Origin of the sequence: Halanaerobium saccharolyticum (genome assembly GCF_003259895.1) — a bacterium.
Lineage (GTDB): Bacteria > Bacillota > Halanaerobiia > Halanaerobiales > Halanaerobiaceae > Halanaerobium > Halanaerobium saccharolyticum_A.
This window is the reverse complement of record NZ_QLME01000019.1, coordinates 1-57,671: the sequence shown is the minus strand read 5'-3', so window position 1 is coordinate 57,671 and position 57,671 is coordinate 1. Positions and strand designations below refer to the sequence as shown.

Here is a 57,671-nt window from a genome sequence, read left to right as displayed (position 1 = left end):
GTAGTTTTATAATAGTCAAAGCCAGTTGCAATTTGATCTCGCCAGCAGTTTTTATCAGTTGTGCCAAACATATAATATGATTTTTCTGATTTTACTGGCACAATAAAAGGATCACGAATATAAACGTCTTCTCTTTTTTTCATTAAATAACCTCCAGCTATTAATTTCTTATTTTTATCCCAAATAAATTATATTTTTAACTAACTCAAACAACAAGTCTACAAATATTTATTAATTGATTCATACTCTACCTGCCATTCTTCTGGAAAAGCAGTAGATTCCAGCCCTGAATCATCCCAACCAGCTGCCATCATTCCTGCTGCTAGAAGCAGAGCTCCATTCCCCGGAAGGTAGAGAGGTAAATCTTTTTTACTTCCCTGCCTATTGTGTCCATTAAATAAATATGTGTTTTTAGGAGAATCCATTAAAAGAATATCTACTGCTTTTTCTTTTTCACCCAGTTTTGCTGCTGTCATAGCTGTCATCGGAAAATCCCAGCCCCAGGCCCGATCAAACTGCCAGTCAGAAAGCACTTTATCAAATGTATTTTTCATGATATCTTTATCTACTTTCGAGCCCGGTAATAAACCATATGCCCCCAGCATACTTGGATGATCTATATTATATTTTTCAAAAGTGTCTTCTGCTTTTTCATGACCTAAATATAAATTATTTTTGTGGGGCAGTTCAGCTAACTTATCGGTTATTTCTTCCCACTTTTTATTTTTTTCCATTCCCAGCCGTTTTCTCCATTTTTGAGCAATAACAAACGCTGTATGCCAGTACTCTAATTCAAAAGTAGGATTTAAGCAAGCTTCCGGATCATAACTTTCCTGAGCTGGAATTAGTGGAGCTTCTAAATTGAATCTATCATTTTCCTGATCAAACTCTAAATAAGAAACCATAAATTCTATGCTTTCTTCAATTAGCTCATAATAATATTCTAGAACCGATTTTTTTTGCCTATTTCTATAGAGTAATTCAGCATAAATAATTGGATGCGGCTGCTGCCAGACTAAAAACGGCCCAATGGAAGAAGGGCTATCATAACCCTCCGGGCCAACCATTTTGGGCCAGCGAGCTCCTTTAAAACCCTGAGAAGAAGCAAGTTCTTTTGCTCGCTCAAGTATATTATAATACCACCAGAGAGATTTTTCCAGTAAAGATTCTCTATTCCAGAGAGCAAAATGAGCAGCATGCCAGAAATGCATTTCTAAATGAAATTTACCATACCAGCTATTACAGGTCAGACCCGTCTCAGCAGGAGGCAGCGTCCCGGAACACTGAACAGCAGTTAAATATTGTGATAAAACAATTCTTCTTTCTAATTCCTTTGCTTTTGGAGCTTCAGTTTTAGAAAAATCAATTATTCCTCCCTGTGTCCAATAATCCTGCCAGTATTCTATACTTCGCTCTTTAACTTCACTGAAACTTATTTGCTTAACTCTATTCTGATTTTCATTAAAATTAATAACAAAAGTTAAGCTGTTTTCATTCTTTTTACTTTTAAATAAATAATGCTGTTGAGAAGGAATTTTCAGCTCTAAATTTTTAGAACTGAATAGATTTACAAAATACTTGGTCTCGTCAATAAATCTATTAAAATTATAGGCCTTTTCATTCTGCTCAATCAATTTTGTCTGATGTTTTTCTTTGTTTTCCCAGTTGGAAGCAGTTTTGCTCTGCTCCGGATAAGGAAATTCAATTTCTACTCCCAGTCTCTTTTTAATAATTAAGTCCGATACTATTTTAACTGCAATACTGTCTGTCAGCGGATCACAGATTGTTTCCACATTAACCTGTTCACCTTCAACTACAAAATCACTCTTTAAAATGCCCTGCCATAAATTAAGTTCCTGCTGATTAAGCTCAATGTCTTCAAATTCAACTTTAACTCCATTCTTTTTTTCCAGATGCAGACCTACTCTTGCTAAGTTATATTTATGAGGATTCTCTCTCAAAAAATTAAATAAACCGGCCTGTCCCTTTTCTTCTGAAGCGTAAGGTATTTTTTTATTTCCTCGGTTATAATTTTTAAATTTTAAGTTTTTTCTATCATAATTTTCTTCACTGTTAAAACTATGCCATCCCCATTGGGCCATTGTATTAATTGGAATTTCTTCTGCATAACTTTTATAAAAAGTTTGAAGACCGGTAAAATCTGCTGTAAATGCAAATTCGCCATTTCCTAAAGTGAATGGCGAATTTAGATCTTTATTTTTTAAAATAGGGTTGTTTCTATTTACTAATTGATATCTATTAATCATTTAAATCTACCTCTCTTAAGTGGATAATTATTATCCTTTTAAACCTGTTGTACTGATTCCTTCCACTAAATAACGCTGAAAAACAATGAAAATAACTAAAACCGGTAATAAAGATAAAACTGACATTGCAAACATTCCACCCCAGTTAGTTACAGTACTTGGGTCAGAAAAGAGCTTTAATCCCAGTGAGACTGGATATTTATTAGCGGATTGTAGATAAAGCAGGGGACCAAAAAAATCCTGCCAGGTCCAGTAAAACTGAAAAATAAAGGTTGTAATTAAAGCCGGTTTAATATTGGGAAGAATTATCTTAAAAAAGATTGAATAAACCCCACAACCATCAATTTTTGCTGCTTCATCAAGTTCTTTTGGTATTCCCTGTATAAATTGATACATTAAGAAGATAAAGAAAGGCATTGCAAAAAATCTTGGTAAGATTAATGGTTTATAAGAGTTAATCCAGCCAATAAAACTAAACATAATATACTGAGGAATCATCACTACCTGCTGTGGTAAAAGCAGAGTTGAAATCACCAGAGCAAATAGAATTGCTTTACCTCTAAACTTAATCCGGGCAAAACCATAGCCAACTGCAGCCGAAGTAAAAATCTGACCTGCTGTAGCAGTTAAAGTAATAATAAAAGAGTTTCTAAAAAATATACCGAAGTGTGTACCGCCAAATCCAGCCCAACCAGAAACATAATTACTTAAAGTGAAGGCCTCAGGAATTAAATTATGGGCATTTCTAAAGATAGTTCCCTCTACTTTAAATGAACTGGAAAGCATCCATAGTACAGGATAAAACATTGCTATTCCAATTATACCGATCAATAAATGATATAAGATAGTTTTCAATTGACTTTTTTCCATTAAAATTCACCCTTTGATTCGTAATATACCCAGTGGGGGGCAGTTTTAAAAATAATCACTGTTATAATTGCAACTATCACAAGTAAAATCCAGGCTAAAGCACTGGCATAACCCATTTCATAAAAACTAAAAGCTCTTCTAAACAAATAAAGTACATAAACAAGAGTCTGATCAAAAGGACCACCTTCAGTTATTATATAGGCCTGAGTAAACATCATAAACCCACTTATAATCTGCATTATTAAATTAAATAAGATTACCGGACTGAGCATTGGAATAGTAATTTTGAAAAACTTCTGCCACCAGTTTGCTCCATCAATTAAAGCTGCCTCATATAATGAACCAGGAATTTGCTTTAACCCGGCTAAGAAAATGAGCATTGGAGAACCAAACTGCCAGATAGCAAGAAAAATTAAAGTCCAGAGAGCAGATTGAGGATGTCTGATCCAGCTGCGTGCAATATCCATTCCAAAAAAGGCATTTAAGAGAGAATTTAATGCTCCTGAGGAACCGAATAACTGCCTCCACATTACTGCTACTGCAACACTTCCACCAATAACAGAAGGTATGTAAAATAATGTTCTGTATAATCCCACCATTTTCCGCTTTTGATTAAATAAAACTGCTAAAAATAAAGCAAAGGCTAATCTTAAAGGGACTGAAACAAAAGCATAGAAAAATGTAATTTTAATAGATGATCTAAAAGTGCTGTCCACTGTAAAGATGTCTATATAATTTTTTAAACCTACCCATTCGGGAGCGGAAATAACATCATAACGTGTAAATGAAACTCCCAGGGATAAAATCATGGGTATTATAGTAAAGGCAATAAATCCAATTAGCCAGGGAGAAATAAATATAAATCCTGCTAAATTATCATATTCTTTAATTTTTTTACTGCTGAATAAATCTTTTGCTTTTTCTGTTAATGAAGACATAATTATTTAACTCCTTTGCAAAGAAAAAATTAATTTAAATAGCTGTGTCATAAAAACACAGCTATTTAAATTTAGTGTCTGATATCTTATCTATTAGCTAATATCTGATTTACTTTTTGTCTAAACTGCCTGGCAGCCTCTTCCGGAGTGATTAAACCATAAAACATCATTTCTCTTAAATTATCATATTCCTGCATTGTCTGATTGTGAACTTCAGGATATGGAGGTGCAATTGGACCGGAATGTTCTACTGCTAAGTCAATATAATCAAAAGTTTTAGCTGTAGTATCATCTAAGAGAGGTATCAGTGCATCTCTAACTTTAGCAGAAGCTGGTACTCCTCTTTCTCCCATCAGCACTTTATTAGCTTCTACATTATCGACAAAGAAATTAATAAATTTAACTGCTGCATCTGGATTTTCAGAATTACTTGCAACAGAGAAGTACTGAGATGGCTGTAAAAACAAACCTTCAGCAACCTGATCCTTATATTTTGGTAGAATAGTTAAATTTAGTGGTCTATCTGCTGCTCTTTCCATGGCTACAAGCTGATTGCTCCAGATTGCTGACATAGCAGCTTCACCTGAGGCCAGCAGGTCTTCTTCTACATTAGTTACTTCAGAACTTCTATCAATAGGAGCAAAAGCACCTGCTTCTACCATTTCTAATTCCATCTCATGAAATTTAACAAATAACTGATCATCATCATAACCTATTTCTTCTATTTCCTGAAAAGTTTTGCTGGCAAAATCCTCACCATAATAAAGATCAGTTCCATTTTGTCTTAAGAAAGTACAGAATCCGTCAATATTATCCAGTAATAAATAACTGCTTTTAGCATAAAAATCTGTGTTATTAGCTATTTTTCTTGATTTTTCCATTAAATCTTGATAAGTATAACCAGGTTCGAAATCTTCAACTCCAGCTTCTTCCAGCATAGCGGGATCATAGACTAAACCAATAGCATTATAACCTAAGTTAACACCATACATTGATTCAGAACCGTTATTTTGATAAACAATGGTATCATCAATATATTCCCTTGAGATTTCTCCACTTTCAACATAAGGAGCTAAATCTAAAAGTAAATCTGCTTCTATGTATTGAGGAATCAAACCATAACCATGCTGCATTACATCAGGTAAATTACGCCCTGCTGCCTGAGCAGCCATTTTTTCCCAGTAGCCATCAAAACCTAAAAATTCAGGCTCTACATTAATATCAGGATATTCTTCCTCAAACATTTCAATTACCTCTAATGTTCTATTATGTCTATCCTGAGAACCCCACCACGCTACACTAATTGTTGTCTGAGCCATTACAGAAATACTGAACATCAATACCAACGAAATCGTCACCCATAATACAAAACTCTTTTTCTTCACAATAAATCCCCCTTCTTGTTTTGTTAATATTATGATAACACTAATAATTCAAACAATGAAGGGGGTTGAGTTTAGAATCAGTATCTTATTTTGTTTAGATTTTATTAAATATTCTTAAAAGTATCATTTCTTGTTTTTCAGTATCATAATTTATCTTTTCTCCCGGGGAATATAAAAATAAACTGCTGTTCCAAAATCTTTTTTAGAACGAATATGAAGTCTTGCTTCTTCGCCATACATTAAGATCAGTCTTTTATTTGTATTCCGCAGGCCAATATTATCTCCCCCAGTTTTCCCTTCTAAAAGTGCAGCTTTAACTTCCATTAATCTCTGCTTATTAAAACCGACTCCACTATCAATTATTGAAATTTTTATTTTATCTTTAACTTTTGAATCCGTAATTTTAATTTTTATACTTCCATTCTCATTTTTTTCGGAAATACCATAATGAATTGCATTTTCAACCAGGGGCTGGAGAATTAACTTAATAATTAAATTATCTATCAAACTCGAATCATACTCCCATTTAACTTTAAATCTATCATTAAATCTAATTTTCTGGATCTCCAGATAACTTCTTGTATGTTTTATCTCTTCGTTGATAGTCACCTTTTTACGCGGACTATGGAGAGAGTATTTAAGTATATCAGATAAATTTTCTATCATCTTAGTTGTAACATTAGTTGAACCTGTAAATTGAAAAACTTTCCAGTAAATTGTTTCTAAAGTATTATATAAAAAATGCGGATTAATTTGAGACTGTAATGCTAATAACTCCAGAGTTTTTTGCTTGTAGTTTCTTTCCGACATCTGTAGTTTAAGGTAACTATTTTGAATAAAGGTTTCTATTATTTCTCTGGTAATATAACCATACTCATCATCTGTATCATCATCAATCTCTGGAAGTTCTTCTCCAGCTTCAGCGTGATTAATAATCTCGATAATATTAGTTATTCTGTTATAATTTTTTTTAGTTAAATAATAGCTTACAAATAAACCTAAGAATACTAAAAATATCAATAAGAAAATCAAAATTTTAGTGATTTCAATCGGAGCAGCATAAATTATATCTTCTGGCACAATAGAATAATAATTCCAATCAAATATTTCTGAGTTTTCCTGATCAATTATAGTCTGTTCATCATTTACTCTCAATTTATAGAGTGTATTCATTTTATCTAAATAGGAAAGTCTCTGATTGGAAAAAAGCAGATTATCTTCATTATCAACTACAATTAATTTTTGTTCTTTCAGAGTATCAAAACTGGCTAGAATATTTTTGAGATATTCTGAATAAATATTTAAGACCACTGTTCCCTCAACACTCCCACTATTTCTGTTGACCCAGTAAAGAGAAAACACTTCCTCTGCTGGATTATTATGACCTTCAGGATATATTCGGCGATAGGTCATCCATTTCTGGTCAATTTCTTTGCGGTTATTATATTCTTTTTTCCAGGAAGTATCAAAAAAACTATTTTGATAACTCAAACCCTGATTACTGCTTAAAAAAGTCCCCTGACTATTTTCATAATAGATATAGATTGAATGAATATAATCTCTCGACCTGGCCTGGGAACTTATTGAATTATTCAGAAATCGAATCAATTTGTAATCATCAGGACTCAAATTTCTACTTTCTAAAATTCTTTTTAAATTATTATTAATTTCTGGATTAGAGATCAAACTCTGATAAATCGACTCTGTTTCTTTAAATACATTTTCCACCTGACTTTTGGCCTGGACCAGTAAGTTTTGATTATGGATATCAATATTTTCCTGCAAATATTCCTGGGTAATATAAATAGAAAATAAACCCAGGATTAAAACCGGTAAAATAACAGGTATTAAAAATATAACTAAGTTTTTAATAAAAAATCTGGAATTCTTGACTTCAAATTTTTCGAAGTTATTATTTTTCATTATTATTTCCTCTTCTAAACTGGCTGGGTGTCTGACCAGTAAATTTTTTGAAACTCCTGCTAAAGTTTTTAGGATTACTGTAGCCCAATTTTTCGCTTATCTGATAAACATGATAGTCAACATTCTGTAAATATTCTTTTGCCTTTTCCATTTTTACTTTATTTAAGTAAGCAGAAAAATTTTCTCCAGTACAGTCTTTAAAAAATTTACTCAGATAACTGGGACTAAAATGAACAATTTCTGCTGCTTCCTCAAGGTTTGCATTTTGATAATTATTATTTATATAATTTATTATTCTTTTGATTAATTTTTTATTATAATTATCATTACATTTAACTTCTTTATTTTCAGTTTTTAAATTATTTCTACATTCATTATTTAATTTAACTTTTACTTTTTGAAAAACATCAAGTAACTCTTCATACTTAGTCGGCTTTAAGACATAATCTTCTACGCCAAAAGATAGTGCTTTCTGGGCAAATTCAAATTCTTTATGGGCACTTAAAAAAACAACTTTGCAGGCTAAGTTATCTTTATATATTCTTTCTGCCAGTTCAATCCCGTTCATAACAGGCATTTTTATATCACATAAAACAACATCAATTTCATTTTTCTGCAGAAATTCATAAGCTTTTTTACCGTTACAAAAAGAATCTACAAATTTAAAATCCATTTCTGACCAGGGAATATAATTGCTCAGAGCATGTCTGATTTCATTTTCATCATCCACAACAATTAATCTATACATAAATTTATCACCTTCAAAAAATTATAATTTTTGGAGTTCAAAAGCTTAAATTTCCCATCCAGGTAGATATTCTTCTGTATTTTTTAACATTTCGTTAAATAATTTTTCCGCCTGCTCTAAATCAATATCTACCAGAGGATCATTAATAAAAGCACTAAAAGCCAATTGTTTGTCTTTGTTCAGAGCTGCTTTCAAAATTGTTTCCTGATTTAAAACATGTCTTTCTATTAAAGCCTGGATATTATCAGGTAATTTACCTGCAGTTACAGGTTTAACAGAGTTTCTGGAAAATAAAGCATTTGTTTCTACAACGGCACCTTCAGGCAGACCTTTAATTTGACCCTGATTGGGAAGGTTAACATTTGTTACAAATTCCTCCAGCCCCAAAATCGCCTTTATCTGTCGAATTCCTTCTTCTCCACTTGCTTTTAATTCAATCTCTTCCTCACCCTTGATTAAGGCTCTGCTTTTTTCTAACTTTTCAGCTTTGTCATTTTTTCTCCAGTTAACTGGAGTTAAAGCAAACTTCCACTTCTCTACCTGATCTGGATTTTTAAGGTACCAGTTTTTAGGACAAAATTCTGCCAGATGCCTATCTCCAGCAGCAGCTATTAAACCATATCTTTTAAATAAATCAAATTTAACTCTCTCCTGAGAAGAAAAATAATCTTCATTTTCCTCTCCAAATCCAGTTTCATAATATTTATCAACAAACTTTTCATAAAGTGGAAATAAGTCTTTATCCTGGTAAGCAGCCTGATCAAGCCAGGTAAAATGATTTATCCCTTTAACATTGACCTTTATCTCATCTCTTTGTATATTTTTTATTCCCTCTAAATCATACAGCATCTCAGCTAGAAGTTCCTGAGTCCCAAAAACTTCGTGACAGCAGCCAAAAGCTTTTATTTCCGGAAAGATCTCATAAAGAGTTCTGGTACATAAGCTCATTGGATTGGTATAATTGATTACCCAGGCTTCAGGAGCAAACTCTTTTATAGCTTCTGCTATCTCAACATACATGGGAATAGTTCGAAGAGCTCTAACCAAACCCCCTGGCCCAACAGAATCTCCTACCGACTGATAGATCCCATATTCTTCAGGAGCATGTACATCTGACTCCATTTCCTCAAAAGTCCCGGGCAAAATAGAAATTATGACAAAATCAGTATCTTTAAGTACATCCTTTAAAGAATCTGAGACCTCAAATGTCCAGTCAGACTTAGCTTCTTCTCTTTTAAAAAGCTGATTGCCAATTTTTTTATTATCTGCTGCTGCCTTGTGGTCAATATCGTACAAGCTTACTGTTCCAGAAATTTCTTCGTCCAGAGCTAAATCTCCCATTAAATTCCAGGCCCAACCACGAGAACCGCCGCCAATATAAGCAAGATTTATATCATTGACTTTATTTTCTAAAAATTTCATATTTACATCTCCCCAGATAATTTTTAATAACAACAAACAAAATATTCATATTCATTCCAATTATTAATTCTACCTAATTTATTAAGAAAACACAATCAAGCCAGCCAATTTTCTGTTTTTTCAAAAGTTTATACTAAGTAATCATTTTCCTTATTTTTTTATAAAAATTATGAGCAATCTGATCCATTCCATAAGTGGACGGATGAACAAAATCAGCACTTAAGCCCCGGATATCCGTTAGTAATTCCAGTCCTGATACATACTTAAGTTTTTTTAAGTTTAAAGTTTCTACTTTGTTTTTTATAATCCGCCTGAATTCTTTACTCTTATGATTATCATTAAAATCACGTCTATTTCTGAATAGATCTGTACAAAAAATCCATTTGTCCTGATTCTTTAAAGCAATCTCTTCGATGAAATAGTCAATTTTTTTTGCAAACTTTTCCAGCGACCAATCATCAATAATATTTATTCCCATTTCGAGAACAGCCAGATCCCAATCAAGTTCAGCCAGATAATTAGCCATGGCAGGTTCCATTTTTGCACTACCAGCAAATCCTTTATTAATCAGGTCATAGCCCAATAACTGTGCCAGCTTAAAGGCATAACTTTCGCCAGGATGATTGGCACTTCCTCCATGAGTGATTGAAGAACCATAAGTTAATATCTTCTTTGCCGGCACCTGTGATGCGGCTGGTGGATCAAGATTACCTCGAATATCTATTAGATAATTATCCCAGTCATAAGGTAAAAGTATTCTCACCAGCTCAGGTGCAAAAACATTATTTAAATTCTTAGCAGTATTTTTAACCTCTACTACTATTTTCTGTTTAATAGTTATTGTCAGCGGTTCATTACTGAGAATACGGGGAGTTTCTTGATAGGACGCCTGAAAATCACCATAGTATATTTCTGCAGCTCCAGTTGTCAACACTTCCTCTCCGGGTTTTCTCAGCAGAGCGATTTCTGCCTTTTCACCTTTAAGATTAAATCTAATTTCACAGCCGCAGTTATAAAATGATCTTTCAGCAGTACTTTCTGCGATCTCACCCCTAATTTGAGCATTCAGGCGACTCATTCTATAATATTTTTCATCAACTTTTATTAATTCTTCAATATTATATAACTCAGCATTTTTAAAATTCAAATTTATCCCCTTTCTGACGCTCAACTAAATTATCCAGTAAATTAGATTATTGAAAATATCCTGAATAGAAAAACAAATAATGTTAATGAAAAAACTGATCCCAGAGTAGTCATCATTACTATCGAAGCTGCCAAATTTTCATCTCCACCCATAGCTGCTGTTATAATAGCAGAAGAAATTGAAGTCGGAACTCCAAATAAAATATAGATTAAAAATATTTCGCTGTTTCCCAGACCAAAAGCGAGAGCTGCCAGAACTGCGGCTGCCGGATTAATAATTAATTTAAAAATTGTTGCAGCAACCGCTGGCTTGATATCTACAAATAATTTATCCACCCGGAATGTAGCTCCAATTGTTAAAAGGGCCAGTGGAGTTGCCAGAACATCAAAATAATCTGCTGTATTCTGCAGCAGAGGAGGAAACCTAAAGTTAACAAAAGAAGCTATTAGTCCCAGACCAATTGAAATAATAAAGGGATTTATAATCATATTTTTTAATGCATTTTTGAATTCATTTTTAGCTTCATTCTCTGGATTAGTCAAAACCAGAACCAGAACTGCCAGAATATTATAAATAGGTACCACAAAAGCAACTACCAGGGAAGCAAGTGGCCCTACTGCTCCTGTAATATTTTCTAAAAGTGAAAATCCAACATAAACAAAATTACCTCTGAAAGTCCCATGAACAAAAGCTCCAACTTTACTTTTTTCGTTCACCACAAATTTTGAATAAATATAGATTATAATTACACTAATAGTTGTTCCAGCAATTGCAAAAATTATAAACTTTAAATCAAAATTATCAGCAACCGAACTCTGAGAAACACTATTAAAAAGTTTTAAAGGTAAAGCTATGTAAAAAACTATAAAATTAGCAGCATTGATAAAATCCTGCTTTATTATACTTTTTCTCTTCAAAATAAAACCACTCAACATAACTAAAAAGATCGGTAAAGCAACACTAAGACTAAAAATAAAATTATCTAACATAAGTCCCTCCTAAAATATTTGTATTTAATTTTAGTTTATCTAAAAAAAAGAGGAATAACAAGACATTTATTGTGATCTAAAAGATTTTTTCTACTTTTTTTGATATATAGAGTAAAAAAGCAGAAAGACCAGGATAAAGGGCCTTTCTGCATAATTATCACTTATGATATTTTCTTTACTTAAACATTGGGGAAGTAAATTCTAAAAAATCTCCTGTTATTATACTTCCATCTTCATTTCTGGTCAAAGGTAATTCAATTTCTAAACTCTCAAAATTAGCTTCAGAAATTTCTACATTATTAATATTAGTAGATTTTTCTCCATTATAGAAGAAGTTATGATTGGAAGCTTCTGCTTTAGGATAGCTGTCAGCTTCAATCTCTTTGGTGGCAAAGGAAACGAATTCTTCAATTACAAAGTCCTCTTTGATGCCATCATAAGTTGTAAAGACAATATTTCCACCCTGATTGTTAAAGGAAATATTATTAACAGCTCTTACTCCCGGATTACTATTGCTGGCAAAACCAACAGCTCCATTACCAAAGGCAGTACTGTTTTTAATTAAATGAGGAACATGGACTCCTTCTCCACCGAGTTTAAATCCATTTTTATCTCCACTTCCTACCGTACCATCTGTTAGGGTACCATTATTGTAAGCAACGGAATCTTCAATTACAACTTTTCCAATTGCTCCGGTACCTACTTTTGTATATAGATCCCAGCCATCATCAATATTATTGTGGGCGATACAGCCTTTAAATACATTCCCTTCACCTGAGGTCAATTTAGCTGCAAAACCATCAGCGTTATTATTGGATGGATCTACATTATCATAGGCAGTTGAGTTTAGAATCAGGTTATGTGATGGCCATTTATCCTTATCATCTTCTGTAATATCGGTTCTGCTGATCTGGAGGCCAGTATTACCATTATTATAGAATCTACTTTTCTCTACAATATTATGATTTCCACCGATTACCATACCTTTTTCATTAGCTGCCGAATTAGTCACATCAATTCCTTTGATATGCCAGTAGTCACCACTTAGAATAATTCCTTCAGTCTTCTTATCAAAGTCAATTACCACTTCTGCATCCTCTGCTGCAGTTAGATACTTATAATTTTCTGGAGTACCTTCATTATACTCTTTGATTTCTAATTTTTGATCTCTTAGATAATGACCGGAAAGCATTACTATTCTCTGTCCCGGTTGTGAATAAGCTGCTGCTGTGTCCAGATCAAGTGGGTTTTCCTGACCACCATCTCCATTTGCACTACCTTCTGGGGCAACATAAATAACTTTACCATCTCTATAAGTCTTCATCTGAACGGTAAAGTTTTCTATAATCCGGTCATAGTCAGTCAGTTTTTGGGTATCATCAGGTAAGAAGATTAAAGTAAAGTCATTTTGAGCATTTGCTTTCAACTCTGAAATTAATTTAAACTCTTTTCCTGCCTCTACTTTTTGATCAGCAGCGATTATTTCTTTCCCCTGTTTTACAGTTAATGATCCAGCTACATTTGCTTCAGTGATTAACTGGTAATCTTTAACAGCGGTTTCAGTTAAAGATAAGAGATTGATTTCAGGTTCAACTGGTTCAGCAGGTGGTATAACCTGAGGTGCATCAGTTTCTGCGTTAGACACCTTTAAATCAATATTACTAACTTCTATATGCCCTATTCTGGCTCCAAAGAAACCAAGATAGATCTTATCATTTTGTACTTTCAATAATTCTGGCTCAAATAAAATTTCTTCTTTTTCGCCATTTAAGCTGCCAACATAACCACTGTTTGTCTTTGCCAGAGTCAGGCGATATTCCTCAGCTGGATGGGTGTTTTCTGGTGTTGGCTTAACTTCTTCAATCATAAGACCCTGATTTCCATTACTTCCCTTTCCGTCCGGAGATTCTACTCCTGTTCTATAGAAAAGCTGAGTTCCATTTGGATCTTTACTACCACCACTGTAGCCGCCTACTCCAGCAATATTAGATGCAAATACACCGGTGTCACCATCTTCACCAATTGCGTCACGAGCCATGATACCAAAGGCTTCCTGACCATCATGAGGATCTTTAGCATATTCAATTACCTTCACAGCTGCTGAAAGCTCAAAGTTATCTTCAGCATCAAGTACTGTGTAATAATAGGCGATTCCATCGTGATCAGTTGCCACTTTACCTCCACCATCAATAGAAGCAATTTCTACTGCATCTTCTTTTATTTCAACAAATGTTTTATCAGCAGCAGCTGACTGGCCAAAATTAATTGCTTTCCAGCTGTAGTCTTTTGTCTCTCTGACTGTTACCTCAAAATCAATGGCCTCTAGATTATCAGATTCTGGAATAATTTTCACTTTATATTTACCTTCTTTTTGATTATCAATATTTGAACTGTCTATTTCAAATTCATCAGAATCCAGAATTTCCTGATCACCATTATCATAGACTTTAGCAACTTTAATTCCTTCTGCTAAAAATTCTTCAGCAAAGTCAATGGTTGTTTGAGGATATTTAACAATTTTTAGACCTTCCAGTTCCTTTTCTTTGACTCTATAATCCATTTTAGTTTTCTGATCTTTATATTCGATTTCTAACTTTTTATTTCCAGCAGTTTCACTATTGAAACCTGAAACCTGATACTGATCTCTCATCAATCTAATAGAATTTCCATCAGCATAACTGGCATAAACAGAAAGTCCGTCTAATTTTAGTTCTTCACCAGGAAAATATAGAGTTTTTGACGGTTTATTTTTGATTTCCAGTTCTTTTAGCTCTGCATCACTGACATCTACCGTAAAATCAGTACTCACCTCAGGATTTTCATTATAAATTACAAAAATCACCTTTTCCCCTGCGCTTTCAAAGACAAAATCAGCTTCTGTAATTTCTGCTCCTGCAGCTTCAACTGTATAATCAGCTGCTGCAAGTGTTTCTCTTCTGTAGCCGTCATTATACTCTGCTATTACTGTAAGTCCTTCAAAATCAAATTTATCTCCTAAATAATAATCTGTTTTAGCAGAATAATATTTAATCTCTAAATCTGTGGCACTTAATTCATTTATATTTAGCTCCAGATCTTTTTGAGCGCCACCATAATGAATTGTAATTGTATTTTCACCAGCCTCAGAGCTGTCAAAGCCTGTTACTATATAATCTTCCTGGCTCAACTTTTTACTGCTGCCATCTGCAAATTCTGCAGTAACTTCCAGTCCCTCAAGCTCAAAATCTTCTTCTAATAAATAGTCTGTTTTAAAATCTGAAGTGTCAGTTTTCAGTTCCGCAACTTCTTTAATCTCTTCAAATTCCAAATCACTATAATAAACTGTGGTGTTTCTGGAAGTATATAAACCGGCGAATAGATCTTCTCCTTCAAAACCATTAAAATCTTCAATTACTACCGGTTTTTCTTCACCAAATTTAAGCCAGTATGTATTTGCTGATTTTTTTAGCTGTACCTGGTAGCTGAGTTCAGGAGCAGGAACCGCACCATTTACCAGTTCTCCCAGCTTCTTTTGTCCCTCTGCAGTTCTATAAAAAGCTGTAGTTGGAGTATCTTTAGTTACATTTAAGGGTCCGACTGCCAGTGCATAGCCGATATCTTTTTTATTATTTTCATTATATAAAACTTTATCTCTAAGCATTATTCCAAAGGAAACCTGATTGTTCATGTCAAAAGATTCAACTTTTGTCTGAACAGTCATTTCAAAATTGTCTTCTTGTTTTAACTTTTTAAAATAATAGGCTATTCCTTCTGATGAACTTTCAATTTTACCGCTATTATTGGCACTCATCATTTTTATTCTGCCGTCATCAAGCTCCTGAATCGCAAAGTTTTCAGCAGTTATTTTATTATCCCCACCAACATTACCAAATACACTTGCTTCCCAGCCACTCTCTACTTTTATCATTTCTGCTGAAGTCACTGGAACAATCAAAAACATAATTAACAAAATGTAAATAATAATTAAGCTACTTTTAAAATTCATTAGTATAACCCTCCTAAAATTAATTACAATACCATCTTAAAAAAAATACTTTTTTCATTCACCTCCCAGATTTATGTTAAACGTTTTCCATAAAATATTAAAAATTTATGCAATATAAATATTTCTGAATTTATTTTATCAACTAAAATTTATTTTTTCTATACATATTTTTAGATTCTAATTGATTTCATACATATTTTTAGATTTTATTTTAAATTTTCATATAATTTAATCAAAAAATAGATAGCAAAATTAAATCTGCTATCTATTTGGCTGTTAAAATTTCTCTTCCAACCAATCTAAAAGTAAATCTGTCCATCGGGAAACATATTTATTATCTGCTGCCAGCCCCAGTCCATGCCTGCCATTAGGAAAAATATGACTTTCAAAATCTATTTTTTTGTTACTTAAGGCATTGCTAAATTGAATAGTATTTTCCACCGGTACAGAAGCATCATCTGCAGTATGCCAGATAAAAGTTGGAGCTGTTTCTGCACAAATATTTTTATCAGTTGCAAATAAGTTTAATGATTTTTGAGAAGGTGATTTTCCCAGTAAATTTTCTACCGATCCCTGATGAGCAAATTCTCCAGCAGTAATTACCGGATAAGATAAAACTAAAGCTTCGATCTCTGAACTTTCTGCTTCAATTTGATCAGATTTAAAACCATTCTCGTTTAATTTTTTTTTATAAATATTTCGATATAGATCATTATTTGTTCCGACCATAGAAGCCAGGTGACCACCAGCTGAAAACCCCAGCACAGCCGGTTTATCTCTTTTTAGCTGCCACGGCTCAGATTTTGATTTAATATATTTTACTGCTCTTAAAGCGTCCAGTAGAGGATAAGGAAATTTATAGGGAGCTACCCGATAGTGTAATACAAAGGCATTGAAACCATTTTCATTTAAAAAGCGGGCCACGTCTGCTCCTTCATGGTCAGCCCGATGTGTATATCCTCCTCCAGGAAAAATCAAGATAGTCCCCCGGGACTTTTTATCTTTAATTAAATATTTTTCTAAGGCTGGCGCAAAATCATCTGTTTTTTTATAACCAGGAATTTTACCATTCCAGATGTCAATCATTTAATTACATCCCTTCTTAATAATTTAAATTACATAAACTTAATCTTTCTCGGATCAATAAAACAAAAAAATCAGCTAACAATATTAGATCCAGCTCTGATCAGTAAAAACTTTATTGATATTATAGTGATTGGCCTCTTCTGCGGTCAGAATATCTATCCAGTCAGATCTGTGTCGATCATCTGCTCCAGGACCATAATTATTATACTCAGCATATCTGGCTGTTTTTTCTTTTTCCGGATCCCGCCAGTTATTCCAGCCTTCACTCCTTATATGTTGACCCAGATAACAATCAATAAAAACAGCACTTCCATATGGTCTCCAGGGGCGGCCAAGAAATACACTGTCCTTTTTCAGATCAGCGCTCAAAGCACAGTTTTTAAAAATATATCCATATTCTTTAGCTTCTGGTGTTGAGGCGGCTGTAATATAACCCGGTCCAGTACTGTGTATCTCACAACTATTAAAATAAGCAGTTGCCGCTCCAAAGATAAAATCTACATCTCCCTCAAGATAGCAGTCATCAAAAAATAGGCTGCCTTCACTTTTTGTATAAAGCGTATCCTGATTACCCTTAAATTGGCAGTTATAAAAAGAAATCCTGTCTCCTCCTATACTTGCTGCTACTGCCTGTCCCACCTTATTGCGCGGCTTTGCAGTATTAACAAAACTCAGATTCCTAAACTTTAATCGCTCACCATTAATAAAAATAGAGGCAGAAGCAAAAGTTCCCATCTCTTCATCATTATCCTTAATTTTTCGAGCATAATCATTATAAGTTAAGATAGTATTCTCGGAATCTTCACCAATAAAAGTTATATCAGTCAGGCTCTCCGGGAATACTATTTTTTCTTTATAGCAGCCGTTTTTAATATAAACTTTATTTATAACATTATTTTCTTCTAGAATATTTACTGCCTCAGCAAAAGTATCACAATCACCACTGCCATCAGCTGCTACAAATAAATAATTATTTAATTTTATATTTTTGGAATTAGTAAGGATCAGATGTTCTTTTTTAGCTGTTAAATCTAGATTTTTTAACTCAATATTTTCAGCATAATTGACTGTTAAACCTTTAGCTGCAGCCATCCTAATATCCTCAAAATTAATGTCTCTAACTGGCATTTCCGGAAGCCCCTTAATATAAATTGCGTGATCAGCTTCAAGACAATTAATATTTTTTAAATAAATATTTTTAAATTGGGGTGTCTCAACAGTTACTTCTTTTGGTTCTGTTTCTTTTTTATTAGATTCATAAAATAGATTAAACTTAACAGCCTCATTTTTAATTTTAGTCATTTTAATCTGACTCAGATATATATTTTCAACAATTCCCCCTCGACCGCGGGTGCTTTTAAATCTAATGCCAATATCTGTGCCCATAAAATCACAGTTTTCTACATAAATGTTTTTAATGCCAGAAGACATTTCACTACCAATGACAAAGCCTCCATGACCGTGGTAGACCTTGCAATTTCTTATGAATACATTTTCTGTTGGCATATTTCTCATTCTTCCTGTTTCATTTTTACCTGACTTAAGACAGATTGCATCATCCCCTACATCAAAATCACATTCTTCTACCAGTACATTCTGGCAGGAATCAAGATCTAGTCCATCTCCATTTTGAGCGTACCAGGGATTGCGAATAGTAAGCTGACGCAGAATAATATTTTCTGACATTATAGGATGGAGATTCCAGCCAGGAGAATTTTGAAAGGTAACTCCTTCTAGTAAAATATTTTTACACTTTTTAAAATTTAATAATACAGGCCTCAAATATTCTCCTGCCTCCCGGTAAGCCTCAGGTAGTATTTTTCCGCCGGCTTCTCTTTTCTTATATAAATTATGAACTAATTCCTGACCTTGAGCAGCTTTTTGGGAAGGCCACCAGATCTTACACTCAGCTGTTTCTTCTACTGTTCCTCCAGAGCTGATTAGCTTTTGCCACTGTCTTTCTGTCGTTTTATACTTTTTAACTGGCCTCCACTGATCCCCAGAACCATCAATAATGCCCCGGCCAGTTATTGCAATGTTTTTAAGACCGTTAGCAGAAATTGGTGATTGAAAGCGATAATTTTTCTCCCCTTCAAATTCACTTTCTACAATTTTATAATTCTCTAATTGAGACGAAAATTTAATTATAGCTCCTTTTTCTAAATGGAGGTTAACATTTTTAGCAAAGTTAATAGGCCCAGTTAAGTATAAACCAGATGGAACAATAACTCTACCTCCACCTGAACTGGAGCAGGCACTAATTGCCTCATTTATAGCTTCTGTATTTTTTATTCTACCACCTTTTTTTGCTCCATAATCTAAAATATTAAAATTTTGATTTTTAAATTCAACTTCCTTTATTTCACTTACCTCGATAATTTCAGAAACTTTATTGGTTTCTTTATCCATTAATAAATTCACCTTCTTTTATAAAGCAGTTTTAATTATTTTTTTGTTTAAAGTAATATTTTTTATCTTATAATTAGCTTGGTTTTTAATTTAATCATCTCCAATAGCCAAAATCATTTTCCTACTATATATTTACTTAATTCTAAATTTTGATTTCTCATTTCTTCTACAATTAATTCAGAGATTTTTAGAGCTCCATTTTTAGAAAAATGAGTGTTATCCTCTTCACCTTCAGGATAGTTTTCACTTTCTCCTGGTTCTAACCAGAGAAAAATTTCTTTTGTTCTTTTAGGTCCCAGTTCTTCAAAATATTTTTTTGTTATTTTAGCTAAATCAATTAAATTTAAATTAAGCTGATGCGCTAATTTTTTTACTGCCTCAGGATATTTCCCATGAGTATTGATTAAATGACCACTGCTGGAAAAATTTCTTCTCTGAATCGGGGTTAAAAGTATGGGAGTCGCTCCATTCTTTTTGGCTACTTTAATATACGCTTTTAAATTATCCTGAAAACTTCCAAAAGCTTCAGTTCCTCTTGCCGGATCATCTTTTTGATCGTTATGTCCAAATTGTATAAACAAGTAATCTCCTTCAGAAATTAATTTCTCAATTTCATTCAATCTATTTTCATTGATAAAACTTTTTGTACTTCTTCCGGAAGCTGCTTTATTAATAACTTCAATTTCATCTACAAAAAAATTACTGATAACCTGGCCCCAGCCTGCTCTGGGGGCATCACTTTCCTGATAATTGGAAGCAGTGGAATCACCTGCAATAAAAATTTTTCTCTTTTTCGACATTTTATAAATATCTTCTCCTTATTAATTATTTTATTTCAAATTATTATATTTTTGATTCTTTAACTTTAAAGTAATCAAAATCAGCATAAGCTGAAGTTAGATGTTTATTTATATTCACTGCAAATAGGCCAAGTTTTGCTCCGATCCAGCGTCCGGGAACTGCTTTAAAGCGCTTACCAAAGTTTTTGAATTCCTGACCATCACAGCTGTAGCTAAACTGACAGAGAGCTTCTCCTTTAAATTCTTTTACTTCAACTTTTAGATGAATCTGATTCACTTCTATTTTTGCTTCTGTCATTTTGAATTCTGTTCTTTTTTCTCTCTTAACTCCCCAGTATTGAGCAAGCTTTAAACCTGATTCTGATTTCTCCAGACTGAGATAACTGTATTTTTCTCCCATAATCAATAAACCTGCTTTTTCTCCTTCAACTTCAGGTTGAAATTGAATCATAGTTTCTGCACTGAAATTTGTGGCAGGAAACTTCTGAAGTAATAAATTGGGGGCATACCATAAAACTGGTTCTTTCTCCTGACTGATATTGTTGGTATATAGACGCAGTGAATCTTGATTTTCTCTGAGAGAATACCATTCAGATTCTGGATTTGCCTGCCACTGCCACTGCAGACCTAGTTTTCGATTTTCAAAATCATCACTGGTGGCTGGAGTTTTAATTTCCGTTTCAACTTTTATATTCGGCTTTTTGTATTCCATGACTGGTTCTCCAATTCCATCATTATCTTGATCAAGACCAATTATTGGCCAGTCATCCTGCCAGTTCATCGGCTGCAGATGGACAATTCTGCCATAGGCGTCTTTATCTTGAAAATGCACAAACCAGGATTCTCCGGATTCTAACTCTACATATCCTCCCTGATGGGGACCATTAACTGCAGTATCTCCCTGTTTTAAAACAACTCTTTTTTCGTAAGGTCCATAGATGTTTTTGGATCTCAATACCAGCTGCCAGCCGGTAGCCACTCCTCCTGCAGGTGCAAAAATATAGTAATAGCCGTTTCTTTTATAGATTTTGGGACCTTCTGTAGTTGGATGCCCATCTTCTCCATCAAAAATAAAGGTGCCCTGATCCAGTAACTCTGTCCCATCATCACTCATCCGGCAGAGATTTAAAACATTCTTAAATCCAGTTCTACTGCGGGCATAAGCATGAACTAAATAGGCACTGCCATCATCATCCCAGAAGGGACAGGTATCGATTAAGCCTTTTCCCTCTTTAACAAAAATTGGTTTGGACCACTGACCAAACGGATCTTCAGTCTTACTCATAAAAATTCCATGATCAGGATCTCCAACATAGACCCAGTATTTTCCATCGTGATAACGGATAGCAGGTGCCCAGGCACATTTACCATGTGCAACCTGATTATAATCTGCAACTGGGAATTCTGGATAAACATGGTTTACAATTTCCCAGTTGACCAGATCTTTAGAGTGTAAAATTGGCAGTCCGGGCATACAGTTAAAACTGGAAGCAACCATAAAAAAGTCAGCTGCTACTTTTATTACATCAGGATCCGAATAATCAGCATGAAGAATTGGGTTTTTATATTTACCATTCCCCAGATCTGCGATCCAGACATTATTTTCAGTTTTTTTTCTCATTTATATCACTCCCCTTTAAGTTTTATTTTTTAATAGAGAAAAACCCCATCTCCCTGAGCAAATGATATATAATCAATAGTCAGAAAGACAGGGAATTGTTGAAATTTATAAACAGTAATTAATAACTGTTATTTAATTTGAAAATGGATCTGCAGCGTCTCTTAATCCATCACCTAAAAAGTTAAAGCCTAAAATTGCTACAATTATAAACAATGCTGGAGTAAATAACCAGGGATGAAGCGCAATTGTTCTAACATTCTGTGCTTCCTGTAATAAAACACCCCAGCTGGTCATCGGAGCTCTAATACCTAAACCAAGAAAACTCAACGAAGCCTCTGCTAAAATCATTGAAGGTATCGATAATGTAGCTGATACAATAAGCTGACTCATTGCATTGGGAATTAAGTGTTTCCTAACAATCCACCAGCCAGTTGAACCAGAGGCTACAGCAGCAGATACAAAATCTTCTTCTCTTAAAGACATAATTTTACCTCTAACCATTCGGGCCAATCCAGTCCATCCTAAAAAGGCCAGAATAACTACTATCCCAATATAAACTCTAAGCGAAGACCAGTTTGCTGGCAGAGCAGCTGCCAGAGTTAACCAGAGTGGAATTCTCGGGAATGACTTGAAAAATTCAATAACTCTCTGAATCACACCATCCACTATTCCTCCAACATAACCGGATACTGTTCCCAGTATTGCGCCAATAATTAAACTAATTAAGGGTCCCAGCAAACTGATGGATAAAGAAATTCTACCACCCAGGATTATCTTGGTTAATAAATCACCGCCAGTTTCATCTGTTCCCAGTAAATACATCTGGCCCTCATTTACCCCAAATAAATGTAGGTCAGTATTAAACAACCCTAAAAATTCATAATTATCTCCTCGATATAGAAAATCTATATAATACTTACTCTCTTTATCTAGTGCATAATTCCTCTGTAAAGTTTCAGGATCCATAGAGGCTTCATAACCATAAACAAAGGGAGCACTTAAACCTTCTTCATCAATTATCCTAATTCTCCTTGGAGGTGCAGTAATATGAGAATAATCTTTATGATCTAAAGTATAAGGGCTGAGAAAACCTCCAAATAACACCATTAGATAAAATAATAATACCACAATTCCCCCGGCAATACCTAATTTATTTTTTTTGAATTTTCTCCACATCAATCGGTTTCTACTCAAAATCTCTGGTGATTCATCGACTATATCAATATCATTTTGTTCTATTTGATTTCCTTCTGTTTTCATTTCTATCCTCCCTCGTATAATATACTTAGTGATATTGAATATTTATCACTAATTTAATTGAAATTTAATTATACTGAATTCTGGGATCTACAACAGCTAAAATAATATCAGCAATCAGATTACCCACCAATAAAAGCACACACTGGAATAATAAAACTGTACCAGCAAGATACATATCCTGAGATCTCAAAGCAGTATAAATTATCGGTCCTAATGTTGGTAAAGACAGTACAATTGAAACAACTGTGGATCCAGAAATTAGTTTTGGCAGCCTCATTCCAGCCCACATGATGATAACATGAAGTGCATTTCTAACTGCATGTTTATAAATAACTACACTTTCTTTTAAACCTTTAGCCCGGGCTGTACTAATATATTGCATATTAAGTACATCAAGTAAATTAGCTCTCATGGTCCGAATCACTCCCGCTGTCCCTGCTGTACCAAGGACAACCACCGGAATCCAGAGATGCTGTAATAAATCTATAAATTTAGCTATGCTCCAGGGGGCAGTAATATACTGTTCTGAAAACAGCCCTCCCAGGGAAGGGATTCCAAAAACAAAATAGCCGACATACATCAATATCAAAGCTAACATAAAATTTGGTATTGATAAACCAATGAAACCCAGAATAGTCCAGAAATAATCTCCAAATGAATATTGATGAGTCGCCGAGTAAATACCTATCGGTATCCCCACCACTATCATAAATATCTGGGTTGAACCGGCAATTAAAATTGAATAACCTAAATAGGCTTTCACAATTGACCAGACACTCGCATTATCATATTGGAAGGAGTTTCCAAAATCAAGAAAAACAAATCCTTTCACCCACTTCCAGTACTTAACATACACAGGTTGATTTAAACCATATCTTTCTTCTAATTTCTCAACTCTTTCTCCACTTATAGTTTCACCCTGACTTGAGATTAAAGCAACATATGAATCAAGATAGTTACCTGGAGGTAACTGAATAATAAAAAATATAAACATTGAAATAAGTATGAGTACTGGGATCATTACAGCAACTCTCCTAGTAATATAATTAAACATTTTTTAACTCCCTTCGTTTTATAATCAACTATAAAATTTATTTTTCAAATGATTTAAGATCAAGACTGTCGCTGAAATGACAGGCTACATAGGAATCATAATCATCTAAAGTTGGAATCAAATCAGGCTCTTTAGTTTTGCAGAGATCACTACAATAGGGACATCTGGTATGAAATTTGCAGCCTGAAGGCGGATTGGCTGGATCAGGTACAGTACCTTCCAGAGCTTCTCTGGGTTTATCAGAAAAAGGATCACCAGCAGCAATTGATTTAAGTAAAGCTTCAGTATAAGGATGTTTTGGACTTTCATATAGATCATCTGCATCAGACACTTCCACTATTTTTCCTAAATACATGACCATTATTCTATCACTTATGTACTCTACTACTCCTAAATCATGAGCAATAAATAAATATGTTAAACCTAATTCTTTCTGCAGGTCAGATAATAAATTTAATACCTGAGCCTGAACTGAAACATCAAGCGCAGAAACTGGCTCATCACAAATAATTAGTTCCGGATTTAAGGCCAGAGCTCTGGCAACACCAATTCTCTGCCTCTGTCCGCCACTAAATTCGTGGGGATAACGATTCATCTGGTAACTATTTAAACCTACCTGTTCCAGTAATTCTTTAACTTTTTCAGTCCGTTCTTTACGATTTTTACCGATTCCCTGGACAGTAAGTGGTTCTGCTACAATGTCTCTAACTGAGAGACGAGAATCTAGAGAAGAAAACGGGTCCTGAAAAATCATTTGAATATTCCGTCGCAGCTTTCTCAATTCTTTGCCTTCGGTTTCTGCTAAATCCTTCTTAATTCCCTGATCATTATAAATCACATTACCGGCAGTTGGTTCTAAAAGTTTTAAAACAGTTCTTGCCAGAGTTGATTTACCACAACCACTTTCTCCAACTAAACCTAAAGTTTCTCCTTTTTTAATAGTAAAATCCACACCATCTACAGCCTTTACATGACCAACAACTCTTTTAAAAAAACCTTTCCTGATAGGAAAATATTTTTTTAAATCATTAACTTCTAAAATTTTTTCTTCACCAGTCAAGACGCTTTTTCCTCCTTCCGATAAAGCCAACACTTAACTTTACAATCCTCTACCTCAAATACAGGTGGATCTTCTTTTTTACAGATTGCCATTGCTTCTGGACATCGATCATGAAAGTCACAACCTTCTGGTAAATGAAGTAAATCAGGCACAGAACCTTCAATAGGTTCTAATCTTTTTTTACTTCCAATAACCGGTCTGGAATTTAACAATCCTTTAGTGTAAGGATGTTTAGGATTTGAAAACAGGCTTTTGGTATCAGATTTTTCCACAACCCTACCTGTATACATCACCATTACTTCATCAGCTATATCGCCTATAACTCCAAGATCATGAGTAATAAACATAATTGCCATATTCAATTCTTTCTGTAAATCACCCATTAGATTTATAATTTGAGCTTCTACAGTTACATCCAGAGCCGTTGTTGGTTCATCTGCAATTAAAAGTCGTGGGTTGCAGGATAAAGCCATAGCAATCATTGCTCTCTGCCTCATACCACCACTAAATTCATGGGGATATTCATCAACTCTACTCTCAGGAGCGGAAATCCCAACTTTTTTTAGCATTTTAACTGCTCTACTCCTAAGTTCAGCTTTATTTTTATAATCCTGATGCAGTTTTATTGCTTCAATAATCTGATCTCCAACAGTATAAACTGGATTTAAAGAAGTCATCGGCTCCTGAAAAATCATGGCCATTTCATTACCTCTTAATTTTCGCATTTTTTCACTATCATGATCATACTGAGTTATATCAATCTTACTGCCGTCTTCATAATAATAATTTATTTCTCCCCCAGCAATATATCCTTTGGGGCGGGGTACTAAATTCATCAGGGACATAGATGTCATACTTTTACCACATCCACTTTCTCCAACAATCCCCAGTGTTTTTCCTTTTTCAATTGAAAAGCTAACCCCATTTACTGCCTTTACTATACCATTTTCTGTGTTAAAAAATGTCTGTAGATTTTTTACATCAATAACACAATTACTGGAACTCATAATTTAACCTCCAAGCTTCTATAATCTTAAATAATTATAATTTTTTTCATTAATTATTATTTAATGAAATTGGCCTCCCTGATAATAGAGAGACCAATTTTCTATCCTATATCATTTAAATTAACTAATATTAATTTTCCTGGTTATCTTAATTATCCTGTGCTCCTTCTTCGATGAAGAACTGATAAAATTCACTCGGACCAAAATAAGCTCCGTAATCCCAACTTGCTAAAGCTCTTTCAGGAACATTGTGAACATAATTTTTCTTGATCACAAACTGTGGATGCAGACCATTAGTACCGATCATCCAGACGTTTTCTGCATGAATTTCAAAAATCTGCTGCCACAATTCTACTCGTCTATCCTGATCTTTTGTAACCTGAATCTCATCATAAATATCCATCATCTTTTTGATTTCTGCTGGTGGTTCTTCTCCCTGTTCACCATTTGTTTCATACCACTTAGCATATGATGGTGCCCACCAGTTACCGGATGAATAAGAGTTACTTACTGGTACAAAATTAAATGGATAGGTTGGGGACCAGGAAGCACTACCAATATAAGCCCAGGGAAGTTTATTGGCATCTCTTCTTGTATAATGGAGAGTCTTTTCTAAGGCTTTAAAGTCCATATCTACACCAATCTCATTCCAGTAATCTTTAATCATATTCATCGTTCTTGGTAAATTAGGATCTTCTCCAATATAAATTGTTAGGTGAATTGGCTTACCATCTTTAAGTCTGATTCCATCATCATTGCGCTCAGTATATCCAGCTTCATCTAAAAGCTTATTGGCTCTATCAGGATCATAATCAGCATAAGCATCAGCCCATTCCTGCTTAAATCCTTCCCACTGTGGATAAACTGTAGCCTGACGTGGTACAGCTAAGCCTTTGGTAGCCACCTGATTAAGTTCCGGTCTGTTAATAGCAAGTGATAATGCCTGACGGAACTTTTTATCATTATTTAATTCTCTCATCCAGTCATCTTCTCCATAAGTAATGTTTGGAGCAAAGGTTGGAAGAGATGTCGTATTTTGTTCCCATTTTAACACCTTATAATTTCCATTTTCTTCATTATTCTTGTAAAGTGTAAAGTTACCTGTCATTAATTGTCTCATCTGTAAATCAGCATTTCCTGCAACTACCTGCATAGAAAGTACTTCTTTATCAGACACAATTTTTAAGACAACCTCATCAATATAAGGTAACTGATTACCTTCTTCATCTACTTTATAAAAGTAAGGATTTCTTTTATAAACAAATCTATTGGAAGGTGGTTCGGTAACCGGTATCCATGGTTGAATAACTGGAAGATCAGGGTTTCTGAAAAACTTCTTGGAGTTTTCGGACTCAAATAAACCAACCCATTTATCAAAATCAGAGTTTTCTACTTTCTCTGCTAACTCATCTGTATCTGCATAATCTGCATGGAACTGCTTTAAATAATGTGATGCTACATAAGGTTTACGCCCCGGAAAAGCAAGTTTTTCTAAAAAATATGGATTGGGAGCAGTAAAAGTAAATCTAACCGTATAATCATCAATTTGTTCTACTTCTGGCAGCTCGTCCTTTACTTTTAACCAGCCACTTCCTGACTCTGCAGTTAATTCTTCGTGCTTAATCAGATCATTAAACCAGAACATAATATCATCTGTTGTAAATGGCTCACCATCAGACCAGCGAATTCCCTCTCTTAACTTAAAAGTAAAGGTAGATAAGTCATCGGAAACCTCATAACTTTCTGCCAGGTCTGGTTTAACTGTTAAACTGGGAGTATAGCGAACTAAATTAATGTTATTATAAAGAGCCATTAATTTAGGATCATCAGTACTATTTGTTGCCAGCCAGTTTAAAGTTCCACCATAGTCACCTATCCGATCTAATACTTCTGTCACATATGGATTTTCGGGTAATCTTTCGTCTACTGCAGGTAATTCTCTACTTTCAACCTGCTCATCCAGCATTGGAGCCTGGTTATAGGCAAAAACAAGACCTGAGCTTAAGAATAAAAATAAGATTGTCAGTAATACAATGGTATTTTGTTTTACTAATTTCATTTAAAAAATATCCCCCTTAATAATTTTTTATAATATTTCTTTCTTCTGTTAATAATAATAACAGAAATAATTTTCAGATACTTAACAGATATTTAGCTAACTAATGATTTTTTACATTTTTTTAGGTTAATCGAAATTTCATCTTTATTATTTAAACTATTTTTTTCAGACTTAGGGTTATTATCCAATATTATTTAGCATTTAGTAATTCAAATTTCTTTCCAATTTGATTTTTTACTTTAAAATTAATAAAATCGATATCTTTAAAATTATTACAATATACTCCCTTTTGTTTTTCAGCTTTTAGTTTACTCATCATCGCTGGAACTTTTGCTTCAGCCTGATCAGCCATAGTAATAGAAACATTACTAAATGTTATATCTTTAATTGGACTCTCCGGTAAGCCATAAATAAAAATAGCTCTGGTTTTAACATTATTTGCCCTAATATTATTAAAATGTACTTCTCTAATTACCGGGGTTTGTGAGTTGAATTTTTTAGGATTTTTATCCCAGACAAACTTATCTTTACCACCTTCACCACAAAAATAAAATAAATTCATAATTACTGGAGATAAAACATTGTTCATAACAATATTATTAACAACTATGTCTTCTACAACTCCCCCTCTGCCACGACGTGATTTGATCCTAATCCCTCTGTCAGTTCCATCAAATACACAATTATTAATTGTTACATTTCTAACTGACCCACTCATTTCACTGCCAATTACTACTCCTCCATGACCATGAACTATTGTACAATTTGTAACTGTGATATTTTCACAGGGAATTAAGTCCTGACCTTTTTCTGTACCTGATTTAATGGTAATACAGTCATCACCAACATCAACATGACAGTCAGAAATATGTACATTTTTGCAAGAACTGGGATTAATTCCATCAGTATTGGGAGAGTTGGGCGGATTTTTAATACTAACTTTGTTAATAGTTATCTTATCTGATTTAATTGGGTTAACTGTCCAGGCAGGAGAATTTTTAATTTTTACTCCTTCAATCAAAATATTACTGCAGTTTTCAAAAGAAATACCTCTGGGTCTTGCATATTTAAGTTTATTATTCTCAAAAAGATGCCACCATTTTTTCCCCTGACCATCAATCATTCCCTGCCCTTTTATAGTTACATTTTCAGCATTTTTAGCATAAATTAAAGGACTGTATACTTTTTGTTCTTTTCCTTCCCAGCGTTGTAGGATAATTTCGTGATCCTCAGGTCTATTACTAAAAATTATTTTTGCTCCTGCAGAAATATTCAAAGTAATATTACTTTCCAGCCTGATTGAACCACTTAAATAATCACCTGCTGGAATATAAATCTCTCCCCCACCACATTCGCTGCATTTTTTTACAGCCTTTTTAAATGCAGCTGTATTTAATGTCTTACCATCTCTTTTAGCTCCAAAATCTAAAATATTATAAAATGAGTTATTCATTGTTATCTCTCCTGCTTATATTATTTGTAATTATTAAACTCATCTTAACAATATTTTGGCGCAATTTCTTAACATATTTTTAGTTATCCTGATAAAATAAACATTTCTTATAATAAAAAAACTACAGCCTCATAGATAGACTGTAGTTAAATAAAATAAATTTGTATTATTTTATGGTTGCGATTAGTTAAAAACTAATTATTTTTATAACATTTTCTATATTCACTGGGAGTTAAACCAGTGATCTTTTTAAAGTTGCGGCCAAAATGAACAAGATTATTATACCCAACTTTTTCTGAAATTTTAGTAATATTGTCTTTTTCATTTAATAATAAGTTCTGGGCTTCCTTAATTCGAGTATTATTTATGTACTCAGTTATTGTATAATCACTTTTTTCTTTAAATAATGAGCTTAAATAACTGCTGCTGTAAGAAAATTTATCAGCTAGTTTACTCAGGGTTAATTCTTTATAATAATTTTGATCAATATAATTCATGATTTCTACAATTTTAATATGATAATTTCTTTCTTTCTGATCAGTATGTTTACCTTCAACATATCGGTTAATGTAAATCAGCAATTCAATCAAAAGTGTTTTTAAGTATAGTTTCTGACCAGGTTTATTTTTTCTTTTTTCTGCTTCCATTCTGGCAAATATATTTTCAATTATAATTCTATCTCTAGCATCAAATTGAATAATGTTAATCCCCTTATTAAATGATGCTAGCAGATCATAATCTTCCTGATTAAAACTACCTAGAGAAGTATCTTTAAATTTAACCAGCATTCTATTAAAAGAATTATTACCATCATTAAATGTCTTATGCTGTTTGAATTTATCAATTAAAATTAAATTGCCTTTTTTGACTCTAAAAGTTTTATCTTTAATATCATAACCACGATTACCATCCTGCAGATAATAAATCTCATAAGCATTATGATAATGAACTGATGACATTCCATTATCATTGAGTCTGCTCATGTTTTCGAAGCTCAATTCTCCTGTCAGTTTTTCAGCCTTACAGACCATGTTTATCTCCTCCATAAAACAGAATTATTTGTGATTATTTTATCATTGATCTCGAATGATTTACAATTATCTTTTTAGTCAATTTATTTTATCACTTGATCATTAAGATATTTATTCCAGACAGTTTCAAACCAGTTATTGTCCTCAGGAATTGGCTTTACATCCTGCCAGCTGAATTCAAAATGATCTTCTTTATATTTAATGCGCTGTATTTTTTTGCTTAAATTGCTATCTTCTAAACTAAATCTAAAATTATCGTCTAAACTTTCTAAAGGAAGTTCTCCATCTTCATCCTGAACAAGATAAGAACCCCGACTTTTACCTCCCAGTTCAATATAATCTTTAAAGGCGGTTAAATAGACAAACTGGGCTATGAGTAAATCATAATTCTGAAAAGCCAGACTTAAATCTCTGCTTGAGTTTAGATTGCTAATCTCACCCAGATTTTCCAGTTGGCTTTCTGCTTCTTTTAGAGCAGTTTCTATAGCACTTAAGTTGCGAATATGGGCACCAGCTCTGCTCATTCTCTCTCCCAGATTCTTTCTAATTTCAATTACATTAGTATCATCGCTAGATTTTATTGATTGTAAAAGTCTTTCACCAAGATCTAGTTTCTTTTTAATCTGCAGTTCAGTTATAGCTTTAAACTCTTCTAACTCAGCCGGGCTTTCCTGATATCGAGCTGCTATAAACTGCGCAGCTCTGGTACTTCCCACCTGGCCAGAATTTAGGGCAGTTCCACCTGGTCGATAAACTCCATGACTTCCATTTACCTCTCCTACCGGGAAGAAATGAGATAGATTACTTTCCCACCAGATATTACCTTCTAAACCTCCATTGTTATGCTGAGCACAGACTGCAATTTCCAGCATTTCATTGGCTAAGTCTATACCATTGTCAGCATATAAATCAATTGCCGGCTGATTCATCTTTTTTAATCTTTCGATTGGAGTCCCAAATAAAGCCTCAGAATTTTTAAGATACTCTTCGGCTTCTTCCCCCAGAAGAGAAAAATCTAATTTACCATTCTCTGATGCGAATTGAGGATTATGGCCGTAGTCCAGCCAGACTCTTCTTCCTTTAACTACGGTTTCATTATAAACTAAAATATCAATTAACGAAGAACCAAAATCTTTAACTTTTCGGGGATCAAAGGGCCACTGATAGCCTTTAAGAAAAACTGCATCCAGCATTTTTCCGGGCTCAGCAAAATATTCTTTTAAAAATTCTTTCTTATCATTTCCATCCTGGTCGGTAGAAATATAGGTAGGTAAAACCTGCTGATAGGTTCCAGATAGATTCCAGCGAAATTTAATCGAGGCAATTCCGTACTGCCACTCAGTTAAATTTTTTCCCTTAACTCCTGCCTCAAAAGCAAGTCCGGAAGCGCCAGTCTGACTGCCTGGATAAACAGAAGTATCATACAGGCCGGCAGGTCCCCCGGTTGCATAAACTATATTAGTCGCATTAAAAATTGTATAACGTCTGGCACCATTGTCCAGCTGATTTTTATTAAGGGTTAAAAGACCAACTGCATTTTCCTGCTCCTGATCTGTTAAAACCGCTATTACCTGATAGTTATCAAAGATTTCAATCTCCTTATTTTTAACTTCTTTTTCCAGTTTTTCTGTCATATAGCGAGAAGTAAGAGGTCCAGCAGATGTTGCTCTTTTGCGTGGATCATGATCAGTTTTATAACCCACATACTCTCCAAAGCGGTTATGAGGAAAAGGCACACCAATATCCACCAGATGGTAAAAAGAACGAGACGATAATGCCGCTTCTACCAGAGCAATATCTCCGTCCATACTGCCACCGACAAATAAGGTTTCTGCCATTTCAAATACTGAGTCCTGATCTTTGCCACCTAAAGTTAATTTATAATAGGTCTGTTTATCTGAACCTGTATTGCGGGAAGTTCCCATCTTAATGCCCTCTGTGACAATTGCTATATCTTTTTGTCCAAAATTATAAAGTCGATCAGCGGCATTAAAACCCGCAGCCCCAGAACCAACAACTACTGTATTTAAAGAATAAACATCGATATTTTGTTCATTAATTTGAAGCTGATCTTTTTTCATTATATCCTCCTTCAAAAATTAACAATGTACCTTTATTATAAGTCATTACTTTAATTATTGTCTGCATATATTTTTTCTAAAATTTTGTTTTTAATAATAAAAAAGCTAATTGTTAATGCATCTGCTGCTTCTCCAGCTGTTAGAGCTATAGCTGCAATTATTGCAGCATTAATTTCTATAGTTATAGCTAATATTAAAAAGACTAGGACCACAAATACCAGCCCGACTATTTTAGCAGCTGCAATAATATTAGTTGTCTGCCGCTGCATCATTACTCCCCAGAAGGTCTCTCTAAAGGCCCTAATGATTGGAAATAAGATAAAGGCAAAAATCACCTTTTTAACTATGGCAGCAATTGCAGGTGAAACAGAAATTAATCTGATCAAAACAAAATCTCCAACTTTAGTAAAAGCCAGAACAGCCAGAATTGAACTGACAATTGCTCCTGCTGCCAGCGAAAACTTCAGTATTTTCTGCCAGTTATTATGATTTAATTCCCGAGCATAAACCAGAGAACACTGATGCAGTTGATCTAAAGGACCCACAAAAATCATTACCAGTGTCCAGCTGACACCATAAGCTGCCAGATCATGAGTACCGATACTGCTGCGCACAATTCCACTCTGGACTACCGGCTGAACAAAACGGGCCAGAAATGCCATAATTGCAATTGGTATAAAAAATTTAGTTATACTTTTAAGATTAACCTTTTTACTTACATTATCAGGTAAACTATCGATAACTCCACTAAAACTGCCAAAAGTATAACGTAAAGCAAAAGTAATAAAAATCATTTCAATTGTAATTCCAATCAACCAGACACCACTGGCTGCTGTTACACCGGCGACTGCCTGATTTATAGTTACCCAGAGCAGAATTAACGAAATACTAATAATCCTCACTACCACTCCCGGAGTAATTAAATTAGTCTTTTTGAGACTGATAGCCAGCCCCTGCATTATATTCCTTATTGACTCTACAAGGGGAATAAAAGCCATGATGCTCAAAGCCTGATAGGCAAATTTAATCTCCTGGGGATCCTTTAAGCCGATAATCTTTTTAAATACAAATTCTCCCAGGGGCGTATAACCTAGAGAGGCAATCATCAAAAAATATAAAACACCCAGCCCAAAAATAAAACGGCTGACAAATTTAAAACTGCTGTGATCATCAACCAGGGAGGTTACTGTCTGTCTTGACATATGTATAGGAGATTTAATAATATTGGTTATACTCTTCGCTACTGCATAAACTGCCAGGGTGATTTCCGGAAAAGGTAATCTGGCCAGACTGGCATTAATTGCATTATGTGAGATTCCTATAATAATCGGCATTACTGCCAGTGGTAGAAAAAACTTAAGTAATTGCGGATATTTTATTGCTTCAATTCTATTTTTTATATTCTTCGACATCAAATTCTCCTTGCTATATTAAGATTAGTTAGCTTGACTATCTAATTTCGTCTAAATTATTTAAGAATTTTATAGCAGCTGCAGCCGAAACTGAATGCTCTGCATTTTCTATAATATCCATTCTAATTCGATCTTCAACATTTAAAAATTTATAAACTTTTTCTATTTCCCGATATGCTTTCTGGGCAGAATCAACTGGAAAAAGATGATCATTTTCTGCAGCCTGAATTAAAAGTGGTTTAGGAGCAATAGAAGATATAATTGTCGGTAATTCAGCAGTATTTAAAATCCCGGGCAAATAGTTATCTAAACAGTGACGTCTGTCCATGATACTGTCCTGATAATAGGAAGTATAACCACTGATTACAGCTGCTTTTATCCCTTCAGAAAATAACGAGGCTAAAATCGCAACCGGTGCTCCGCCCGAAAATCCAAGACAGCTAATTTGCTCTCTTATCACATCTTCCCTGTTTTCTAAAACTTTAAGAGCAGAGATAATATCCCAGAGCCTGAGTCTGAGAATACTCTGCCCGTATAACATGAGCTGGCTGTTGATTCGATAACAGGAATTTGCAGTTGGATCTTCTTTTAAAGCTGGATCCTCCTGATAATCTTCTTTCAATCTGCGCTCACCAAAACCAATTAGCTCCGGAACAAGCACAATATAACCGGCTTCCACAAAATCCAGAGCCAGATTATTGTGACAGGTAGCTTCTTCTAACTTTTCTCCAGCTCCATTTAATCCCAGAGTTTCTCGATTTCCATTTCCATGGCCGTGAGCAATTATCACTGCCGGATACTTATCTTGATCCCTGTCAGGAATTAATAAATAGGCAGGAATCTTAAGATAGTCCTTAACCTGATAGGCAATTTTGACTCTACTGTAAGTTTCAAATTCTCTCTTTTCTATAACTACCAGTTCAGTAATTTGAGTTTTCTCTAGAGGTCCACCGATCAAATCAGCGATTTTTGCTTTCAACTTCTGACGCCACTTCTTCCACCCGGCTCTATTTTCAGCATCAAATTGCAGTTCAGGCTGATTATTTTGATATAGTTTTGCTAAATAGGAATCTGGAGAAAAATCCATTTTATTTCCTGCCATTATTTACACCTCATAATTTTATGTTTAATCTCTTTTTAATAACAAACTATTTATTTTCCTGACAGCTGCTGTTTTCTATATTTAAATCAGTAACATTTTTAAATTCAAACTGTGCCTCAGCTTTTACTTTAAGCTTAATATCTTTTAAGTACAAACCATCCAGATTACTGGCAGTTAGACCCTCTGTACCACTCAAGTCAATATTTTCTAAAGTTATATCCTTCATTTTATTTTCCGGCAGTCCTCGCAGGACAATCGGTTGATTGATATTTGTTCCTGTAATATTGCGGACAGTAATATTTCTAAACAAAGGCGGCATTTCACTGCGGGGTTCAACAGTTGTTGCATCATAATACATGTTTAAAATTATGCCCTGATCACGGAGATTATTAATTTCAATATTTTCAAAGAGAAGATTTTCTACACAGCCACCACGGCCGCGCATTGATTTTAGACGGACTCCTCTTTCACCTCCATTGAAAACACAGTCATGGACATGCACATTTTTAACTCCTCCGGACATTTCACTGCCAATTACAACTCCCCCATGACCTTCTTTTGCCTTACAGTTACGAATCAGTAAGTTTTCAGTCGGTCTGTTAACTCGCCTGCCGTCTTCATTGATACCGGATTTTATTGCTATACAGTCATCACCAGTTTCAAAATCACAGTCTTCAATTAGCATATTTTTGCAGGAATCTGGATTTATGCCATCTGTATTTGGTCCATCTGTGATAATTTTTAAATCTCTAATTATTGTATTCTCACAATAAACAGGATGGATAGTCCACATTGGCCCATCAACAATTGTAATTCCTTCAATTAAAATATTTTTAGAATTAATAGGCTGAATAAACTGGGGCCTTAATCCTTCTTCTCTACCAAAAATTCTATCTTCAACTGGAATCCCGTTATATTCTGCATCATATAATTCTCTGGCAGCAGCATGCTGAGTCTGCTTCCAGGGCCACCATCTGGCACCATTACCTACCAGTTTACCCTGACCTGTAATTGCAATGTTTTCACAGTTTGCTGCATAAATTAAAGGAGAATAATTATAGCATTCATTTCCTTCCCAGCGGGTAAATACAACCGGAAGATAGTCTTCAAAATTATCACTAAAGGAGATAACTGCTCCTGCTTCTAATTTTAAATGAACATTACTTTTAAAATGAATTGGTCCTGTAAACCACTTTCCTTCGGGAACAATAATAGTTCCTCCACCTGCCTGATGACAGCTGGATATTGCTTCAGCAAAAACTTCAGTATTATCAAATTTCCCCTCTGCTACTCCACCAAATTCTTTGATATTAAATTCTCGATCAGGAAATTCCGGTTTTCTGACTTCTATTTCAAAATTATTTTTTAACATCGCTACCTCCAGTTTGAAAATAATAATTTATTAAAACTACATAAGATAAATCAATTTAAAACTATATAGATTTAAAGATATATAATTTAAAACTTAATCAATTTTTTCTGATCTGCAGATTCTCTGGCCTGCAGAGCAGCCTCAGATACTCTAAAAGATTCTGCGGCACTGATCATGCATTCTCCCTGACCTTTGACCCAGTCTAAAAAGTCAGCAAATATTTCTTTGTTTCCGACCAGTGGAAGTTCTCTGCTTCCTTCAATCTGATCATTGATTAAATATACCTTTTCTTTTAAAACTTCAATAACTCCTTTATCTCCGGCTATTCTGATCCGATCATCATCATGGCTGGTAGCATTCTGTGGTCTGAGATAATCAATATTGACTGATCCAGAAACCTCATCTTCAAAATTAAAGTGACAGAGTGCTGAAACTTCAAGTTCACCGTGATTCCGATTGGCCTTAGTTGAATGAGAGGCATAAACTGATTTAAAATCTTTGCCGCTCAGCCACTGCATCCAGTCAATTGCATGACTTCCAACCCAGGGAATAGTTCCTCCGTATGTTTCTCTTTTTTTATAAAACTCAGCTCGCTGTCCTAGACGATATGATTTTTGAGCATTCATCAATCTTACTTCCCCGATTGCTCCTTCTTTTATATATTTATAAGCTGTTAAAAACCAGGGCTTATAGCGGATTCCAAACATAGAAGCAAGTTTAGACTCACTTTTTTCGTAGGCAGATTTAACTTCAGCCAGTTCCGAAAGAGTGGTTGCAATTGGTTTTTCTACAAATAGATCAATATTTCTATTTAAAACTTCTACGGCAGCTTTAGCATGGTCACCAAAATGACAGGCAACTGCAGCTACATCTGGTTTTAATTCATCCAGCATTTTCTGATAATCATTATACTTTTTTAGATCATAATCTTTTGCTAATTTTTGATATAAAGAGTCTACACTTTCCCCTTCAGATCCAGGAGCAATTCCCACAATCTGATCTTCATAATTATCTTTAAGTCCGTTTACAACATAATTAGTATGACCGGTAGAACCAATTAAAACTATTTTCACAGCTAACACCTCTTTTTTTGATTTTATGGAAAACAATTTCCGATAACTCAAATGTAAATATTAATAAAAACATAGTTAAAGCTTCCCCAGCCTAAATTATATTTAATTTTTGCACAGAGAAGCTTGAATTTAAAACCTGGATATTAAAAATAATTATAATGTAACTCCATCTTTAAAAATTGCTATTTCTCGATAATCATTAATTTCATTTTTGGTTTTAGTTTTCTTAGAAGCAAGATCAAGCAGATATTCAAAAAATTCTTCTGCCAGAGAGTCCATTTTTCGACCTTCAAGCAATTCTCCTGCATTAAAATCAATCCAGTTACGCTTCTGATTATACAAACGATTATTAGTAGAAACCTTAACTGTTGGCACTGGACCACCAAAGGGTGTTCCTCTACCGGTAGTAAATAACACCATATGGGCTCCAGATAATGATAAAGCAGTAGTTGCTACTAAATCATTCCCCGGGCTCTCAAGTAGATTTAAACCACTACCTGTAACCTGGTCACCATAGAAAAACACATCATTTACAATTCCTGTACCACCTTTTTGGGTGCAGCCTAAAGACTTTTCTTCCAGAGTAGTTATTCCACCCTCTTTATTTCCGGGAGATGGGTTTTCGTAAATTTCCTGATCATGAGAGAGGAAATAATCCTTAAATCCGTTGACTAGCTCAACTACTTTTTCAAAAGTCTCTTCATCCCTGGCTCTATTCATTAAAATAGTTTCGGCACCAAACATCTCTGGTACTTCAGTTAAAATACTTGTTCCACCATAACCGGCAAGTTTATCAGAAATTCTACCCAGTAAAGGGTTGGCAGTTACTCCAGAAAATCCATCAGAACCACCACATTTTAAGCCAATTTTAAGTTCTGAAACCGGAATTTCTTCCTGCTCAAATCCTTTAGCATAATCAACCAGATTATCTAAAATTTTATCTGCTGCCTTTTGATCATCCTGTACATCCTGCAGATTAATAAACTTAACCCTATCCGGATTATAATCTCCAATATATTCTTTAAAATCTTCAATTAAATTATTCTCACAACCCAGACCAACAACCATTACTGCAGCTGCATTGGGATGATTAACCAGACCGGCCAGTGCCTTTTGAGTCATCTCTAAGTCATCACCAAGCTGGGAACATCCATAAGGATGGGGAAAAGCATGAATACTGTCAATAACTTCATTTTCAATTAACTCTTCATATTTCATCTCAGATCTTAATGCCGTTTTTTCTACTACTTTATTGATACAACCGACTGTGTTGATGATCCAGATATCATTTCGAATCCCAACTTTACCGTTTTCACGTCTATATCCCATAAAAGTAGGCATCTTATCTGGTTCATCTTCCTCAGGTAGATCAGGCTGATAATCATAATCCAGTTTTCCTTCCAGTGCTGTTTTTAAATTATGAGAATGGACCCACTCACCTTTTTGAATTTCTTCACTGGCTTTACCGATTGGAAAACCATAACGAATCACCTTATCACCAGCATCAAAATCTTTTAAAGCCACCTTATGACCTACAGGAATATTGCTTAATACCTTTATTTTTTCTCCTCTAACCTCAATTACATCTCCTGCGTTTATTTCTTCAACTGCTATCACTATATTATCATTTTCATTTATTAGTAAAACTCTGGCTCCCATAAGAACCTCCTTTTTATTCTAAAATAGCCTGGAATAGTACATCCCAGGCTATTTAAATATATATTTGATTATTTAATAGCTTATTTTACATTTTTAAAGAACAATTTCTTTGGTCCGTAGTAACTTACATGTGCAACCAGATCTGCTGCTACACTGTAAGGCATTCTACCACGATCAACCTGACGGCCGACAACATTGGCTAAGGTTCTTCTAAACATTTCTGAACGAGAAGAATAAGACATTAATTTTCTGGAGTCTGTTACCATCCCTGCAAGATTATAAAATAAATCTACAGTTGTAACCTGCTGCAGCTGTCTTTCCATTCCAAAAGGACTATCAGTTAACCACCAGGGAGCTCCTAATGAAACATTTGGAAAAGCTCTGGAAATTGTAGAAGCTGTAAACCAGTGAGTTGGCTCCATTGTATAAAGCACGATGTCTAACTCAGAATCAAATTTATTAACAAAATACTTCAGATTCTCAGCTAGCTCAATATCACTATTAGAAATATCCCCACCTGTATCAGGGCCTAAGTTTTCATAAAGGTTGTCGCGATAGTCTCTAACAGCTCCGATATGCAGCTGGGTTACCCAGCCACTCTCTTTATTTAATTTAGCGAATTCAACTAAAGTAAAGGCTTTAAAATCTCTAACTTCTGCTTCAGTTAATTCTTCACCATTTACTGCTTTTTTATAAATCTCAGCAGACTTTGACTTCTCAACTTTATAAGAAATTGGCTCCACAATCCCGTGGTCACTGGCTACACAGCCCATTTCATCAAAGTAATCGTGAGACTTTTTAAGAGCAGTTAAAAGACCATCTAAATCGTTAACATCCTGCTCATAAGCATCTCCTAATTTTTCAACATACTCAGACCAATTTTGGTGCTCAATATTCATTATTTTATCAGGACGCCAGGTAGGAAGAATCTTTACTCCTTCTACCTCTTCTTTTGCTTTTTTATGATTTTCCAGGCGAGAATATGGCTCATCTGTAGTACACATAATCTCAACATTCATTTCTTTTAATAAATTCTGGGGGCTCATTTCTTCTTTAGCCAGCATATTCTTAGTTTTTTCCCAGATCATCTCTGCTGTATGCTCAGAAATAGGCTCCTCAATTCCAAAACGGCGTTTTAAGTCAAGATGTACCCACTCATAGGTTGGATTTCCTGCAATTTCTGGAAAGATTTTTGCTAAAGCCATCCACTTTTCTTTATTGGAAGCATCTCCAGTAATCCTTTCTTCCGGCACACCTCTTTTACGCATCATTTCCCAGACATAATGGTCAGTCTCAGCTTCAACCTCCCAAATATCATTCCAGCCTTCATTGGCTAAAATTTCTGGCACATCTCCGTGGTTATGTGCATCTAAAATCGGTAAATTTTCAATTTCTTTGTATAATTTTTTTGCTGTTTCACCTTCAAGTAAATAATTTTTATCTAAAAAAGCCATTTTATTCCTCCTAATGTGATATTTAACTTTTGAAAATGTTTTCATAATCATAATATCATCTATTTTAATTAAAATCCATAACTAATCATAAAATAAATTATTTTTTGTAAAACCCAAGTTTGCTCAGATGTTTTCCGATATGTCTTTCTAAAGCTCGGCGGTATTCCTTATCATGTTCATCCCAGAATTTATATAATTTGTCTCTAAAAATATAACGTCCATCTTTTTTATCCTGAAGTATAAAACCATAGGTAATATGCAGCAGCTGTCTTACTTCATCAATTTCTAACAACTCTCCCAGTTCCTGGTCACTAAGCTGTGCCAGCTCCGGTAGTTGTGAAAGATCAGTTGTCACATGATAGAATTCTTTAGCTGCTTCGAATTTTTCTAGAGCATAAGCATGAATATCCCGATATAATGAAGGGTCGTTTTCAGCAACTACTCTAATTGCTTCCAACCAGTTAGTACCAGCAGTTTTAACATGCACTCTCCCCTGAGTATGACGTCCAATAATTGGGAAAACGCTAAATTTATCACTACCAGAATGGATACTTAATTTATAGCCAAAACGTTCTGCAATATCAGCATGAATTTTAAATTCTTTTTCAAACTGCTCCAGATCACCAATATAATCAATACCCTTCTGAAATTCCCCAACAAAACGAGGAGCCAGAGAATTAACATCAATATTATTTCTTTGTAATTCATTTGCCACAAAGAAATGGGCTTCTGGGGTAGTAGGAGTTGAAGTCTCATCAATTGAAATTTCAAAGTCTACATCCCTATTTGATTTTTTGATCAGGTGCTGAATCTCCTTTGCAAAATCAAGCATCTTGTAATAAATTAATACTATTTTTTTGAAATTATCCTGATTATATTCAAGCTGATAACCGGAATTGAGTACAAAAGTTTTATCTAAATACTGATCTTCCAGACCATCTTTTAAATAATCAGGTACTTCCTGATAGGCCTCTTCTATTTCAGTATCTGACATTTGATCAAGATTATCATTGATATATTCTGTACAATCTAAAGTTAACATACTATATCCAAGTTCTAAAGCATTCTCAATATCAGGTTTTTCTTTTAAATGATCAGCATCTGCAGCAAATCCATCCTGATATCCTTCCTGAAAAACTGCCCAGCTAACATCATCAAGTACCGATTTAAATGTTCTACCGGTTAAATTGAGTTCTCTTACCGACTGCTGTGCAAATACAGGTAGAGCATCGCTATCTTTAACAGCTTTAATATGCCCCGGTGTTGCAATTCCCAGACGATCTCCAAGTCCAATGCTGGGAGACTGATTTCCTAAAGCTCGAGGAGCAGCAAACGGAAATATATCTCTCAAAATTTCTGCATTATAGTGGCTTAGTGGGGCAACTTTCGCCTTAAAGCCTGCCAGTTCTTCAGTTTCACCTTCAAAAAGTTCAAAATTCTTACTTTTGTTCAAAATCACCAGTTTCTTTTTCTGATCAACTTTAGCCAGAAAATAAAATGACTTCCCTTCTTTAATAATAGAACGGGGATAAATCCGATAATCTTCAGCATATTCAGCAACTTTTTTAACAGCCTCTTTTGAAGTACCAACAAGTTCTTCCGCAAAATCTTTCCAGGACATAATATTACCTCCTTAAGTTTGAGAAACAATATTCAGCAAGAATATCCTCACTTAAATAGTGAGGATATTATATGTTTATCTATTTAATTAATTTCTCTAAACTTTCTTTCATTCCTTCTTTTTTAATCATTTTTAAATTATTAATTAAGGAATCAGTCAGACCAGAAAGTTCATTTAAATCTCTATCCCAGAAATTTTTATTTGCCAGCACATCTTTTCCTAATTCAGCCAGGCTAAGTTCTTCGGCTTCAAATTTAGTCCAGAGTCCAGCAAAGTATTTTAGTGCATCCTGATCATCACGAATTAAATATTTTTCTCCATCGCGATATGCAACAAGTTTACCTTCCGCTAATTTGGTTCCGTGATAAAAATGAATCAAAGAAGCTAAAGCAAAGCTTAAACGATCAGGAACCTTATCATATTCTTCAATATGCTGAACCAGTGAAGGCAATACTCTTGTTTTAAATTTAGAAGTTGAATTCAGGGATATATCAAGCCATTTATGGTCAATATATGGATTTTTAAAGCGTTCAAAAATCTTAGAGGCAAAATCTTCTAATTCTTCCTCATCTGCATCCAGAGTTGGAATAATATCTTCAAAAACTGCCTGATTTATAAATTCACCTACAAGCTCATCATTTACTGCATCTCTAACCAGATCAATACCAGCTAAGTAGGATACAGGTACTGTTGAAGTATGAGCTCCATTTAAAATTCTTACTTTAGTTGTTCTGTAAGGTGTTAAATCATCAACCCACTTTACATTCAATCCAGCTTTATGGAATGGTAATTTTTCTTTTAAGCTCTCATCACCTTCAATAACCCAGAGGTGAAAGATCTCTCCAGTATCCAGATTCTGATCATGATAACCCAATTCGGATTCCAGTTCATCAATTTCATTGAAAGGATATCCCGTTACAATTCGGTCAACAAGTGTATTTAGAAAATGATTCGACTCTTTAATCCACTCGGAAAATCCGGTCTCTAATTTCCAGTCTTCCGCCAGCTGCAGGATAATCCGTTTTAGATTATCTCCATTACGATCAATTAATTCAACCGGAATAATTACCATACCCTTATCAGCATCTCCATTAAAAGTCTGGTAACGGCGGTAAAGATAAGCAGTCAGTTTACCAGGATATGATTCTGGAGGTGTATCACTCAATTTATCGTCTTCATTATAAGTAATACCAGCTTCTGTAGTATTAGATACTACAAATTCTATGGCTGGATTTTCAGCAAGTTTTAAATATTCTTCCCACTGAGTATATGATTCAATACCCCGGGAAATTGCTGTCATTATCTCTTTTTTATTAACTTCTTTCCCATTTTCTATACCTCTTAAATAGAGAGTATATAATCCATCCTGTTCATTTAAATTAGAGATTCTACCTTCTCTAATCGGCTGCACAACAACGGTTCTGCCCTTGAAAATTCCTTTTTTATTCATAGTATGGAACATCCAATCAACAAAGGCTCTTAAAAAATTACCTTCTCCGATCTGTACAACTTTTTCTGGATAGTCAAGAACCTCAGCTGGAAAATCAGCTAATTCTGTACCCAGCAGCTCAGATTCTAAATATTCACGATCTAGCATCGGTAAATTATTTTCAGACATTATTTGCCCCCTTTAAATTTAAAAATATAAAATTCTATTTTACCCTTCGGATCTATAATACTAAAAATATACTCAAATTACAATAAAGTAATTTGTCATTTTATTCAATTATTAGCTCAATTATTGTTTGAATACATTAAATTAATTTAATTACTGACAGCTTCTAGCTTATCAGCTTTCTTTTCCTGCTGCAGTTCTCGATAAATTGGAAGATAAATTTCCTGGTCTCTAATTACACAGCCAGCTTTCTTTTTTGCTGCTTTAAGTTCTGCACACTTACTGCAGCTGATGCAGACTTTTGATTTATCCATTTCTCCTTTTTCAAAAATATCATTTACAAAATCAGGATAAGCAAATGCCTGACGACCAAAACCGGCAAGATCTGTCCAGCCAGCCGCTATCATTCCAGCTGCTGCATTAGCACCATACTGACGCAGCCAGCTAAATCCTGTTCCAAGAACCAGAGTCTGATTTAAGTTATCTCTGGTAAATTTAGTCAGCTCCAGTAATCTCTGTACCCCACGCAGTGGATGCTCTGGCGGTTTATAGCCTCCCTTATCATAAGGACGATTAACATGTGGCTTTAAATAGGGAGTGCTGGCAGTAACATTTATCATCTTTGCTCCAAGTGATTCTAAGTCTTTAATCAATTTTGCACTTTCCCCCAGCTCGGGTTCGCCATTTTTATCTGTAGCCCAGCCACCCGGTATTGCATCATAAATATTTAAACGGACGGTAATATCTATATCCACATTTTCTTTTACTTTTTTGATCGTTTCTCTTAAAAAACGAGTTCTATTTTTATAACTACCGCCGTATTTACCTTTTCTATCAAATGCAGCCAGCAGAGATGACAGCAGATAACGGTGACAGCTTTTAATGTCAACAGCGTCAAAACCTGCCTCCGCAGCCAATTCTGCAGCCTTTAAATAATTAAGCTGCAGCTGATCAAGTTCTGAATCTGTGATAATATGGAAATCGTTTTCTGCAATTGATACCGGATCAAGATCTTTATCTCTAAAAGCTATTATGTTATTTTCTCCAAAACGACCGGAGTGAGTCAGCTGAGCCACCACATAGGGATTGACTCTGGACTCTTTATTGATAAACTCAATCAGATCTTTAAATTCAGCTAAATTATCTTCTTTTAAATAAAGCTGACTCTTATTTGCTCGTCCGGCATCATCTACCGCTATTGCCTCCATCCAGATCAATCCGGCCCCACCATTAGCAAAACGTTTATACCTTCTTCTAGTTAAATCCGAAGGGGTGCCGTCTGGATTTGAATCTGCACCTTCCATTGGATGAATAGCAACTCGATTTGGAATAATCGAATTTTCTATTTTAATTTCTTTACTTAATATTTCTGTGTTCTCTGTTAAAGGCAGTTTGAAATCAATCTCAGACAGATCTGCCCGCAGGTCTTTGAGAGAACTATAATTAAATTTTTGATCTTTCATTTAATCAAATCCTTCCTTAATTAAACGGATTAAAACCAGGATAGTTCTCTACATTAACCCATTCTGTTTTAACTGTCCAGTCAATATCTAAATCAGATAATAATTTTCTTTCAGCAAATGCCTGGTCAATTAATTTATCAATTCCGGGTAGTACTGTCTGATATTCATCATTATCATTGGTAAATTCCTCTACTAAATCCTGAGGAACAGCTTTTACTTTTTGAGCAGAATCATAAGCTCCATTAATTGCTACTACAAAATTTCTTGTGTTTTCAGGTGTACAGTATAAATCTTCAATTAAAGAAAGATCTTTATCTGCTGCAATTCTGAAAACCTCTTTTTTAGGATCTAAACCTTCATTATCAAATTCAATAACTTCACCATTATTTAATTCAATTTTTGTTTCTTCATTCATCTGCCAGGTGATTTTACCCTTAGAACCAACAATTTCCATAACAGGATCTCGTTTTTCCTCTGGAATATGAGTTACATAAAAATAGATTTTCGCACCTGTAGTTGTTTCAACTTCCAGACAGGAATTATCGTCAGCCTCTATATAACTGTGGCCTCTATATAATTCAGCTCTTACTCTTTTTAACTGAGCAGAACTATGCATATCAGTACCTGCAATAAAGATCATATTATTTAAATAATGGGCAAATGCATTGTGCATTGGTCCATCTAAAACCAGCTGACCCATTGCTATACTTTTTCCGGCCCACTCATTACGATCATAATATGATTTAAAACGAGGCCAGAAACCTTTAGCAGCTATTTCTTTAAGTTCACCCAGTTTTCCATCTAAAATAAACTGCTTGATCTTTCTAATTGTATGTGAGTGTATATACTGAAAACCTATAGAACAAAATCTACCAGTTTCTTTTTCAGTTCTTATCATTGCATCAATTTCCTGTACTGTGGGTGCAGGTGGCTTTTCTAATAAGATATTGTAGCCTGCTTTCATACCCTTAATTGCCATTTCTGCATGAGTCGGAATTGAAACAGGTAAACCAATAACATCTACACAGGCTTTACCTTCTTTTAATAAGCTCTCATAAGTACTAAAAATAGCTATACCCTTATGTCTTAATTCTCTTACTTTATCAGCGTTATTCACCTGATCATTTACTACCACAGCTGTCAATTTCATTTTACCTTCTGCCTCTAATTCTTCTATATTACGCAGATAACTTCCAGCAAAATTTCGCACACCGACAACTGCAAAACCTACTTCTGACATTCAATCTACCCCCTATTTGTTATATCTTTCTTTAATTATTTAATTTGGAGTGTTAAAACTGTGTCTAAGATTACATAATTCATTGTAACTAATTAAATATCTAATTTCTAAACATATTTTTAACAATAATAATATTTTCAACATTATTTAAGTTAAATATATATTGATCAATCAATACCGGAAAAAGCTACACCATCGATTAAATATCTCTGGAAGAATATAAAGAGAATAATAGTTGGCAGAATTGACAGGAATGTCATTGCAAACATTGCTCCCCAGTTTGTAATCGCATTTGGATCAGAGAACATTTTAAGTGCAATTGATACAGGATATTTTGTAACACTCTGCAAATATAACAATGGTGTCATAAAATCATTCCAGGACCAGTAAAATCTAAAGATTCCAGCTGTAACTAATACCGGCTTTAAGTTAGGCAAAATAATCTTGAAGAAAATACCAAACTTACTGCAGCCATCAATTTCTGCTGCTTCATCCAGTTCTTTCGGTATTCCTCTGACAAACTGCACCATCAGAAATGTAAAAAACGGAACAGGTAACATCTGCGGCAAAATTACCGGTAAAAATGAACCCACCCAGCCCCACTGATTGAACATTATGTATTGAGGAATTCTTAAAATCTGCCCCGGAACTAAAACAGTTGCGATCATAATTGCAAACCAGAATTTCTGTCCGATAAATCTGGTTCTGGTAAAACCAAAAGCAGAAAATGATGCTAAAATAATCTGACCTACTGTAGCTGTACCAGCAATAAAGAATGAGTTTCTAAAAAACACTGCAAACGAAACTCCTCCAAAACCTCTCCATCCTTCCAGGAAATTACTAAACTGCATTGCTTGAGGCCATAAAGTAGCACTCAACGCATTACCTGATGTTTTTAATGAGCCAGCTACCATCCAGAGTAAAGGGTAAAGCATAAAGAAACAAAAACCGCCTACCAATACATGAAATAATATATTTTTAATTTTTTCTTTTTGACTAAAGGTTAAATTCATCAATTATTCTCCTTCCGACTCATAGTATACCCATTTGTTGGATGTTTTAAATAAAACGATAGTAACAATGGTTAATAAAACAAGTATAATCCAGGCCAGGGCTGAACCATAACCTAAATACCCATTGGAAATACCTTTTCTATAAAGATAAACAGCGTAAACCAGGGTTCTATTTAAGGGACCACCCTCAGTAATAATATAAACCTGAGTAAAGACCATAAACATCTTAACCATCTGCATAATCAGATTAAAGAAAATAACAGGGGTTAAAAGTGGTAAGGTCACACTGAAAAACTGCTGTATTTTCCCGGCTCCATCAATTTCTGCAGCCTCGTACAATCCTTTAGGAATCTGCTTTAATCCGGCCAGGAAGATGATCATCGGTGAACCAAACTGCCAGGCAGCTAAAATAATTATTGTCCAGATTGCATAATCAGGATGACCAATCCAGGAAATTCTATCTCCCATAATTCCCATTGCAACAAGAAAATCATTAAAAGCTCCCTGTGAAGAAAATAACTGTCTCCAGATTACTGAGATAGCAACACTTCCACCTAGAATCGAAGGTACATAATATGCTGCTCGATAAAAATTAGTAAAGGGTCTTGCCTTTCTAAAAACAAGAGCCAGAGCTAAAGCACTTGCCAACCTTAAAGGTACCGCAAAAACAACATAATAAAAAGTTACCTTAAGTGAAGTCCAGAATTTGGGATCATCAGTAAAGATTTCAATATAATTGCGAAGTCCTACCCAGCTGGGATCACCTACAATAGTATATTCAGTCAGAGAATAATATAATGATCTGAGTAAAGGAAAAGCTAAAAAAGCCAAAAAACCAATTAACCAGGGCAGAATAAATACATAACCTGTCAAATTTTCTTTAATCCACTTCTTTTTGTTCATTCCAGCATCTAGAGAACGTACTGAATCTAGTGCTCCAAATTTATTATTCAAAAATCTCCCTCCTTAAATGTTAGTACAAATTATAAGCTAGTGATTCATCAGAAATCACTAGCTTATAGAATTTTTATCTTATTTTATTTTTCTTTTGCTATTAAAATAAGTTTTCTTATCTTGAAAGTAATTTTGTTGCTTCTTCTCTGAAATCTGCTGCAGCTTCTGCAGGAGTTTTCATGCCATAAATTACTTCCCAGTACTGATCAGCAAAAGCTGTAGTTACTTCTGGATCAGCAGGTGGCTGTAAAGGAAGAACTGGACCGGCATTTTCAGCTGCTACTTCAATAAAATCAAATACAGCCTGATCATATTCGTCAGCATCAGCTTTAAGAGCTGTTCTTATTTCACTATTTGTAGGTACTCCACGATCTGTACCAATTACCTTACCAGCTTCAACATTGTTGAACCAGAAGTTTAAGAATGTCATAACTTCTTCGGGATGTTCAGTAGTTCTAGCAGCAGTCATAACCATTGCAGGTTTCATAAATCTACCTTCCCGAACCTGACCCTCTGCACTTGGATATAGGAAAGGATGTAGGAGTTTGCCAGCACCATTAGAAATAGCTACTAACTGATTACTCCAGTAGTTAGTTGCAGATGCAGCTTCACCCTGAGTTACAGGATCCTGTTCAATTGCATTGGCAGATTCCTGTCTCTGCATAGCATCCTGAACTGCACCAGATTCGATTAATTCCAGATCATAGTTCATATAATCTACAAATAACTGATCATCATCATAACCTAAAGATTTGCCATCTTCACTATAAAAATTCTGACCATGCTGTCTTAACCAGACAACAAAACCATTTCCTTCCTCTTGAGAAGCAGGAGTTGCAGCACCTAAAATTCCTAATTCTTCATGTAACTTTTTGAGCATTTCTGCTCTATCTTCCCATGTATCTTCTGGGGAAGGATAGTCTACACCAGCAGCATCAAATAACTCTTTATCATAATAACCTGCAGGAGCATTAACACCAGTAGCAAGACTCATCTGCTTCCCATAAGCTCTACCCATTTCCAGGTAAGATTCACCAATTTTACTAACATCTAAACTTCCATCTTCAATATAAGGATCTAAAGCTAATAGCTGATCGTTTTCAACATAACTTGCCATCATTTTTCTTACATGCTGAATAATATCAGGTAAGTTATCTCCAGCTGCCTGAGCATTCATCTTATCCCAGTAGCCACTCCAACCAGTATATTCTGGCTGAATTTTTATGTTCGGATATTCTTCTTCAAACATTTCAATTACTCTTAAAGTTCTTTCGTGTCTGCTCTGTGAGCCCCACCAGGCAAAACGTAAAGTTACCTCTTCATCCTGAGCCATTGCAGCCACACTAAGTGATAAGGATAACGCAAATGTTAAAATTAATACTAAAGCTAAAGTTTTTTTATTAAACATTTAATTTCCTCCTTGGAATTTAATTGAATCTTAATTTGTTCGTCTTCTGAGTAATAAAAATAAATTCTTTTCTTATAGACTTATTAATCTTTCTGCAGTCTGACAAAAAGATCAGAGAAAATTTGATGTCCCCCCTTTTTTTGACGTATTAAATGTAAATACAGTCTTATAGCCTTATCCTTAAAGATTATCTGTAAACTTGACTTTGGAAAATGTTTTCCATCAAATTAAAAATTATTATGAATTTTTTGATAAATACTAACAATCTTATTTAATTAGTACTCAATTAAGAAGTTCTATAAATCCAGACGAATTCATAAGTCAAATAATTAAGTCTTGGAAAACAATTTCCATGAATGAAATAAAAAAGCAAAAATATTATATTCACTAACACTATTATAAATAATTGTCTGTTAATTGTCAAACAATTTTTTAAATAATTTTTAGTAATTAAATTATGGTATTCACATAAAGCCTATATGAAGTCTGAAGTAACAGCCCTTATTCAACCTAATTTTTTTACTGATTTTCTCTTTATCAATTGCATTTCGATATTTATTAAATCAGTAATTTGATCAGAGGTTAAACTTTCCAATAAATACTTACCTATATTAGTACCCAGCTGATGAATTGGTAAGGAGATAGTTGTTAGAGGTGGATAGGAATACTTTGCTTCTGGTAAATCATCAATACCTACCACAGAAATATCAGACGGCACTTTAATCCCCTGGTTATTCAGTTCCCAGATTAATCCCAAAGCTGTAGCATCATTGGCACCCACAACAGCTGTAATCTCATCAATTTTATCCAATAACTTTAAAGCAGCTTTTCTTCCACCTTCAAAACTAAAATCGCCTGGAAAAATTAATTCATCCTCAAGATCCAAATCATGTTTGAGCAGAGATTCTTTTAAACCTTCTCGACGCAGATAACTTGTATAAAGTTTTTCTGGACCATCAATGAAAGCAATTTTGCGGTGTCCATTTTCTACAAGATAATCAGCAATTATTGCAGCTGCTTTTTTATTACCAAGACTAATATTGTTTATATCAAATGGATGCGGAGTTACACCAAGTAAAACTGTACCCTGACCTTTTAATTGTTCAACAATAGAATACATTTTCTTTTCATACTCTTTATCCATTAGTGCACCACCAGCAAATACAACAGCATCAGCACGATTAGCTTTCAACATACTAACTGCATAAAGTTCCTTTTCTACACTGCGGCTGGTATTGTAGATGTTTACAATATACTCATGACCGGAAATAAACTCTTCTATCCCCTTAACCATTTGGGCAAAATATGAATCACAGATGTCATGTACAATTACCCCAATTATGTTTGATTTATCACTTTTTAATCCCTGAGCAATTCTATTAGGTGAAAAATTTAATTTTTCAATTGCAGCTTCAACCTTTTCTGCAGTATCCTTACTAACAGGGTGATCACTATTATTTATAACTCTGGAAACCGTTGTTGGCGAACATTCTGCAAGTTTTGCTACATCTTTGATAGTTACTTCTTTATTAGCCATGATAAACTCCTTCCAAAATAATATCATTTATAAGCATAATTCTATCATAAAATTATAATGCTTTCAATCAATATGGAAAACGTTATTATAATTAATTTTGACAAATAACATAAAATATAATAAAATAGATTCTGGAGTCAGTTGTCTGACGTCTAACAAAATTTTAATTTTTATATAAAGGAGAATCAATTATGAATCAAGCATTTTTAGCAACTATTTCTGGATTAATAGTAGGCGGTCTTTTTTCTTTTCTAAAATTACCAATTCCTGCTCCTCCAACATTATCTGGTGTAATGGGAATAGTAGGAATTTATATAGGATTTATGTTAACAAAAACAATATTTTAATCAGAAAAAAGGCCCTCTTCTAGTTTAATATGAAGAAGGCCTTTGATTTTTTATTCTAATTTTTTCAATTTTAGAAAAACTTTTTAGTTTAAATTAAATCAGCTCACCATTTAAAATAAAAAGCCTGCACAGTTATATCACTACAACTTTGCAGACTTTTATCTTGAAATTCTTTGATTAATATAATATTTGAAATTTATACATCAAATTTTTCAATTAGTTTTTCTAAATTCGAAGCTCGATTGGCTAATTCATCAGCAATTGATGCAACCTCTTCTACAGAAGCTGACTGCTCTTCACTGGCAGCTGCAACTTCTTCTGCGGAAGCAGAGGTTTCTTCAGAAATACCGGCAATGTTTTGTGCGTTTTCAGATATTTCCTTACTAAACTGATTGGTATTATCTACAATTTCTGCTGATTTTCTCATTCCTTCGTTTATTTTCAATAAAGTATTTTTAATTTCCTGGAAAGTTAAATTAGCTGACCCAACAAGTTCTTCTCCATTTAAAATCTCTTTTTCACTTGTTTTCATTTCCTTACCAACCGATGCTGTTGTTTTGGTAACCTCATCAATTAATTTTTTTATTTTATCAGCTGAAGAAGATGATTCTTCTGCTAATTCTCGTATTTCATCAGCAACAACGGAAAACCCTCGTCCAGCTTCTCCTGCTCTTGCGGCCTCTATAGCTGCATTTAGTGCTAACAGATTGGTCTGATCAGAAATATTATTAATTATATCAATAATACTCCCAATTTCCTGTGAGATAGATTCTAAATCAGAAATATCATCAGCAACTTCTCTCATTGCTTTAACTATCTCCTTCATCTGGGTACTTAATTCTTTCATTTTTCCTGTTCCTTCTTCAGTAACCTGATTCATATTTTCAGTTAGTTTTTCAACTTCTTCATTAGTCTGGTCAAGCTCATCTATCCCTTCCGATAACTGCTGAATATTTATTGAAACATCTTCAACATTTTTAGCCTGTTCATCAGCTCCAGTAGCAACCTCCTGGATTGAAACTGCAACCTGTTCTGAAGTACTGCCAACTTCTCTGGAACTTTCTTCTAAATGAAGAGATGTCTCTGTAACCTGATCAGAAGTATCCTTGATATTGTGTACCAGATTTTTTAGATCTCTAATCATTTGATTAAAAACATGTCCCAGATGTCCTAATTCATCTTTACGCTGGATTTCTAATTCTACATCCAGATCACCATCAGATACCTTCCGCATCTGTTCTCCGTAATGCACAATTGGACGCACTACGTTTCTGGTAATATAGAATACTATTACAATAATTAGAACCAGCAGTACAATAAGCGATAGTATAATTATCTGTCTTAAAACTTCTCTGTTGGCACTATATGCTTCTGCAGCCGGAATCTGAGCAAAAACTGCGGCATCTATTTCTTCTATTGGTCTGTAAGAAGCAAGTCTCTCTTCATCCTGATATTCATACTCAATAAAACCTGACTCACCTGATAAAGCAGCAGCTGTATCAAAAAGTTGAGTAACATCAAAGCGGTCATCAACCATCTGCTGATCGGGATGGGCAAGTAATTTGGAATTAGAGTCAATAAGAAATGTATAACCATTTTCTCCGACAGTAGTTGTTCCCACGAGTTCACTAATTCCTGCCAGAGAGATGTCCCCCGCAATTACTCCGACCAGGTTACCACTATTATCTAAAACTCTCCTGGCAACTGAAATAATTAAATTTCCACTTCCAGCATCAACATATGTATCTGTCCAGACAGCCTGATCACTATTTTCTGCATTTTGAAACCAGGGTCTATCTCTGGGATCAAAATCAGAAGGAAGCTGCTGATCGGGTACGATTATCATTTCCCCATCATTTTTCCCTAGATATAAACTTTGAAACTGATCGTAATTATCTGCAACTGATTGAAGCAGTTCATTTATTCCAGCTTCATCGGCATCTTTAACAACAGTCTGATCTGCTAAAAGATTTATAACCCCTTTATTTTCCTGTAAAAATAAAGATATTTCCGATCCCATCTCTGAAGCAATCCCATTATTTCTTTCCTGAGCCAGCTGAGCAATTTCTTCAGTCACTGTATTATTAATTAAATAACCCAGGCCACCCATCCCCAGTATTATCACCAGAGAAATTATTGCAATAATTTTAACACTTAAACTCTGACTTAATTTAATTTTTTTCAAAAAAGACAAAAATCCTTTTTCATCTTTCAAAATATCCACCCCTATAAATGATTAATTTTTAAAATATCCATTAACCTTAAAATGAAAATACAACATTATTCGACTTAATAAAACAAAAAGTTGCTTTTTTCTTAATCTGTACCTATTCTATTAAATTTAAGCAATAAAAGCAAATTTATAGCTTAATCGATTATTAAATAAGTTTTACTCTTTATAATTTAAATCGAGAAATTGACTCTGATAATTCTTCTGCCATATCTGCCAGTTCCTGAGAAGCAGTAATAATTTCGTCTGTAGCTGCATTCTGTTCCTGACTGGAAGCTGCAACTTCTTCTGCATTGGCTGCTGCTGTTTCGCTCGCAGAAGCAATTTCTTTAATGGCTTTTTCTACATCATCACTATTGGCAGCCATCTCATCAGCTTTATTATTGATATTATCGATAATATTCCGCAGTATCTGAGAGGTATTTTCAATCTCTTTAAATATTTTCCCACTATTTTCTATAGAATTAACACTAATATCTACAACTTCTCCTGTTTCTTCCATATTTTCTACAGATCTTCTGACATTCTGTTGAATTCCTTCTATCAGCTTTGCTATCTCATCTGTGGCCTGATTTGATTCTTCTGCCAGTTCTCTTATCTCATCTGCAACAACTGAAAAACCTCTTCCAGCTTCTCCTGCTCTAGCTGCCTCAATTGCTGCATTTAAGGCAAGTAAATTTGTCTGTGAAGAAATATCTTTAATCAAACTTACAATTTCTCCAATTCTATTCGAAGATTCAGCTAATGAATGGATAGAATTTTCTACCTGCTGAGAATTACTTTTAACTTTGTTAACTTTTGTTACTGACTCTTTGATAGAATTATTACCTTTTTCTATATTTTCCATTACATCTACTGACTGTCTATCCATAGCATCAGAAGAAGTGTTAATCATTGTAATTTGTTTGATTAATTCGTCCATAGTGGCAGAAGTTTCTTCAACCTGAGCTGACTGCTCTTCAGTATTAGAAGCAACTTCCTGGATTGCTTTACTTACCTCATCTGCACTTTCTCCAACCTGGTTTCCACTTGCCGAAAGTTCCTCACTTGAAGCTGCAACTCGATCAGAAACATCTTTGACATCTAAAATCATTGACTTAAGATTTGTGATCATTTCCGAAAATGAATTTGTTAACTTACCAATTTCATCCTTACGCTTTAAATATTTTTCATCAATATCTAAGGTGAAATCACCTACTGCTAATTTTTGAGCCACTCCTGTAACATAATTAAGTGGACTGGCAATATATGATGCAATAACAATAGTAACTATAATTCCCAAAACTAAAGCGGCCAGAGCAACCATCAGACTGATATTTCGTAAAACACTTAAAGCACTTAAAACTCCTGAACTATCAGCAGTGACAGCTACAGACCACCCATTTAAACTAATAGGATGATAGGCTATTACCTTTTCTTCTCCATTTAGTTGATAATACTCATAGTTTTGCTCTCCATTTATCATTCTATCAGTAATATTCACCAGTTCTGAACTGCTTTCTGCCAGACTTTTATTAGCAATAAACTCACTTTCGGGATAAACAATTGTGTTTTTATTTTGGTCAATTATCCACCCATATCCATGTCCATTGATTTCCATTTCCTGAATTAAATTATGTAGATAATCTGTAGACACTCTTGCTGCAATGACCCCCAGTAATTCTTCATTTCTATCCAGAATAGGGGCAGCAATGCGAAAAAAAGCTGCTCCTGTTTCTTCATTTATCACTGGTTTGGAATAGGCAACCTGCTTTTTTTCTATAACTTCTTTAAAAAAATTGGAATCTGAAATGTTTATTGTGCTGCCATCTGTAACATTTGCTTCTCCTTCCGGATTAGCGATAAGATAATTATTTATATTTGGATTTTCTACTCGACTTAAATACGGCTGCTGCTGATATCTCCAGAGCATACTCTGAATACTATCGTTTTCAGCTAAATTTTTAATAAAAACTGTCATTCCCGAAAGCCATTCATGAACTATATCTGCATTTTGGCGGACATTGATTTTCGCATTATTAGTTATTGAAGCTTCCATAATATCTGCAGATTGATCATAAAAAATTATTGAGCTTCCCCCTGCAATTAAAACTACTAAAATTGAAATAGCTATTAGCATTTTCCCTTTGATCGAATATAATTTTTTTAACATTATTTAATTTTCCTCCCTGCTCGCTTAACTTTATCTACTTTTTTTGCTTATTGCAATAAATTATATCACAAAAACTAGTTTTTTCAATAAAAAGAAAAAGGAATCCCCGTATACAATTAAAAGTTATAATTGTATCTAAAGGAATTCCTGCAAGATAATAAATTATTAATTTACTTTTAAAATTATTTATCTTAAATTAAATCGAAATTAAATTCTGTTATTGTCCTATATTTTTCTCCCGGCCGCAGTACTGTAGAGGGGAAATTATCGTGATTTGGAGAGTCCGGATAATGCTGAGTTTCCAGACAGAGAGCTCCGCGTTTTGAATATTCTTTATCCATTTTACCGGGGCCATTAGGATTAATACCATTACCACTATAAAATTGTATCCCTGGCTCGGTTGTCCAGACTTCCATCTGCCTGCCGCTGTGAGTTTCTATAACTCTTGCAGCAAGTTCTAAGCCCTTACCTTCTCTATTTAAAACCCAGTTATGATCATAGCCACCGGTGAAGTTTAACTGTTCAAGATCTGCATCAATTTCTTTTCCTAATTCTCCAATAGCGGTAAAATCAAATGGAGTATCTTTTACCTCTCTAATCTCACCTGTAGGTATCACACCCTCATCAACAGGAGTAAAGTGATCTGCATTTATATATATAAGATGGTCTTCTATTTTACCTTCTCCCTGTCCTTTTAAATTAAAATAACTATGCTGAGTTAAATTAACCACTGTCGGTTGATCTGTTTCGGCTCTATATTCTACTCGCAATTTATTATCTTCACTGAGAGTATAATAAACTACAGCTTTTAAATTACCAGGAAAACCACCCTCACCATCTTCACTTAAATGTGTTAATTTAAGACCTTTTTCGCCATCAATTTCAGTCTCTTTTGCTGTCCAGAGTTGAGCATCAAAACCCTCTTCTCCCCCATGCAGACAGCAGGGATGTCCGGCCGGTTCTTCATTAATTTCCAGCTGATATGTATTGCCTTCAAGCTCCAATTTACCTTCTGCAATTCTATTGCCATAGCGACCAATTAAAGCTCCAAAATAATTAGTATCATCAAAATACTGCTCCAAATTGTCATAACCTAGAACAATATCATCTAAGTTCCCTTCACGGTCGGGAACATAAAGCCTGACTATAATACCACCATAATTTGTTATTTCTACTCTCATTCCATTTTTATTTTCCAGAGTATATAAATCTGCACTTCTTCCATCTTTTAGTTTCCCAAATTTCTGTTTACTAATACTTATCTCACTCATCAAATAACCTCCAATTTTTACTATTTATTATTCAACTTTATTTTAACCTATATATAACGCTTAATTGTATAATGAACTTGAACTAATTAAAAATTTAATAAAAAAATGCCCATAGTGGCCCAAACTGTAATATAATTGAATTACCACAAACAA

The 57,671-nt window shown here is 34.3% G+C and carries 41 protein-coding genes (1 of these 41 running past the window's edge); 1 reads left to right on the top strand and 40 read right to left on the bottom strand.

The annotated features are described in order from the left end of the window. The 37 genes from C7958_RS11445 to C7958_RS11265 form a co-directional block, all read right to left on the bottom strand. Positions 1-143, bottom strand: the start of a protein-coding gene (locus C7958_RS11445; RefSeq protein WP_111572817.1) for a glycoside hydrolase family 43 protein. It extends 739 nt beyond the left edge of the window; only the first 143 of its 882 coding nucleotides appear in the window; its start codon is at positions 141-143; its stop codon lies beyond the left edge, outside the window. A 75-nt stretch (positions 144-218) separates the two neighbouring features. Then, complete coding sequence (locus tag C7958_RS11440; protein WP_111572816.1) at positions 219-2,267, bottom strand: glycoside hydrolase family 65; 2,049 nt, start codon at positions 2,265-2,267, stop codon at positions 219-221. A gap of 30 nt (positions 2,268-2,297) precedes the next feature. After that, a complete protein-coding gene (locus C7958_RS11435; protein ID WP_111572815.1) occupies positions 2,298-3,137 on the bottom strand; it encodes a carbohydrate ABC transporter permease in 840 nt (279 codons plus the stop codon). Next, the gene (locus C7958_RS11430) at positions 3,137-4,075 is read right to left on the bottom strand and encodes a carbohydrate ABC transporter permease (protein ID WP_111572814.1); all 939 of its coding nucleotides are present in this window, start codon (positions 4,073-4,075) and stop codon (positions 3,137-3,139) included. The genes C7958_RS11435 and C7958_RS11430 overlap by 1 nt, the downstream gene beginning before the upstream one ends. Before the next feature lie 86 nt (positions 4,076-4,161). Next, positions 4,162-5,460, bottom strand: a complete 1,299-nt coding sequence (locus tag C7958_RS11425) for an ABC transporter substrate-binding protein (protein ID WP_133960293.1) — start codon at positions 5,458-5,460, stop codon at positions 4,162-4,164. A 150-nt stretch (positions 5,461-5,610) separates the two neighbouring features. After that, the gene (locus tag C7958_RS11420) at positions 5,611-7,383 is read right to left on the bottom strand and encodes a sensor histidine kinase (RefSeq protein ID WP_111572812.1); all 1,773 of its coding nucleotides are present in this window, start codon (positions 7,381-7,383) and stop codon (positions 5,611-5,613) included. Continuing rightward, the gene (locus C7958_RS11415) at positions 7,373-8,131 is read right to left on the bottom strand and encodes a response regulator transcription factor (RefSeq protein ID WP_111572811.1); all 759 of its coding nucleotides are present in this window, start codon (positions 8,129-8,131) and stop codon (positions 7,373-7,375) included. The genes C7958_RS11420 and C7958_RS11415 overlap by 11 nt, the downstream gene beginning before the upstream one ends. Positions 8,132-8,176: 45 nt before the next feature. Continuing rightward, a complete protein-coding gene (locus C7958_RS11410; RefSeq protein WP_111572810.1) occupies positions 8,177-9,553 on the bottom strand; it encodes a family 4 glycosyl hydrolase in 1,377 nt (458 codons plus the stop codon). Positions 9,554-9,686: 133 nt separating this feature from the next. Continuing rightward, positions 9,687-10,700, bottom strand: coding sequence for an SGNH/GDSL hydrolase family protein (locus C7958_RS11405; RefSeq protein WP_111572809.1), 1,014 nt, complete (start codon positions 10,698-10,700; stop codon positions 9,687-9,689). A 41-nt stretch (positions 10,701-10,741) separates the two neighbouring features. Further along, entirely contained in the window at positions 10,742-11,689 is a 948-nt protein-coding gene (locus C7958_RS11400; RefSeq protein WP_111572808.1) for an AEC family transporter, read from the bottom strand. A gap of 175 nt (positions 11,690-11,864) precedes the next feature. Continuing rightward, complete coding sequence (locus C7958_RS11395) at positions 11,865-15,674, bottom strand: bacterial Ig-like domain-containing protein (RefSeq protein ID WP_111572807.1); 3,810 nt, start codon at positions 15,672-15,674, stop codon at positions 11,865-11,867. 276 nt (positions 15,675-15,950) lie between these two features. Then, positions 15,951-16,760, bottom strand: a complete 810-nt coding sequence (locus C7958_RS11390) for an alpha/beta hydrolase (RefSeq protein WP_111572806.1) — start codon at positions 16,758-16,760, stop codon at positions 15,951-15,953. Between the two features lie 84 nt (positions 16,761-16,844). After that, positions 16,845-19,169: a pectinesterase family protein gene (locus tag C7958_RS11385; protein WP_111572805.1), complete on the bottom strand. Its 2,325-nt coding sequence runs from the start codon at positions 19,167-19,169 to the stop codon at positions 16,845-16,847. Between the two features lie 113 nt (positions 19,170-19,282). After that, positions 19,283-19,969, bottom strand: coding sequence for a rhamnogalacturonan acetylesterase (locus C7958_RS11380; protein ID WP_111572804.1), 687 nt, complete (start codon positions 19,967-19,969; stop codon positions 19,283-19,285). 43 nt (positions 19,970-20,012) lie between these two features. After that, positions 20,013-21,590, bottom strand: coding sequence for a glycoside hydrolase family 43 protein (locus C7958_RS11375; RefSeq protein ID WP_111572803.1), 1,578 nt, complete (start codon positions 21,588-21,590; stop codon positions 20,013-20,015). 132 nt (positions 21,591-21,722) lie between these two features. Then, positions 21,723-22,850 (bottom strand): ABC transporter permease, encoded by a 1,128-nt coding sequence (locus tag C7958_RS11370; protein ID WP_111572802.1) that lies wholly within the window; start codon positions 22,848-22,850, stop codon positions 21,723-21,725. Positions 22,851-22,914: 64 nt separating this feature from the next. Next, entirely contained in the window at positions 22,915-23,904 is a 990-nt protein-coding gene (locus C7958_RS11365) for an ABC transporter permease (RefSeq protein WP_111572801.1), read from the bottom strand. A gap of 37 nt (positions 23,905-23,941) precedes the next feature. Next, positions 23,942-24,964, bottom strand: a complete 1,023-nt coding sequence (locus tag C7958_RS11360) for an ABC transporter ATP-binding protein (protein WP_111572800.1) — start codon at positions 24,962-24,964, stop codon at positions 23,942-23,944. Then, positions 24,961-25,971, bottom strand: coding sequence for an ABC transporter ATP-binding protein (locus tag C7958_RS11355; protein WP_111572799.1), 1,011 nt, complete (start codon positions 25,969-25,971; stop codon positions 24,961-24,963). Before C7958_RS11355 ends, C7958_RS11360 begins: the two co-directional genes overlap by 4 nt. Before the next feature lie 148 nt (positions 25,972-26,119). After that, positions 26,120-28,030 carry an ABC transporter substrate-binding protein gene (locus C7958_RS11350; RefSeq protein ID WP_111572798.1) on the bottom strand — a complete coding sequence of 637 codons (1,911 nt, stop codon included), beginning with the start codon at positions 28,028-28,030 and terminating at the stop codon, positions 26,120-26,122. 190 nt (positions 28,031-28,220) lie between these two features. Beyond that, positions 28,221-29,483 (bottom strand): glycoside hydrolase family 28 protein, encoded by a 1,263-nt coding sequence (locus C7958_RS11345; protein ID WP_111572797.1) that lies wholly within the window; start codon positions 29,481-29,483, stop codon positions 28,221-28,223. A 194-nt stretch (positions 29,484-29,677) separates the two neighbouring features. Continuing rightward, the gene (locus C7958_RS11340) at positions 29,678-30,514 is read right to left on the bottom strand and encodes an AraC family transcriptional regulator (protein WP_166668533.1); all 837 of its coding nucleotides are present in this window, start codon (positions 30,512-30,514) and stop codon (positions 29,678-29,680) included. An 83-nt stretch (positions 30,515-30,597) separates the two neighbouring features. After that, the gene (locus C7958_RS11335; protein WP_111572795.1) at positions 30,598-32,595 is read right to left on the bottom strand and encodes an FAD-dependent oxidoreductase; all 1,998 of its coding nucleotides are present in this window, start codon (positions 32,593-32,595) and stop codon (positions 30,598-30,600) included. Positions 32,596-32,645: 50 nt separating this feature from the next. Next, on the bottom strand, positions 32,646-34,007 hold the full coding sequence (locus C7958_RS11330) for a hypothetical protein (RefSeq protein WP_111572794.1): 1,362 nt from the start codon (positions 34,005-34,007) through the stop codon (positions 32,646-32,648). 37 nt (positions 34,008-34,044) lie between these two features. Then, a complete protein-coding gene (locus C7958_RS11325) occupies positions 34,045-35,109 on the bottom strand; it encodes a dienelactone hydrolase family protein (protein WP_111572793.1) in 1,065 nt (354 codons plus the stop codon). A gap of 46 nt (positions 35,110-35,155) precedes the next feature. Beyond that, complete coding sequence (locus C7958_RS11320) at positions 35,156-36,481, bottom strand: glycoside hydrolase family 28 protein (RefSeq protein WP_111572792.1); 1,326 nt, start codon at positions 36,479-36,481, stop codon at positions 35,156-35,158. A gap of 86 nt (positions 36,482-36,567) precedes the next feature. Next, positions 36,568-37,554: a Gfo/Idh/MocA family protein gene (locus tag C7958_RS11315; protein ID WP_111572791.1), complete on the bottom strand. Its 987-nt coding sequence runs from the start codon at positions 37,552-37,554 to the stop codon at positions 36,568-36,570. Between the two features lie 153 nt (positions 37,555-37,707). Further along, on the bottom strand, positions 37,708-39,213 hold the full coding sequence (locus tag C7958_RS11310; protein ID WP_111572790.1) for a UxaA family hydrolase: 1,506 nt from the start codon (positions 39,211-39,213) through the stop codon (positions 37,708-37,710). An 80-nt stretch (positions 39,214-39,293) separates the two neighbouring features. Beyond that, on the bottom strand, positions 39,294-40,667 hold the full coding sequence (uxaC, locus tag C7958_RS11305; RefSeq protein ID WP_111572789.1) for a glucuronate isomerase: 1,374 nt from the start codon (positions 40,665-40,667) through the stop codon (positions 39,294-39,296). A gap of 97 nt (positions 40,668-40,764) precedes the next feature. After that, entirely contained in the window at positions 40,765-42,288 is a 1,524-nt protein-coding gene (locus C7958_RS11300; RefSeq protein WP_111572788.1) for a tagaturonate epimerase family protein, read from the bottom strand. Positions 42,289-42,367: 79 nt separating this feature from the next. Then, positions 42,368-43,906: a tagaturonate reductase gene (locus tag C7958_RS11295; RefSeq protein ID WP_111572787.1), complete on the bottom strand. Its 1,539-nt coding sequence runs from the start codon at positions 43,904-43,906 to the stop codon at positions 42,368-42,370. 146 nt (positions 43,907-44,052) lie between these two features. Further along, positions 44,053-45,366 carry an oxidoreductase gene (locus C7958_RS11290; protein ID WP_111572786.1) on the bottom strand — a complete coding sequence of 438 codons (1,314 nt, stop codon included), beginning with the start codon at positions 45,364-45,366 and terminating at the stop codon, positions 44,053-44,055. A 16-nt stretch (positions 45,367-45,382) separates the two neighbouring features. After that, complete coding sequence (locus tag C7958_RS11285) at positions 45,383-46,606, bottom strand: Gfo/Idh/MocA family protein (RefSeq protein WP_111572785.1); 1,224 nt, start codon at positions 46,604-46,606, stop codon at positions 45,383-45,385. A 167-nt stretch (positions 46,607-46,773) separates the two neighbouring features. Beyond that, entirely contained in the window at positions 46,774-47,619 is an 846-nt protein-coding gene (locus C7958_RS11280; protein ID WP_111572784.1) for a carbohydrate ABC transporter permease, read from the bottom strand. A gap of 3 nt (positions 47,620-47,622) precedes the next feature. Further along, the gene (locus tag C7958_RS11275; protein WP_208320759.1) at positions 47,623-48,573 is read right to left on the bottom strand and encodes a carbohydrate ABC transporter permease; all 951 of its coding nucleotides are present in this window, start codon (positions 48,571-48,573) and stop codon (positions 47,623-47,625) included. Positions 48,574-48,688: 115 nt separating this feature from the next. Further along, entirely contained in the window at positions 48,689-49,981 is a 1,293-nt protein-coding gene (locus C7958_RS11270) for an ABC transporter substrate-binding protein (RefSeq protein WP_111572783.1), read from the bottom strand. A 505-nt stretch (positions 49,982-50,486) separates the two neighbouring features. Then, positions 50,487-51,518, bottom strand: a complete 1,032-nt coding sequence (locus C7958_RS11265; protein ID WP_166668532.1) for a LacI family DNA-binding transcriptional regulator — start codon at positions 51,516-51,518, stop codon at positions 50,487-50,489. Between the two features lie 191 nt (positions 51,519-51,709). Between C7958_RS11265 and C7958_RS11260 the strand changes: the two genes are divergently transcribed. Continuing rightward, entirely contained in the window at positions 51,710-51,865 is a 156-nt protein-coding gene (locus C7958_RS11260; protein WP_111572781.1) for a XapX domain-containing protein, read from the top strand. A gap of 196 nt (positions 51,866-52,061) precedes the next feature. Here C7958_RS11260 and C7958_RS11255 read toward each other — a convergent pair whose 3' ends face one another. The 3 genes from C7958_RS11255 to C7958_RS11245 all read right to left on the bottom strand — a co-directional run bounded on the left by C7958_RS11255 (position 52,062) and on the right by C7958_RS11245 (position 57,518). Beyond that, positions 52,062-54,089 (bottom strand): methyl-accepting chemotaxis protein, encoded by a 2,028-nt coding sequence (locus C7958_RS11255; RefSeq protein WP_243834334.1) that lies wholly within the window; start codon positions 54,087-54,089, stop codon positions 52,062-52,064. 172 nt (positions 54,090-54,261) lie between these two features. After that, on the bottom strand, positions 54,262-56,247 hold the full coding sequence (locus C7958_RS11250; protein WP_111572779.1) for a methyl-accepting chemotaxis protein: 1,986 nt from the start codon (positions 56,245-56,247) through the stop codon (positions 54,262-54,264). A 191-nt stretch (positions 56,248-56,438) separates the two neighbouring features. Then, the gene (locus tag C7958_RS11245; protein ID WP_111572778.1) at positions 56,439-57,518 is read right to left on the bottom strand and encodes an aldose epimerase family protein; all 1,080 of its coding nucleotides are present in this window, start codon (positions 57,516-57,518) and stop codon (positions 56,439-56,441) included. Between the last annotated feature and the right edge of the window lie 153 nt (positions 57,519-57,671).

Coding starts and splice junctions, on each gene's coding strand:
- C7958_RS11440 (WP_111572816.1), bottom strand. CDS start 2,267: ATGATTAATAGATATCAATTAGTAAATAGAAACAACCCTATTTTAAAA.
- C7958_RS11435 (WP_111572815.1), bottom strand. CDS start 3,137: ATGGAAAAAAGTCAATTGAAAACTATCTTATATCATTTATTGATCGGT.
- C7958_RS11430 (WP_111572814.1), bottom strand. CDS start 4,075: ATGTCTTCATTAACAGAAAAAGCAAAAGATTTATTCAGCAGTAAAAAA.
- C7958_RS11420 (WP_111572812.1), bottom strand. CDS start 7,383: ATGAAAAATAATAACTTCGAAAAATTTGAAGTCAAGAATTCCAGATTT.
- C7958_RS11415 (WP_111572811.1), bottom strand. CDS start 8,131: ATGTATAGATTAATTGTTGTGGATGATGAAAATGAAATCAGACATGCT.
- C7958_RS11410 (WP_111572810.1), bottom strand. CDS start 9,553: ATGAAATTTTTAGAAAATAAAGTCAATGATATAAATCTTGCTTATATT.
- C7958_RS11400 (WP_111572808.1), bottom strand. CDS start 11,689: ATGTTAGATAATTTTATTTTTAGTCTTAGTGTTGCTTTACCGATCTTT.
- C7958_RS11395 (WP_111572807.1), bottom strand. CDS start 15,674: ATGAATTTTAAAAGTAGCTTAATTATTATTTACATTTTGTTAATTATG.
- C7958_RS11390 (WP_111572806.1), bottom strand. CDS start 16,760: ATGATTGACATCTGGAATGGTAAAATTCCTGGTTATAAAAAAACAGAT.
- C7958_RS11385 (WP_111572805.1), bottom strand. CDS start 19,169: ATGGATAAAGAAACCAATAAAGTTTCTGAAATTATCGAGGTAAGTGAA.
- C7958_RS11380 (WP_111572804.1), bottom strand. CDS start 19,969: ATGTCGAAAAAGAGAAAAATTTTTATTGCAGGTGATTCCACTGCTTCC.
- C7958_RS11375 (WP_111572803.1), bottom strand. CDS start 21,590: ATGAGAAAAAAAACTGAAAATAATGTCTGGATCGCAGATCTGGGGAAT.
- C7958_RS11370 (WP_111572802.1), bottom strand. CDS start 22,850: ATGAAAACAGAAGGAAATCAAATAGAACAAAATGATATTGATATAGTC.
- C7958_RS11365 (WP_111572801.1), bottom strand. CDS start 23,904: ATGTTTAATTATATTACTAGGAGAGTTGCTGTAATGATCCCAGTACTC.
- C7958_RS11355 (WP_111572799.1), bottom strand. CDS start 25,971: ATGAGTTCCAGTAATTGTGTTATTGATGTAAAAAATCTACAGACATTT.
- C7958_RS11350 (WP_111572798.1), bottom strand. CDS start 28,030: ATGAAATTAGTAAAACAAAATACCATTGTATTACTGACAATCTTATTT.
- C7958_RS11345 (WP_111572797.1), bottom strand. CDS start 29,483: ATGAATAACTCATTTTATAATATTTTAGATTTTGGAGCTAAAAGAGAT.
- C7958_RS11340 (WP_166668533.1), bottom strand. CDS start 30,514: ATGGTCTGTAAGGCTGAAAAACTGACAGGAGAATTGAGCTTCGAAAAC.
- C7958_RS11335 (WP_111572795.1), bottom strand. CDS start 32,595: ATGAAAAAAGATCAGCTTCAAATTAATGAACAAAATATCGATGTTTAT.
- C7958_RS11330 (WP_111572794.1), bottom strand. CDS start 34,007: ATGTCGAAGAATATAAAAAATAGAATTGAAGCAATAAAATATCCGCAA.
- C7958_RS11325 (WP_111572793.1), bottom strand. CDS start 35,109: ATGGCAGGAAATAAAATGGATTTTTCTCCAGATTCCTATTTAGCAAAA.
- C7958_RS11320 (WP_111572792.1), bottom strand. CDS start 36,481: ATGTTAAAAAATAATTTTGAAATAGAAGTCAGAAAACCGGAATTTCCT.
- C7958_RS11310 (WP_111572790.1), bottom strand. CDS start 39,213: ATGGGAGCCAGAGTTTTACTAATAAATGAAAATGATAATATAGTGATA.
- uxaC (WP_111572789.1), bottom strand. CDS start 40,667: ATGGCTTTTTTAGATAAAAATTATTTACTTGAAGGTGAAACAGCAAAA.
- C7958_RS11300 (WP_111572788.1), bottom strand. CDS start 42,288: ATGTCCTGGAAAGATTTTGCGGAAGAACTTGTTGGTACTTCAAAAGAG.
- C7958_RS11295 (WP_111572787.1), bottom strand. CDS start 43,906: ATGTCTGAAAATAATTTACCGATGCTAGATCGTGAATATTTAGAATCT.
- C7958_RS11290 (WP_111572786.1), bottom strand. CDS start 45,366: ATGAAAGATCAAAAATTTAATTATAGTTCTCTCAAAGACCTGCGGGCA.
- C7958_RS11285 (WP_111572785.1), bottom strand. CDS start 46,606: ATGTCAGAAGTAGGTTTTGCAGTTGTCGGTGTGCGAAATTTTGCTGGA.
- C7958_RS11280 (WP_111572784.1), bottom strand. CDS start 47,619: ATGAATTTAACCTTTAGTCAAAAAGAAAAAATTAAAAATATATTATTT.
- C7958_RS11270 (WP_111572783.1), bottom strand. CDS start 49,981: ATGTTTAATAAAAAAACTTTAGCTTTAGTATTAATTTTAACATTTGCG.
- C7958_RS11265 (WP_166668532.1), bottom strand. CDS start 51,518: ATGGCTAATAAAGAAGTAACTATCAAAGATGTAGCAAAACTTGCAGAA.
- C7958_RS11260 (WP_111572781.1), top strand. CDS start 51,710: ATGAATCAAGCATTTTTAGCAACTATTTCTGGATTAATAGTAGGCGGT.
- C7958_RS11250 (WP_111572779.1), bottom strand. CDS start 56,247: ATGTTAAAAAAATTATATTCGATCAAAGGGAAAATGCTAATAGCTATT.
- C7958_RS11245 (WP_111572778.1), bottom strand. CDS start 57,518: ATGAGTGAGATAAGTATTAGTAAACAGAAATTTGGGAAACTAAAAGAT.